Source organism: Rhizobium sp. LARHSG275 (genome assembly GCF_052871115.1).
Genome location: NZ_JBIXJN010000005.1, coordinates 230,168 through 286,323, shown reverse-complemented (window position 1 = coordinate 286,323; position 56,156 = coordinate 230,168). Strand labels below are relative to the sequence as shown.

The 56,156-nt window shown below is 60.7% G+C and carries 54 protein-coding genes and 3 pseudogenes (2 of these 57 running past the window's edge); 31 read left to right on the top strand and 26 right to left on the bottom strand.

The window, feature by feature from the left end:
- On the bottom strand, positions 1-276 hold the 5' portion of the coding sequence (locus ACIPSK_RS08510; protein ID WP_446532878.1) for a cupin domain-containing protein. It extends 273 nt beyond the left edge of the window; the window shows 276 of its 549 coding nt (coding positions 1-276); its start codon is at positions 274-276; the stop codon falls past the left edge of the window.
- Positions 277-419: 143 nt separating this feature from the next.
- Here ACIPSK_RS08510 and ACIPSK_RS08505 point away from each other — a divergent pair, with 143 nt between their 5' ends.
- Positions 420-1,754: an aminotransferase class III-fold pyridoxal phosphate-dependent enzyme gene (locus ACIPSK_RS08505; protein WP_446532877.1), complete on the top strand. Its 1,335-nt coding sequence runs from the start codon at positions 420-422 to the stop codon at positions 1,752-1,754.
- Positions 1,755-1,832: 78 nt separating this feature from the next.
- Here ACIPSK_RS08505 and ACIPSK_RS08500 read toward each other — a convergent pair whose 3' ends face one another.
- From ACIPSK_RS08500 to alr, 3 genes are all read right to left on the bottom strand, one after another.
- Entirely contained in the window at positions 1,833-2,855 is a 1,023-nt protein-coding gene (locus ACIPSK_RS08500) for an AraC family transcriptional regulator (protein WP_446532911.1), read from the bottom strand.
- A 75-nt stretch (positions 2,856-2,930) separates the two neighbouring features.
- Complete coding sequence (locus ACIPSK_RS08495) at positions 2,931-4,181, bottom strand: D-amino acid dehydrogenase (protein ID WP_446532876.1); 1,251 nt, start codon at positions 4,179-4,181, stop codon at positions 2,931-2,933.
- A gap of 29 nt (positions 4,182-4,210) precedes the next feature.
- The gene (alr, locus tag ACIPSK_RS08490; RefSeq protein ID WP_446532875.1) at positions 4,211-5,344 is read right to left on the bottom strand and encodes an alanine racemase; all 1,134 of its coding nucleotides are present in this window, start codon (positions 5,342-5,344) and stop codon (positions 4,211-4,213) included.
- A gap of 126 nt (positions 5,345-5,470) precedes the next feature.
- On the opposite strand from alr, the gene ACIPSK_RS08485 reads away from it, so the two are divergent.
- On the top strand, positions 5,471-5,935 hold the full coding sequence (locus tag ACIPSK_RS08485; protein WP_003550368.1) for an Lrp/AsnC family transcriptional regulator: 465 nt from the start codon (positions 5,471-5,473) through the stop codon (positions 5,933-5,935).
- A gap of 87 nt (positions 5,936-6,022) precedes the next feature.
- On the opposite strand, the gene ACIPSK_RS08480 is transcribed toward ACIPSK_RS08485, so the two are convergent.
- From ACIPSK_RS08480 to ACIPSK_RS08445, 8 genes are all read right to left on the bottom strand, one after another.
- Positions 6,023-7,057: an L-idonate 5-dehydrogenase gene (locus tag ACIPSK_RS08480; RefSeq protein ID WP_222351002.1), complete on the bottom strand. Its 1,035-nt coding sequence runs from the start codon at positions 7,055-7,057 to the stop codon at positions 6,023-6,025.
- Positions 7,058-7,066: 9 nt separating this feature from the next.
- On the bottom strand, positions 7,067-8,473 hold the full coding sequence (locus ACIPSK_RS08475; protein WP_162118923.1) for a TRAP transporter large permease: 1,407 nt from the start codon (positions 8,471-8,473) through the stop codon (positions 7,067-7,069).
- A 4-nt stretch (positions 8,474-8,477) separates the two neighbouring features.
- Positions 8,478-9,050: a TRAP transporter small permease gene (locus ACIPSK_RS08470; RefSeq protein WP_017967794.1), complete on the bottom strand. Its 573-nt coding sequence runs from the start codon at positions 9,048-9,050 to the stop codon at positions 8,478-8,480.
- 272 nt (positions 9,051-9,322) lie between these two features.
- Entirely contained in the window at positions 9,323-10,297 is a 975-nt protein-coding gene (locus tag ACIPSK_RS08465) for a sialic acid TRAP transporter substrate-binding protein SiaP (protein ID WP_017967793.1), read from the bottom strand.
- Positions 10,298-10,320: 23 nt separating this feature from the next.
- Positions 10,321-11,079 (bottom strand): FadR/GntR family transcriptional regulator, encoded by a 759-nt coding sequence (locus ACIPSK_RS08460; protein WP_162118921.1) that lies wholly within the window; start codon positions 11,077-11,079, stop codon positions 10,321-10,323.
- A 272-nt stretch (positions 11,080-11,351) separates the two neighbouring features.
- Positions 11,352-12,197, bottom strand: coding sequence for an alpha/beta hydrolase (locus tag ACIPSK_RS08455; RefSeq protein ID WP_246726802.1), 846 nt, complete (start codon positions 12,195-12,197; stop codon positions 11,352-11,354).
- Positions 12,198-12,346: 149 nt separating this feature from the next.
- A complete protein-coding gene (locus ACIPSK_RS08450; protein ID WP_170281510.1) occupies positions 12,347-12,844 on the bottom strand; it encodes a DUF4142 domain-containing protein in 498 nt (165 codons plus the stop codon).
- A 64-nt stretch (positions 12,845-12,908) separates the two neighbouring features.
- Positions 12,909-13,733, bottom strand: a complete 825-nt coding sequence (locus ACIPSK_RS08445) for a manganese catalase family protein (RefSeq protein WP_017967789.1) — start codon at positions 13,731-13,733, stop codon at positions 12,909-12,911.
- A 195-nt stretch (positions 13,734-13,928) separates the two neighbouring features.
- Between ACIPSK_RS08445 and ACIPSK_RS08440 the strand changes: the two genes are divergently transcribed.
- The 3 genes from ACIPSK_RS08440 to ACIPSK_RS08430 all read left to right on the top strand — a co-directional run bounded on the left by ACIPSK_RS08440 (position 13,929) and on the right by ACIPSK_RS08430 (position 16,989).
- The gene (locus ACIPSK_RS08440) at positions 13,929-14,441 is read left to right on the top strand and encodes a ferritin-like domain-containing protein (RefSeq protein ID WP_162118918.1); all 513 of its coding nucleotides are present in this window, start codon (positions 13,929-13,931) and stop codon (positions 14,439-14,441) included.
- Positions 14,442-15,086: 645 nt separating this feature from the next.
- Positions 15,087-16,472, top strand: a complete 1,386-nt coding sequence (locus tag ACIPSK_RS08435; RefSeq protein ID WP_446532874.1) for a sensor histidine kinase — start codon at positions 15,087-15,089, stop codon at positions 16,470-16,472.
- Between the two features lie 376 nt (positions 16,473-16,848).
- Complete coding sequence (locus ACIPSK_RS08430) at positions 16,849-16,989, top strand: hypothetical protein (RefSeq protein ID WP_017967785.1); 141 nt, start codon at positions 16,849-16,851, stop codon at positions 16,987-16,989.
- Positions 16,990-17,182: 193 nt separating this feature from the next.
- Here the strand turns inward: ACIPSK_RS08430 and ACIPSK_RS08425 are convergent, their stop codons facing one another.
- Together ACIPSK_RS08425 and ACIPSK_RS08420 are read right to left on the bottom strand one after the other, a co-directional pair.
- Complete coding sequence (locus tag ACIPSK_RS08425; protein ID WP_017967784.1) at positions 17,183-17,710, bottom strand: sigma-70 family RNA polymerase sigma factor; 528 nt, start codon at positions 17,708-17,710, stop codon at positions 17,183-17,185.
- A 275-nt stretch (positions 17,711-17,985) separates the two neighbouring features.
- On the bottom strand, positions 17,986-18,306 hold the full coding sequence (locus tag ACIPSK_RS08420; protein WP_017967783.1) for a hypothetical protein: 321 nt from the start codon (positions 18,304-18,306) through the stop codon (positions 17,986-17,988).
- Positions 18,307-18,450: 144 nt separating this feature from the next.
- Between ACIPSK_RS08420 and ACIPSK_RS08415 the strand changes: the two genes are divergently transcribed.
- The 4 genes from ACIPSK_RS08415 (at position 18,451) to ACIPSK_RS08400 (ending at position 19,583) form a co-directional block, all read left to right on the top strand.
- Entirely contained in the window at positions 18,451-18,642 is a 192-nt protein-coding gene (locus ACIPSK_RS08415) for a poly-gamma-glutamate hydrolase family protein (protein WP_170255638.1), read from the top strand.
- Positions 18,572-18,820, top strand: a complete 249-nt coding sequence (locus tag ACIPSK_RS08410) for a poly-gamma-glutamate hydrolase family protein (RefSeq protein ID WP_170281520.1) — start codon at positions 18,572-18,574, stop codon at positions 18,818-18,820. Before ACIPSK_RS08415 ends, ACIPSK_RS08410 begins: the two co-directional genes overlap by 71 nt.
- Before the next feature lie 111 nt (positions 18,821-18,931).
- The gene (locus tag ACIPSK_RS08405; protein WP_246709908.1) at positions 18,932-19,150 is read left to right on the top strand and encodes a type II toxin-antitoxin system MqsR family toxin; all 219 of its coding nucleotides are present in this window, start codon (positions 18,932-18,934) and stop codon (positions 19,148-19,150) included.
- 1 nt (position 19,151) lies between these two features.
- Positions 19,152-19,583 (top strand): type II toxin-antitoxin system MqsA family antitoxin, encoded by a 432-nt coding sequence (locus ACIPSK_RS08400; RefSeq protein ID WP_446532873.1) that lies wholly within the window; start codon positions 19,152-19,154, stop codon positions 19,581-19,583.
- 207 nt (positions 19,584-19,790) lie between these two features.
- Here the strand turns inward: ACIPSK_RS08400 and ACIPSK_RS08395 are convergent, their stop codons facing one another.
- Positions 19,791-20,495: a transcriptional regulator NanR gene (locus ACIPSK_RS08395; protein WP_162118915.1), complete on the bottom strand. Its 705-nt coding sequence runs from the start codon at positions 20,493-20,495 to the stop codon at positions 19,791-19,793.
- Between the two features lie 177 nt (positions 20,496-20,672).
- On the opposite strand from ACIPSK_RS08395, the gene oiaX reads away from it, so the two are divergent.
- The 15 genes and pseudogenes from oiaX (at position 20,673) to ACIPSK_RS08320 (ending at position 40,252) form a co-directional block, all read left to right on the top strand.
- Positions 20,673-21,929 carry a 3-oxo-isoapionate-4-phosphate decarboxylase OiaX gene (gene oiaX, locus ACIPSK_RS08390; protein ID WP_446532872.1) on the top strand — a complete coding sequence of 419 codons (1,257 nt, stop codon included), beginning with the start codon at positions 20,673-20,675 and terminating at the stop codon, positions 21,927-21,929.
- A gap of 5 nt (positions 21,930-21,934) precedes the next feature.
- Positions 21,935-23,272 carry a four-carbon acid sugar kinase family protein gene (locus ACIPSK_RS08385; protein ID WP_446532910.1) on the top strand — a complete coding sequence of 446 codons (1,338 nt, stop codon included), beginning with the start codon at positions 21,935-21,937 and terminating at the stop codon, positions 23,270-23,272.
- A 110-nt stretch (positions 23,273-23,382) separates the two neighbouring features.
- Positions 23,383-24,210, top strand: a complete 828-nt coding sequence (locus tag ACIPSK_RS08380) for a phosphogluconate dehydrogenase C-terminal domain-containing protein (protein ID WP_446532871.1) — start codon at positions 23,383-23,385, stop codon at positions 24,208-24,210.
- A gap of 75 nt (positions 24,211-24,285) precedes the next feature.
- Positions 24,286-25,227 (top strand): D-ribose ABC transporter substrate-binding protein, encoded by a 942-nt coding sequence (locus ACIPSK_RS08375; RefSeq protein WP_003550404.1) that lies wholly within the window; start codon positions 24,286-24,288, stop codon positions 25,225-25,227.
- Positions 25,228-25,300: 73 nt separating this feature from the next.
- On the top strand, positions 25,301-25,945 hold the full coding sequence (locus ACIPSK_RS08370) for a DUF2291 family protein (protein WP_446532870.1): 645 nt from the start codon (positions 25,301-25,303) through the stop codon (positions 25,943-25,945).
- Positions 25,942-27,492 carry a sugar ABC transporter ATP-binding protein gene (locus tag ACIPSK_RS08365; protein WP_446532869.1) on the top strand — a complete coding sequence of 517 codons (1,551 nt, stop codon included), beginning with the start codon at positions 25,942-25,944 and terminating at the stop codon, positions 27,490-27,492. The genes ACIPSK_RS08370 and ACIPSK_RS08365 overlap by 4 nt, the downstream gene beginning before the upstream one ends.
- Positions 27,489-28,553 (top strand): ABC transporter permease, encoded by a 1,065-nt coding sequence (locus ACIPSK_RS08360; protein ID WP_446532868.1) that lies wholly within the window; start codon positions 27,489-27,491, stop codon positions 28,551-28,553. Before ACIPSK_RS08365 ends, ACIPSK_RS08360 begins: the two co-directional genes overlap by 4 nt.
- A 1-nt stretch (position 28,554) precedes the next feature.
- Entirely contained in the window at positions 28,555-29,589 is a 1,035-nt protein-coding gene (locus ACIPSK_RS08355; RefSeq protein WP_446532867.1) for a Gfo/Idh/MocA family protein, read from the top strand.
- On the top strand, positions 29,586-31,448 hold the full coding sequence (apnL, locus tag ACIPSK_RS08350; protein WP_446532866.1) for a D-apionate lactonase: 1,863 nt from the start codon (positions 29,586-29,588) through the stop codon (positions 31,446-31,448). The genes ACIPSK_RS08355 and apnL overlap by 4 nt, the downstream gene beginning before the upstream one ends.
- 55 nt (positions 31,449-31,503) lie before the next feature.
- Positions 31,504-32,508, top strand: coding sequence for a dihydroxyacetone kinase subunit DhaK (locus ACIPSK_RS08345; protein ID WP_446532865.1), 1,005 nt, complete (start codon positions 31,504-31,506; stop codon positions 32,506-32,508).
- Between the two features lie 3 nt (positions 32,509-32,511).
- On the top strand, positions 32,512-33,153 hold the full coding sequence (gene dhaL, locus ACIPSK_RS08340) for a dihydroxyacetone kinase subunit DhaL (protein WP_446532864.1): 642 nt from the start codon (positions 32,512-32,514) through the stop codon (positions 33,151-33,153).
- A gap of 64 nt (positions 33,154-33,217) precedes the next feature.
- Positions 33,218-33,727: an N-acetyltransferase family protein gene (locus ACIPSK_RS08335; protein ID WP_446532863.1), complete on the top strand. Its 510-nt coding sequence runs from the start codon at positions 33,218-33,220 to the stop codon at positions 33,725-33,727.
- 226 nt (positions 33,728-33,953) lie between these two features.
- Positions 33,954-34,757, top strand: a pseudogene (locus tag ACIPSK_RS08330) (protein-L-isoaspartate O-methyltransferase family protein).
- 3,059 nt (positions 34,758-37,816) lie between these two features.
- Complete coding sequence (locus ACIPSK_RS08325; protein WP_446532862.1) at positions 37,817-38,896, top strand: YihY/virulence factor BrkB family protein; 1,080 nt, start codon at positions 37,817-37,819, stop codon at positions 38,894-38,896.
- 72 nt (positions 38,897-38,968) lie between these two features.
- Positions 38,969-40,252 carry a cystathionine gamma-synthase family protein gene (locus ACIPSK_RS08320; protein WP_446532861.1) on the top strand — a complete coding sequence of 428 codons (1,284 nt, stop codon included), beginning with the start codon at positions 38,969-38,971 and terminating at the stop codon, positions 40,250-40,252.
- A 66-nt stretch (positions 40,253-40,318) separates the two neighbouring features.
- Here ACIPSK_RS08320 and ACIPSK_RS08315 read toward each other — a convergent pair whose 3' ends face one another.
- A complete protein-coding gene (locus tag ACIPSK_RS08315) occupies positions 40,319-40,735 on the bottom strand; it encodes a cupin domain-containing protein (protein ID WP_446532860.1) in 417 nt (138 codons plus the stop codon).
- A 46-nt stretch (positions 40,736-40,781) separates the two neighbouring features.
- Positions 40,782-41,546 carry an SDR family oxidoreductase gene (locus tag ACIPSK_RS08310; RefSeq protein ID WP_446532859.1) on the bottom strand — a complete coding sequence of 255 codons (765 nt, stop codon included), beginning with the start codon at positions 41,544-41,546 and terminating at the stop codon, positions 40,782-40,784.
- 398 nt (positions 41,547-41,944) lie between these two features.
- Between ACIPSK_RS08310 and ACIPSK_RS08305 the strand changes: the two genes are divergently transcribed.
- On the top strand, positions 41,945-42,403 hold the full coding sequence (locus ACIPSK_RS08305; protein ID WP_170255643.1) for a carboxymuconolactone decarboxylase family protein: 459 nt from the start codon (positions 41,945-41,947) through the stop codon (positions 42,401-42,403).
- 19 nt (positions 42,404-42,422) lie between these two features.
- Here the strand turns inward: ACIPSK_RS08305 and ACIPSK_RS08300 are convergent, their stop codons facing one another.
- The 3 genes from ACIPSK_RS08300 to ACIPSK_RS08290 are packed head-to-tail and all read right to left on the bottom strand — an operon-like array spanning position 42,423 to position 45,581.
- Complete coding sequence (locus ACIPSK_RS08300) at positions 42,423-43,628, bottom strand: thiolase family protein (RefSeq protein ID WP_446532858.1); 1,206 nt, start codon at positions 43,626-43,628, stop codon at positions 42,423-42,425.
- A complete protein-coding gene (locus ACIPSK_RS08295; protein ID WP_446532857.1) occupies positions 43,606-45,135 on the bottom strand; it encodes a class I adenylate-forming enzyme family protein in 1,530 nt (509 codons plus the stop codon). The genes ACIPSK_RS08300 and ACIPSK_RS08295 overlap by 23 nt, the downstream gene beginning before the upstream one ends.
- 29 nt (positions 45,136-45,164) lie before the next feature.
- Complete coding sequence (locus tag ACIPSK_RS08290) at positions 45,165-45,581, bottom strand: acyl-CoA thioesterase (protein WP_446532856.1); 417 nt, start codon at positions 45,579-45,581, stop codon at positions 45,165-45,167.
- A gap of 50 nt (positions 45,582-45,631) precedes the next feature.
- Between ACIPSK_RS08290 and ACIPSK_RS08285 the strand changes: the two genes are divergently transcribed.
- The 4 genes from ACIPSK_RS08285 (at position 45,632) to ACIPSK_RS08270 (ending at position 48,160) form a co-directional block, all read left to right on the top strand.
- Positions 45,632-46,600, top strand: a complete 969-nt coding sequence (locus ACIPSK_RS08285; RefSeq protein ID WP_446532855.1) for a zinc-dependent alcohol dehydrogenase family protein — start codon at positions 45,632-45,634, stop codon at positions 46,598-46,600.
- A gap of 105 nt (positions 46,601-46,705) precedes the next feature.
- Complete coding sequence (locus ACIPSK_RS08280) at positions 46,706-47,263, top strand: DUF3299 domain-containing protein (protein ID WP_446532854.1); 558 nt, start codon at positions 46,706-46,708, stop codon at positions 47,261-47,263.
- A 229-nt stretch (positions 47,264-47,492) separates the two neighbouring features.
- Entirely contained in the window at positions 47,493-47,753 is a 261-nt protein-coding gene (locus tag ACIPSK_RS08275) for an antitoxin (RefSeq protein WP_446532853.1), read from the top strand.
- Positions 47,750-48,160, top strand: a complete 411-nt coding sequence (locus ACIPSK_RS08270) for a PIN domain-containing protein (protein ID WP_446532852.1) — start codon at positions 47,750-47,752, stop codon at positions 48,158-48,160. The genes ACIPSK_RS08275 and ACIPSK_RS08270 overlap by 4 nt, the downstream gene beginning before the upstream one ends.
- Positions 48,161-48,225: 65 nt before the next feature.
- Here ACIPSK_RS08270 and katG read toward each other — a convergent pair whose 3' ends face one another.
- Complete coding sequence (gene katG, locus ACIPSK_RS08265; RefSeq protein ID WP_446532851.1) at positions 48,226-50,406, bottom strand: catalase/peroxidase HPI; 2,181 nt, start codon at positions 50,404-50,406, stop codon at positions 48,226-48,228.
- Positions 50,407-50,550: 144 nt separating this feature from the next.
- Between katG and ACIPSK_RS08260 the strand changes: the two genes are divergently transcribed.
- Positions 50,551-51,465 carry a LysR substrate-binding domain-containing protein gene (locus tag ACIPSK_RS08260; protein ID WP_446532850.1) on the top strand — a complete coding sequence of 305 codons (915 nt, stop codon included), beginning with the start codon at positions 50,551-50,553 and terminating at the stop codon, positions 51,463-51,465.
- 21 nt (positions 51,466-51,486) lie between these two features.
- Here ACIPSK_RS08260 and panB read toward each other — a convergent pair whose 3' ends face one another.
- Together panB and panC are read right to left on the bottom strand one after the other, a co-directional pair.
- Positions 51,487-52,308 (bottom strand): 3-methyl-2-oxobutanoate hydroxymethyltransferase, encoded by an 822-nt coding sequence (gene panB, locus ACIPSK_RS08255; RefSeq protein ID WP_017967755.1) that lies wholly within the window; start codon positions 52,306-52,308, stop codon positions 51,487-51,489.
- Positions 52,305-53,215, bottom strand: a pseudogene (gene panC / locus ACIPSK_RS08250) (pantoate--beta-alanine ligase). The gene panB and the pseudogene panC overlap by 4 nt, the downstream one beginning before the upstream one ends.
- Before the next feature lie 277 nt (positions 53,216-53,492).
- Between panC and ACIPSK_RS08245 the strand changes: the two are divergent.
- Entirely contained in the window at positions 53,493-53,969 is a 477-nt protein-coding gene (locus ACIPSK_RS08245; protein WP_446532849.1) for a ProQ/FINO family protein, read from the top strand.
- Positions 53,970-54,140: 171 nt separating this feature from the next.
- On the opposite strand, the gene ACIPSK_RS08240 is transcribed toward ACIPSK_RS08245, so the two are convergent.
- The 3 genes and pseudogenes from ACIPSK_RS08240 to ACIPSK_RS08230 form a co-directional block, all read right to left on the bottom strand.
- Positions 54,141-55,202 carry an ABC transporter ATP-binding protein gene (locus ACIPSK_RS08240; RefSeq protein WP_170255529.1) on the bottom strand — a complete coding sequence of 354 codons (1,062 nt, stop codon included), beginning with the start codon at positions 55,200-55,202 and terminating at the stop codon, positions 54,141-54,143.
- A gap of 22 nt (positions 55,203-55,224) precedes the next feature.
- Positions 55,225-56,080, bottom strand: a pseudogene (locus ACIPSK_RS08235) (sugar phosphate isomerase/epimerase family protein).
- Between the two features lie 65 nt (positions 56,081-56,145).
- On the bottom strand, positions 56,146-56,156 hold the 3' end of the coding sequence (locus ACIPSK_RS08230; RefSeq protein ID WP_026154528.1) for an ROK family transcriptional regulator. It continues 1,228 nt past the right edge of the window; only the last 11 of its 1,239 coding nucleotides appear in the window; its start codon lies beyond the right edge, outside the window; it ends in the stop codon at positions 56,146-56,148.

Genomic DNA, 56,156 nt, shown 5'->3' with positions numbered 1-56,156 from the left:
CCTGTAGGAAATGGCGCCCTTGCCGATCTCCACCAGCTCCTCGGCCGCATAGAAGGCCTTCCTTCGACGCTCGGGCTCGAAGGCGAAGAACTCCGCCAGGCCGATGGGGATGCCGTCCAGGATTCGCTTCAAGGCCCCGACCGACGGGTTGGAGGCGTTCGATTCGATCAGCGAGATCGTCGAATTGGGCACGCCGGTGCGCTTGGCGAGTTCACGCTGGGAAAGCTTATGGGCGATGCGGAGATGGCGAAGGCGGTTACCGATATCGACTGACATGATATGGTTCGTTTGTGTTGTCCAGGATATCCAAAATTTTATCTTTCGATTTGTTTAGTTACAATAGCTTGTACCGACAAAGAAAAGGACTTGTTTGAAAAGGAGAAATTGCCATTCTCGGCGCCACCCCAAAGGAGGCCAGGATGGACCAGCTCAGCAAGACGAACGCGCCCGTACTCGAAAATTTCTGGATGCCGTTCACCGCGAACCGGCAGTTCAAGGCGACGCCGCGCCTCCTGGCAGCCGCGGAGGGAATGTACTACACCGACGTCGATGGACATCAGGTGCTTGATGGCACGGCCGGCCTCTGGTGCTGCAATGCCGGCCACGGCCGCAAGAAGATCGCCCATGCCGTCGAGCGACAGCTTGCAACGCTGGACTATGCGCCGGCCTTCCAGATGGGGCATCCGATCGCCTTCGACTTCGCCTCGAAATTGGCTGCGATCGCGCCGGGCGGTCCTGACGCCAAGCTCGACAGGATCTTCTTCACCGGCTCGGGCTCGGAATCGGTCGATACGGCGCTCAAGATCGCCATCGCCTATCAGCGGGCGATCGGCCAAGGCACCCGAACGCGGATCATCGGGCGCGAGAAGGGATATCATGGCGTCGGGTTCGGCGGCATTTCCGTCGGCGGTCTCGTCAACAACAGGCGGGTCTTCCCGCAGATACCGGCCGACCACATGCGCCACACGCTCGACGTCGAGCGCAATGCGTTTTCAAAGGGCCTTCCCCAACACGGCGTCGAACTGGCTGACGACCTCGAGCGCCTGGTGCAACTGCACGGCGCCGAAACAATCGCCGCGGTTATCGTCGAGCCGATGTCGGGATCGGCGGGCGTGGTCCTGCCGGCGAAAGGCTATCTGGAGAAGCTGCGGGCAACCGCCGACAAGCACGGCATCCTACTGATCTTCGACGAGGTCATCACCGGCTTCGGACGCCTGGGAACCCCTTTTGCGACCGACTATTTCGGCGTCGTGCCCGACCTGATCACTACGGCAAAAGGCATCACCAACGGTACGATCCCGATGGGCGCGGTCTTTGCCAACCGGAAGGTCTATGACGGCCTGATGGTCGGACCGGAAAACGGGATTGAACTCTTCCATGGCTACACCTATTCCGGCCATCCGGTCGCCTGTGCCGCCGGGCTCGCTACTCTGGAGATCTACGAGGAAGAAGGCCTGTTGACCCGCGCGGCCGATTTGGCCGAGGATTGGCAGGAGGCGCTCCATTCGCTGAAAGGCCTGCCTCATGTCGTCGACATCCGCAATCTCGGACTGGTCGGCGCTGTCGAACTGACTCCTCGTGACGGCGCGCCGGGGACCCGCGCCTACGAAATCTTCGTTGACTGCTTCAACAAGGGCCTGCTGATCCGGGTGACCGGTGACATTATCGCCCTCTCCCCGCCGCTCATTATCGAGAAAACCCAGATCGACACGATCGTTTCGATCCTCGGTGATGCTCTGAAGCGTGCGGCATAGATCCGAGTGCAGCTTCCGTCGGCGATCGGATGTCTGGTCGATCGCCCGACGGAAACATCTGGCGCAGCGAGATGGAGATCAGCGCTTCAAGGTCTGTGACGGCAGTAGGCCGAAACGCTTCCTGTATTCGGCGGCAAATCGCCCCGGATGCGTAAAGCCCCATCTCAGCGCGACTTCGGCGATGGCCTGCTTCTCGTCGGACCCGAGCAAATCGCGATGGGCGGCGGCCATCCGAAGGTCCTGCAGGTAGGACATCGGGGTCGTCTCCCTGAACTGCCGGAAGCCCTGTTGCAAGGTCCGAACGCTGACCTTGGCCGCCAACGCGATATCGTTGAGCGAAATCGGCTCGGCAATGTGTTCCTGCATGAAGTCGATCGCCCATTTCACATGGCGCGGAGCCGGCCCAGGAGCAGGAAGCGCAAGCTCGTTGGAATAACGATTGGGGCAGGATTCCAGAAGCAGATAGATCGCCGCGTCGCAGAGTAAGCTGGCGGCCAACGGCGCCCGTTGCAACGGTCCGTTGCCGCTGAGACCACGATGCAAGCTCGAAACAATTTGCTGCAATACAAGCCCCGGGCCGCTCGTCAGATCGATGTGCGGATGAAAGTCGATGTCGCCGCTGATCGTTCTCTCAAACATATGCGTAAGGTGACTGACGATCTTCGCCTGATCGACGAACAGGCCGAAATGACGGCGCGGCCCAAACAGGCGGGCACCGGCGGCGCGACCTGCCTCCAGAATGGTACCACGGGCTGGAACCGAATAGATTTGCTCCCGCATGCCCTCGAAAGATGCGGTTCCTTCCATCGGCAGAAACACGATCATCCTGTCGCTGGGCGCCTCCCTCCTGATCAGGATTGTGCCTTCGTAGGTGCAGTCGGCTACGGTTACCTCTTCACCGACGGAGACAAAATTGCAGCGGTAAGCAATCGGCATATTGCCTTCGGCGGCAACCTTGATCGGGGAGTTCGGCGTCGACAATATTTCCGAGAGCTCGTCCGGGTCTGTTCCGCTGTGTGCCGTCTCCCGAATTAACATGCCCTGCTCCGCCAGCTGTCGGGTGAGGCCGCCGTTGTTCCGGATACGAGAATTGACCGACATTCGGGACCTCCGATGGACACAATGATAGCGGTTTTGCGCAATCATGCTCGTCTTGTTTGCGTTGCCAGGCCGCTTTCAGCCGTAGCGGCTGATCGCGAGATCCTTCGCATCGATTTCCGGCCGTCCCCCGCTGACGAGATCGCCGATGAGGCGCGCCGAACCGGTGCTCATGGTCCAGCCGAGCGTGCCGTGACCGGTATTGAGATAAAGGCCGGCAATCTTGGTCGCGCCGATGACCGGCGTGCCATCGGGCGTCATCGGACGCAGGCCGGACCAGAAGGAGGCCTTGGAAATATCGCCGCCGGGGAAGAGATCGGTGACCGAATGTTCCAGCGTGCTGCGGCGGGCCAGGCCGAGATCATTTGTATAGCCTGATATTTCAGCCATGCCGCCGACACGGATGCGGTCGCCGAGCCGGGTGATCGCGATCTTGTAGGTCTCGTCCATGACGGTCGATTCCGGCGCGCGTGATGCATCGGTGATCGGGATGGTGAGCGAATAGCCCTTAACGGGATAGACCGGCAGCCGAATGCCGAGCGGCTTGAGCAGCAGCGGCGAATAACTGCCGAGCGCGACCACCACCGCCTCCGCGTTCATCCGCTCACGATCGGTGATGATCCCACGCACGCGGCCGGCCTCGACATCAAGCGCCTTGATCGTCGTCCCGTAAGCGAAATAGACGCCGAGTGCCTCGGCTTTGGCCGCCAGCGCATTGGTGAACTTGAAGCAATCGCCGGTTTCGTCCTTCGGCGTCAACAGGCCGCCGACAATCTTGTCGCGCACGTGCCTGAGCGCCGGTTCGAAGCGGATGCAGCCGTCCCGGTCCAGCACCTCATAGGGAATGCCGTCAGCAGCCAGCGCCTTGACATCCTTTGCCGAGGCATCGAGTTGCTGCTCAGTGCGGAACAGCTGCAGGGTTCCCTGCATGCGTTCGTCATAGGCAATGCCGGTCTCGGCGCGAAGATCGGCCAGTGCGATGCGGCTGTAATCGGCAAGGCGCAGCATGCGGCTCTTGTTAATCGCGTAGCGCTCGGACGTGCAGTTCGACAGCATCCTGACCATCCAGGAGAGCATGGCCATGTCGAGTTTCGGGCGCAGGATGAGCGGCGCGTGCTTCATGAACAGCCATTTCATGGCCTTCATGGGAATGCCGGGCGCGGCCCATGGCGAGCAATAGCCGAAGGAGACTTCGCCGGCATTGGCAAAGCTCGTCTCCAGCGCCGGCCCCGGCTGCCGATCGACGACCGTGACCTCATGGCCTGATTTGGCCAGCTGATAAGCGGATGTGACGCCGACGATGCCGGCTCCTAGAACGATGACCTTCATGATGTTCCCAATGATGGAGCCGCCGGCTCTTAGCGATATTGCCTGTCGTAACGATCGCCCAGGCCGGTTAGGATTTCGTAAGAAATGGTGCCGGCGTCGCGCGCGATGTCTTCAAGCGTCTGATGGCGGCCAAGAACTTCGACGAGGCTACCGAAGGTCAGCGCCCCTTCGGGCAGTGCTGATATGTCGAGGGTCGTGCTGTCCATCGACACGCGGCCGACAATCGGCAGTCGGATGCCCCTGAAATAGACGGCGCCACGGTCGCTGAGGCTCCGCGGCAGGCCATCGGCATAGCCTGCGGCAATGGTGGCGAGACGCGTTTCCCGTTGCGTGACATGCGCGCCGCCATAACCGACCTTCGCACCCGCCGGCACAGTGCGCGTCTGCACGACGGCGACATCAAGGCTGACGACCGGCTCCATCGGGTTCTTCTCGCCGGCATTCGGAGCGCCGCCATAAAGCGCGATGCCGGGGCGGGCAAGAACGCCGTAATAAGTGTCGCCCAGGAAAACGCCGCCGGAGTTGGCAAAGGAAATATCGAAGCCGGGAAACTCGTCGGCGACGCGGGACATCTCGGTAAACTGCTCGCCGTTCTGCTCGCTGTCCACGTCATCGGCCGAAGCCAGATGGCTCATGATGAACAGGATTTCGACATTGCTGCCGTCGCGAAGGGCTGCCGCCAACTCTTCTCGTTCTTCCTTTGGAAAACCGAGTCGCGACATCCCGGTGTCGAATTGCAGGACGGCCGGCAGGCAGCGCTTCAGAATGCACGCAGCCGCTGACCACTGCCGCCACTGCGCCAGCGAGTTGAGAACCGGGACGATGGCCATCTCGGCGCAGGCGATCTCGTCGCCCGGCTGCAAGCCGTTCAGCACGAAAATCTGGGCATCGCGCGCAAGGGTCGGCCGGAGCCTCACGGCCTCGACAAACTGGGCGACGAAGAAATGCCTGCAACCTTCACTGTAAAGCGTTCTTCCGACCCGTTCGGCGCCGAGACCATAGGCATCGGCCTTGACGATGGCCCCAGCGCGGACCGGTGCCAGCATCGATACGAGCTTGCGATAGTTACGGCCGAGGGCGGCAAGATCGATCGTCAGATAGCCCGTGGCTCCCTGCGAGGTCGTCGCGGTGCATGTGCGGGAAGCCAAAATATCGCTATCCATGTCCACCTCTTTTTGATTTCAAGGAATTTATGAAATAATGAGCGAAATTGCCGATCATTCAGCAGTCGATTATTGTGCGATTTGCCTATTTCCCGCATAATCGACGAACATTTGGAACGATCTCTCATGCCCGCTCTCGACGCGATCGATCGCAATATCCTGAGACTGCTGCGCCTCGATGCTCGCATGAGCAATGCCAAGCTCGCCGCAGAGATCGGTCTCTCTCCATCGGCCTGTCTCAGGCGCATCAAGATCATGGAAAAATCAGGCGTGATCCGCGGCTATACGGTGCTGGTAGACACCGGCAATGCGGATGAGATGATCGCCGTGATCATCAACATCACTCTCGAACGGCAAACGGAGGACTATCTCGACCGGCTCGAGGCGGCGGTTCGCCGGCATCCCGAGATCCGGGAATGTTTTCTGATGACGGGCGGTTCGGACTACCTGCTGCGCGTGGAGGTCGCCAATGCCGGCGAGTTCGAGCGGATCCACAAGGAGATACTGTCGACCTTGCCCGGCGTCCTCAGGATTCATTCCAGCTTCTCGATCCGCAATGTTCTGGCGACACGCACGAGGGGCAGGCGCTGAACCGCGATCACAAGGCGACCAAACCGCCTGCCAATAAGAACCGATCTTCTGATCCGCTCCGCCGACGGACCGGCCCGGTGCGGCGCTCTAAAAAGTCAGTTGCACCTTGCAGGCGGCCGTACGGTCCCCCGCGAGAGCGAAGGCTGCGGTGGCTTCTTCGAGCGGCAGGCTGTGGCTGATGATCGGCCGCACGTCGATCTTGCGGCTGGAGATCAGCGCGACGGCAGTACCGAACTCCTCGTGGAAGCGCTGCGTTCCGTGGAGTTGAAGCTCCTTGCCGACGATCGCGTTGAGAGGGATCGGCACGTCTCCTGTGACGCCGACCTGCACGATGGTTCCGCGCGGCCTGATGGCGGCAATCGCGCCACGGATGGCCGGGGCGGCGGCCGAGCATTCGAAGACGAGATCGAAATAGCCCTTTCCCGCCTCGAATTCCCCAAGCGCGGGGGCATCCTTGGAAACATTGATCGTGCGGGTGGCGCCCATCGCTTTTGCCCGGTCCAGCGCCGCATCAGCGAGATCGGTCACCACGATCTCGCTGGCGCCATGATAGGAGGCGGCGGCAACCATTAGGGCGCCGATCGGGCCGGCGCCGGTGACCAGCACCCGTTTGCCTGTGATATCTCCAGCGCGCGATGCCGCGTGCAGGCAGACGGATAGCGGCTCGCTGCAAGCCGCTTCCGCAGCAGTTGTCGCAACTCCGACCGCAAAGCACTGTTTGGCCGGCACCACCAGCCATTCCCGGAACATGCCCTGCTCATGCGGCAGGCGCATCGCACTGCCCATGAAGCGCATTTCCAGGCAGTGGATCGGCATGTTTTTCTCACAATATTCGCAATGTCCGCAGGGTTGGCTCGGATTGACCGCCACCAGCGTCCCGGCCTTCAGGTCGACCCGCTCGCCCGTCTGGCTCACGGTTCCCGATGCCTCGTGGCCGGGTATGATTGGCTCGCGAACCCTGACCGGCCCGAAGCCGCCATCCTGATAATAATGCAGGTCGGAGCCGCAAATTCCTGCCGCGGCCATTTTGAGAAGCACCTCGCCGGGACCAGGGGCCGCAACCGTTTCGGTCTCGATCCTGAGATCGCCCTTTTTGTAAAGCCGTGCCAGACGTGTCCGCATCGGTCCATCCTATCTCAACAGTCCAAGCTGCTGCGGCAGCCAGAGCGATACCGCGGGCACGAAGGTGATCAGGATCAGCGCCAGGAAGAGCGGCACCAGCCAGGGCAAGATCGCCATCGTGGTGCGTTCGACGGAGAGTTTCGCGACCCTCGACAACACGAAAAGCACCATGCCGAGCGGCGGGTGCAACAGGCCGATCATCAGGTTCAGCGTCATGATGAGGCCGAACTGGACGGGATCGATCCCGAATTTCAGGACGATCGGCAGAAGGATCGGCACGAGGATGGTGATGGCCGCGATCGTATCCAGGAAGCAGCCGACGAAGAGCATCAAGAGGTTCACGAGGATCAGGAAAACCCATTTGTTGTCGGTGATCGACAGGATCGCATTGGACAGCAGCTGTGCCGCCTGGCTCACCGTGAGCAACCATGCGAAGACCGAAGCCGCAGTGACGATGAAGAGAACGGATGCCGTCGTCTCGATCGTATCGAAGCTTGCCTTGGCGAGCGTCGAGGGCGTCATCGTACGGTAACGCACCAGACCGAGGAACAGGGACCAGAGGACGGCAGCGACGGCGGCCTCCGTCGGCGTGAACCAGCCCATCGTCATGCCGCCGATCAGGATGACGGGCGTCATCAGCGCCATGACCGCGGAAAAGCGGAAATACCAGTCGAGGGCAAGAAGCAGGACAAGGGCAATGCCCGCCGCAACATTCATCGATACGCCCGCCTGCATCAGCAGATAGATGGCAAGCGGCACCGCCAGGACGACGACGATTTCCATTCCCGCCGACAGGAGTTCTCTAACATTAAACGGCGCGTCCGAGCCCCAGCGCTTCTTATAAGCAAAGGCGGCGACGGTGATCATCATTAGCAGCGTCATGACGATGCCGGGCAAGATGCCCGCCATGAAGAGAGCGCCGATCGAGACGTTCGCCATCATGCCGTAGATCACGAAAGGCAGCGACGGCGGGAAGATCGGGCCGAGCGTGGCAGACGCCGCCGTTACGCCGACCGCCGCCTCAACCGGATAGCCGTGGTCCTTCATCGCCTTGATCTCGATCGTGCCGATACCGGCTGCATCGGCGAGCGCAGTGCCTGACATGCCGGAGAAGATGACCGAACCGATGATGTTGACTTGCGCGAGACCACCCTTCATCCAGCCTACGAGAGCCACCGCAAAGGAATAGATGCGGCCGGTGACACCGGCCGAGTTCATCAGATTGCCAGCGAGGATAAAGAACGGCACAGCGAGCAGCGGGAAGCTTTCGACGCCGGCAATCATCCGCTGGGCAACGATGATGTCGGGCGCGACGCCATAAAGGACGATGTAAAGCACCGATGCCACCGCCATCGAAATGGCGACGGGAACTCCGATCAGCATCAGCACCAGGAACGAACCAAGAAGCAGCAGCATCGGTTCAACCCTCGATCGTCTGGAATTCTTCGGGGCGCTCCAGGACGGAGTAGCCACGGCGCATGTTGGCGATGAAGACGATGACCGCACGGATCAGCATCAACACGAAAGCGACGAGAACGCTGTAGAAAACGATGTTGCGCGGCAGGTCGACGGTGACCATCTGCTCGTCCGCGACGATGTCGACGTAACGCCACATCAGGTGGCAGCCATAGGCGAAGAAGCCGATGCGGACGATATCGACGAAAGTGGCGAGCACGCGCGCCAGACCTGCCGGCATATAGTGATAGAATACATCCACCTGGATATGCCGCGACGTGCGTACGCACATGACGGAACCGAGAAAGACGACACCGATCAGGCAGTTGATCGCGATCTCCTCGGTCCATGCGTAGCTGTCGTTCAGCACATAGCGCGTAAAGAACTGCAGGAAGACGCAGCCGGCCATCAGCCAGAAGACCAGCAGCGTGATCCAGTCCTCGATGGCGTAATCCGAGACGTTTGCGGTCGGCGCCTGCCCTTCGAACTCGTGACCGATTTCTTCGGCCGTGATTTGCGTATGAATTTCTTGCGACATGATCGGCCTGTTCCGGTTGGGGAAGAAGGAGCGCGCGTGGCCGCGCCCTTCAGTTGTCGACAAACATCGTCCTTTGCTCGGCGTGACCTCGGCTCGGTGAGCGCCATTCCTGCCCTCATCCGGCTGCCGCAACCTTCTCCCCGCCAGCGGGGAGAAGGGACATGCCGCGCCGGTCTTCAAGCCTCAGCGCTGACATTTGGCACGTCCCCTCTCCCCGTCTAAACGGCGAGAGGGTTAGGGTGAGGGCATCACGAAAAGGTGGCTTACGGGCTTTACTGGATCGCGCGAATTGCTTCCCAATCGGCCTTCTCGTAACCGAAATCCTCGAATTTGACCTTTTCCATCACGGTCTTTTCGAAATCGGCTTTGTCGACTTCAGTGACATTCAGGCCCTTTTCCTTGAAGGTCGCAATCAGGCTGTTTTCCTTGCCGGCGATCGTCTTGCTCGTGCGCTCGGCGGCCTCCTGCATGACCTCGCCGAATATCTTCTTGTCCTCGTCGGAAAGGCTCGCCCACCGCGTCTTCGAGATCACGGTATTGAGGTGGTCGACGATGTGGCCGGTGAGGATGATGTTCTTCTGGACTTCGTAGAACTTCTTCGCCTCGATTGTCGTCAGCGGGTTTTCCTGCGCCTCGACCGTACCGTTCTGCAAAGCGAGATAGACTTCGGCAAAGGCGATCGGCGTTGTGTTGGCACCGCAGGCGCGCGGCATGGCGAGATAGGCCGGAACGTCAGGCACCCGGATCTTCAGGCCCTGCATATCGGCGCATTTGGCAATCGGCTTGTTCGATGTCGTATGGCGCGTGCCGTAATAGCTGACGGCAGCGATGTGGTTGCCGGTCTTGTCTTCATAGCCTTTGGCAAGACGCTTGAAGACATCGCTCTTTGTGTAGGCGATCAGGTGATCGGGACCGCGGAAGATATAAGGGAAGTAAGTTACGCCGATCGGCTTGTAGTCGCGTGCCGCAAAGCTCGATCCCGAGATGATGATGTCGACCGTCCCGAGCTTGAGGCCTTGGTTGATGTCGGCTTCCTTGCCGAGCTGCGAGGCCGGATAGACCTCGATCTTGTAGCGCCCGTCGGTGCGCTTGTTGATCTCTTCTGCGGCCCAGACGGAATCCGTGTGGAAGGGCTCTGACGTTTCATAGACATGCGCCCATTTCAGCACTGTCTGGGCATGGGCGATCGCGCTGCTCGCCATGATCGCGGCTGCAGTGCAAAGTATCGTTGCGAGTCTGCTTTTCATTGCTCTCTCCTCCCGAGCTTGGGTTAAGTCTTGGCAGTTCCTTTCGGCGGCCGCTTGTTGCGTCCGCGCTCCTCTTCCTCCGAGAACTCCTCCCCGAAGCTCTCGGAAAACCTCTTCTGCGACATGGTGAGATGGGCGCGCATGGCCGCCTTGGCGCCAGCGGCATCGCCGGCTGCGATCGCGTCGCGAATGGCGCGATGCTCGTCCAATGCCCTGCGCCAGGTCGTCGGCCCCTCGAAGTGGCTGGCAAGCCTTGCGAAATAGGGGGTCATGCGCATGTCGAACATCTCGCCCGTCACCCGGATCAATGTCGCATTTCCGACGATGGCAGCAATTCCGGTGTGGAAAGCGCGATCGGCATCGAGCACCGCGATTGCATCGTTGACCACGCCACTCATACGCGTCAGAGCTTCATCGAGCAGAGCGATGTCATCCGGTTTGGCGCGGCCTGCAGCTTCTTCGGCGATGGCGCATTCGATGAGGGCGCGCGCCTGCAGCAGCTCGAAAGGTCCCTCTACAGGCTCACGTTCGGCGCCTGCGACGATTGCGGCATTCTGGCGTATCACATAGATCCCGGATCCCATGCGGATGTTGACAAGACCTTCGACCTCCAGGACGATCAATGCCTCGCGGACGGTGGGACGTGAAACCGAGAGTTGCTCGGCCAGGTCGCGCTCGGCCGGCAGCCGTTGACCGACAGCAAGTTCGCCGCTCGCGATCATCAACCGGATCTGATCTGCGACCTGCCGGTAAAGGCGGCGTGATTCAACAGGCGAAAACATGATAGCCTCCCCGGCGGACTTCTCCTCAAATCCCGCAGCTGGTCAACTGGCCTGACCAATTGATCTACCGGTATCATTCACCGAGGGGTGCGTCAATGCGCCGCGCAAAAAGGCTCCTTGGGACGAGTCATGGCCACGTCCGGTGCGCTCGGCGGAGAAACCATGCCGCTGAAGGCGGCAGAGACGAAGCGGCGGCTAACTCTTCCCCGCGGACGAATACGGTTTGATGCAGGAGCCCGACCTCGAAAGACCGGCGCCACGGGGATTGATGCCTAACCCGCTCGGGGAGATTTAGCCTGACCATTGTCAAGGCGGCGCGATATCCACTCCCTGACAAGGCCATTTGCCTTTGCCGCCAACTTTGTGGGAAATCGATTAAAACCATGCGGCGCCTCCGGGAAAACGACGCAGCCGGCGTTACCGTTTTGCTGTTGCCACTGGTGGCTCATTGACAGGCTGTCATCAATGATCGGATCAAGTGCCCCAGCGATGAACAATGCGGGTGGAAGCTTGGACAGATCGGCGAACCGGGGGCCGCGAGCCTCACGTCCGGAAAGGCTCGGCGTCAAACGCTGAAGGTTTCGAAGCGCCGATGGCCCGTCGATGACAAGGCTTCTTCCCGTTGACCGTCGCAGACTTTCCGAGCCCGTCAGATCAAAGCCGCCGCACATGGAAATGAAGCCAGCAACGGCTTCCGCCTTGCCGCGTTGGCGCAGATGAAGCAGCGCTTCGGCCGCAAGATGCGCGCCGGACGACTCTCCACCGAGGATGATGCGCTCGACCTGAAGCTCGGCGAGATGCTCGACGAGCCAATCGACTGCCGTCCTGCAGTCATGCACAGTGTCGTCGAGCCGATCATCGACGGCGTTATGAAAATCGACGGCGGCCACCAGAGTCTGGCAGCGCCCTGCGATCGGGCGGGTAATGCCGTCGTCGAGACGGGCATTACCCATCACCCAGGCACCACCATGGAAATGGACATAGAGGCCATGAGGGGCCCCCTTCGGCACGATCAGCCTTAAGCCGATCTTCCTGCCGTTGGCGGCAGCGAAGCGGCTGACCGCTTCGCCGTGGCGGATCGCTCCATCCGGCACCAGCGACTGCACCGCCTTGGTCATCGCTTGAACGCATTTAGCGTTCCAGCGCCGATCAACGTGATAACGGGGAAGAATTCCGAGGACGGCATTAAACATTCGGGCGCGGCTAAGTTCTTGCGTGGTGAAGGACAGTGTCCCCTCACCTGCTTCGTCCCCGATCGTCGCTCCTCTCACTTCGAGGTCAGCCCTTCTATTCTCGTCAGGTGCATTCTCAGATCGGGCAGAATCTTCTGCGAGGCCCGCTTCAATGCCCCATCCGGGCCATTTTTCGAATAATCTGAAAAGAGCCCCACGGCCTCCTGATGCGCAGTCACCTGCGTCGAAAGATAGGCTTGGTCCAGGTTTTCCCGGTCGCTTTGCTGCAGCGCTTCGAGCTTCTTCTTGTGCTCATCGTCGAGGGCAGCTGGCAGTTGGACTCCATCTTCGTTGGCGGCGTCCGCCAGAATAGGGCCGGCTCGCCCATGATCTTTCAACATATCGCCGGCGAACTGCTTTGCATCTTCGGCCGCGCCCCTGGCGACTTCAATCTCGGCGGTTTTGAGTTCGAACATGTTTGACATCGCGGCGCGGGTGGCGAAATCCACTGCCTTTTGACGGGCAGCGTCATCGGCAGCCAAGGCGGGCGTTGCGATCAGCAAAAAAAAGCAAAGATTGAATTTGAGCTTCATCGTTATTCTCCAAGTGCCCAGGGCGAAGGCGGGCGAAGGACCAATCGCCCGCCCACTTTCCGGCTCAACTCTGCTCGGCTTGTGCGCCGCTATCAGGCTTTGCGGGCCCAAGAACGGGCTTCTGCCCCATGGGCTGCGGCACCATTGTCTTGAAGCTTCCCTTGCCGTCGATCGACTTGCCGTTGGACCATCGTCCCGGTACCGGCTCGCTGCCATCCTGCTGAAATCCAAGATAGGCGTAGCTGAACTCCTGCAGCTCTTTCTCCTGAGGGAAGCTGTTGGGGATCGGGAAGACCTTCGATGGCCCGCCCAGCTCCTCGAGTGCCGCCATCCATTGGTTTTGGTGCATGGTATCGCGGGCGATGAGGTAGGAGAGCATCTCCTTCATCCCGCGATCATTGGTGAGGTTGAACAGTCGCGTCGCCAACACACGACCGGTGGATTCCGCAGCGACATTCGCGGTCATATCGGCTGCGATATTGCCGCTGGCATAGATGTGCGACATGTCGAACGGGACGCCGTCCGAATCGACGGGCATGGCCGAAAGACCGGCCGAAAGAAGGCTTTTCATGTTCAGTCCACCGAGAACCGCGCTTGCCACGGGGTCTGCCGCAACTTCTTCCTTGACCGAGACAGGCGCGCCTTCGAGGTTCAGCGCCACCGCGGTCGCCAGCATCTCGATATGCCCGAGTTCTTCCGCCGCCGTGTTCATCAACAGGTCCCGAAACTTCGGGTTGCCGCGGGCGCCGCACGCTTGAAAGAAATATTGCATGGCAACCCTGATCTCGCCCTCGACCCCGCCGATCGCCTGTTGCAGCGCGCGGGCGAAATGGGGATCGGGCGTCTCGACCCGCACCGGGAACTGCAGCTTTCCATCAGTGTAAAACATTCAACTCTCCTTCTTGAGGGGCGCTCGCCACATTCGACGAGTGGACCTGACATTCAGAAGCTGCCCCAACAACAAATCTGAGAGGCAGTTCCCGCCGTTCGGAAATATCCGGGAATTGGATACCGTGTTTCGGGCCGAGGTGCGGAACCAGGGCGGTTGATCGTGGTTAGGCGTCAACCAACAAGGAGGACTAAAATGCCAGGAACCGAGATTAGGGAAGTCTTCATCGCCGGTTTGAAGAATGCCCACGCCATGGAAAACCAGGCGCTCAGCATCATGAAACCGCAGCTCAAACGCATAGAGAATTACCCGGAGGTTGCCCAACGGCTCGACGCGCATATCCGGGAAACCGACGGGCAGATCGTCCGTCTGGAGGAGATCCTTGACAGTCTGAACGAGGACAAGTCGACGCTGAAAGATATGGCGCTATCCTTCACAGGGTCCATGGCAGCCCTCGGCCATACGGTTGCAGGCGACGAAATCCTGAAGAATTCGTTCGCCAATTTCGCCTTCGAAAATTACGAAGCGGCAGCTTACAAGTCGCTGCTGGTGGTTGCCGAGTCAGGTGGATATGGCGCCGCCATGACTGGGCTTCGGGCAAATCTGAACGAGGAGTTGGCAATGGCTGAATGGCTCAATGACAATCTGGTCGCTGTCACGGAAAAGTTTCTCTCGCTGCGACAGGTGGGCGAGACGGCGAAGGTCTAGGTTCGGCATGACCAATCAACTTCCCCTGTCCGAGACCGACCTTGCCCCGACGAGGAAATCGGCGCGAAAACATCGTGGCCTCGCTAGCCAGCTTCTCTCAAGCCGCAAGCTCGTCAACTGCCTGACCAACACAGGTAACATCGCTTGGTTGTAGGTCAATCCGCCGCACAAACTGAAAAAGGAGAGTTTACTCGCGGGCCGAGAACGACCTCGATCCCCGCCTTTCTGCCCTCATGGCTCGTCGCGACCATGGAACAGATACCGCTGCCCAGGAGTGGCTTACCGGCTTCCTGAAACCGACAAGGCCAAAATCGCGCGGGAGAGAGACTGACTCGAGAATGCTCTCTAGAACCGGAAGTTCCGGATCCGCCAACCGCAATAGGATGAGATTTTCGCTTTTGAAAGGTTGCATCGCTCTGCCCGCCTTGTTTGGCAAGAGCACGCGGTCTCCCAGCCGCGAGCGCCATGAAGTCTGCTGGGCGATGACGAACCCCGAAGGATGGCCAATTGCTATACATTTGACCTACGGCGCCTCTTCAGCACGCGGGTCGCCGACGGGGTTTGGTACGCAATCGGACGCGTCGAGAAATTCCTTTAGCAGGTGCTAAAGTTTCACCTAAGGTAATCCGGCTGGGGGGCACTGGTATGGATCAATATTCCTTCCCGAGCGACGAAGCTGAAATCTATCGCCACATTGTCGAGAGCGCGCTGGACTACGCAATCTTTGCCATGGATCTCGATGGCACTGTGGCGACCTGGAGTGCTGGTGCGGAACAACTCTTCGGCTATTCGGCATCCGAGATGATCGGGCAAAATGGGATCATCGTCTTTTCGTTCGAGGATCAGCTCGCCGGAGCACCGCTCAAAGAGAGGCGGCTTGCGCTAGCTAACGGTCGCGCCGACGACAATCGGTGGCACGTCAGAAAAGACGGCAGCATGTTCTGGGCGTCAGGGTTGATGATGCCGCTTCGCAACGAAGTGGGCGGGATTTACGGCTTGATCAAAATCGTCCGGGACCGGACCCTGACGCTTCAGCAGGACGAAGCGTTGCGCGCCAGCGAGGAACGCCTCCAGCTTATTCTCAAAAGTGCAATCGATTATGCGATCTTCGCCTTTGATCAAGATGGGCGGATCATCAGCTGGAACACCGGGGCTTGCCGTATTTTTGGCTATCAGGAAGATGAGATTCTCGGTCACGATGCACGCATTCTCTTCGTACCGGAAGACCGTACCGAGGGCGACGGGGCGCTTGATCGCGAGATGGAGACGGCGCGTGAGCGCGGTCGTGCTGAAAACGAACGATTTCACTTGCGTAAGGACGGATCGACCTTCTGGGGCAGCGGATTGACCATGCCGCTGCGCGCCCATCATCAAAAAGCCGGCTATCTCAAGGTACTGCGAGATGACACCGAGCGTCACTTTGCAGATGAGCACCAGCAAATCATGATGCGCGAGATGAGTCACCGCGTCAAAAACAGCCTCGCACTTGTCGCTGCGATGCTCGCGATGCAGGCCCGCTCGGCCGAACATCAGGAAGTGGCAGCGGCCTTGCGCGATGCTGAAGCGCGTGTCGGCACCATTGCCCAGGTTCACGACCAATTGTGGCGCCAACCGAACATCGAAACGGTGGAACTGGCGGATTTTCTGTCGAGCCTGTGTCAGCGCCTGCAGCAGGCGGCGTCAAAGCACACGGTTTCGGTCGACGCGGATGCGTGCGTTATCGATGCAGACCGGGCAATCCAGCTTGCCCTTCTCGTCAACGAACTGGTGACGAATGCCTTTAAGCACGCTTATGCCGATATTTCAGGCACCGTCACCGTCCGTGCGCGCGCCACCACCGACGAAATCCGCCTTGAAATCGCCGATGATGGAAAAGGATTCCCGGAGGGATTTTCCGTCTGCGAAAATGGTGGCAAGAGCTTGGGCATGAAACTCGTGCGCGTTCTGGCGCAGCAGCTGAGGGCCGAGCTTCACATCGAGAATCGGCGGCCCGGCGCGAGTTTTGTGATCCGTGTACCCCGAAATCCGTGACAGGGTTCCCGGCAGCCCGAAAGCTTTGCCAAAACTGCTCAAAGGCCAAATATGGATATGGCTGCTGTCTTAAGGCGCAAGCTGTTATTACCGAGATCACAAAGATGCCGGTATGAGCGCAGGCTCCCTCCCGCTGGAAAGTGGCCTTGCCGCACCGGATCAGGGTATTGTTCATAACTTGCTATTGAAGGTTTGCCCACCGAGGCCTTTGAACCGCCGGCCGCCGATGCCAGACCGTCGAGCTGCCATTGAGACATGTGCTGGTCGAGTCCGACCAGCCGAACGAGCATGCCTGATTGGTCGAAAGCGGTCTGGTATCGATGGTGGCGACGAACGTCGAAGACGAAGCGAGGTCGGACATGCCGGATATGAGGGCATGGCAGGACTGCATGTCATCGAAGGAATGAGAGCGATTAGGTCGACCCGCGCCAACGTCAGGATTCTCGACCGAGAAAGGCTGGAGGAGATCGCTACTGGGAGCTACGTCATTCCGGAACGGGAATACGGGGGCGTTTGATCGGACTGGCGATCCGGCGTTCCACTAGAGCATGATCCCGAAAACCGTGAGCGTTTTTCGGACGACATCATGCTCGAACCACACAATGTCGAAGAGGATTCAGACTTAGCCGAACCGGCCTAAAATCATCCTGTTATAGCCGGAGCTTCTGATCGTCTCCAAGAACAGCACGATCAAAAGAACAGGCCGATGATCAGTCGCGAAGATGGTTTCCGAGCATCAACTGCAGGGACTCGCGGGCGCGGCTGACGCGGCTTTTCAGCGTGCCGATCCGGCACCCACACATTCTCGCGGCTTCCTCGTAGCTGTTACCGGCAGCCACCAGTGTCAGGGCGCGGCGCCTGTCGTCGGAAAGAAGTGTGAGTGCCTGCTGCAGTTCGTGTTCCCGCAGCGCCCATTCCTGGGTCGGCGCGCTCGCAATCCGTTCTACCATCACGTCAATTCCCGTCGGTTCGCGTTTCTGTTTGCGATAATTGGTGCAGAACGTGTTTCGAAGGATGGTGAAAAGCCAGGATTTCAAGGAGGTGCCGGGGCGGTAGAGATGAAGCGAGTTCAATGCCTTCAACAAGGTTTCCTGCACAAGATCGTCGATATCGTCGTTGCTGCGCAGGAACCTTCGGGCAAAGACGCGCAATGCCGGCGTCAGTGCAACGATTTCTAGCTCGATTGCGGACTTATTTTTGTCGTCCGACGCAGAATGTATGGAAGATACTGACGCCATTTTTCTCTCTCTCCGGATGAGAGGGAAAAGTTCTGGACGTCCTAATCGTTGCCGTACGATATCAGACAAACACGTCATTTGACCCGGTCGCCCCGTTTCGCGTTGGTGAATCACGTCATCGCAAAAGGAGATCAAGCGGCCTCAAGCCGTCGTGCCGCCAGCGGTCCTGCCCGATTGGACCGCTTACTGAAGTTTGCCCATGCAAAACCCCCGAGGTTGGGTTGCCAACTTTCGGGGGTCAGGTTCACGAGGCGGAGTTTTCGTGAAGGAGCCGATCAATTGTTGTGAGCCGCGCAGGCTTCATCCATCGGGGTGGCGTTGCTCGTACCGCCCTGTGTTTGAAGCTTAGCAGAGTTGTTGACCGGATTGGGGCACTTGGTCTTGTCCATCTTCATTGTGCCGCTGGTCGTGGAACCCGTTGTGGTGGTATCCGTTGCCATCGGCTTCTTGGTCTTCGTGTCGCTGGCTGCGCCGCCACCCTGGTCGGCTTGGTTCTTGTCGATGGTGGCACCTGCGGGGGCCGGATTCGATTGGGCGAAGGCGGATGTGGCCATGCCGAGAGCCAATAGTGACGCTGCTACGAGTTTCATACGCATTGTAATGTCCTCCTTGGGATCCTTGCATGCTTGACCCACTCAGAACCACGTTCTTAGATCATTGTTCCGGCTGCAGCCGACAAAATGCACTACCGTGCCCACAGCCATCGCGCGCGGGGGTGCATGAGAAACTGACGGACAAGGATCGGTACGAAAGCCTCGAGGCGCTATCCGCCTCCGAACAGGAGGGCGTCGACTTTCGGATCGTACCGTACTTCCGTTGCCATCGTCGCTCCGCACGGCAGCCATATAGAACCGCACACGTCTGAAATCGCCGTCAGCCATCGACGGCGAGGATTTTTCGCTTTTATTCATTCGAAGGCTGAGTCCGGCTGAACATCATCGCGAGTTGCACGTCATCTCGGATCGGTTCGACGAACCGCGGGCGCTCGCGCTGGTCGAGGCCTGCAAAACTGTGTTGGGCGTGCATGGGCGAGCAGATGACGCCGACGCCGATGACGCCTGGTTCGGTGGCCTCAATTTGCAACACGTGACCGGATCATCGCCGCGCTGATCGGTGCCGGATTCGCCGCCGTGGCCGGGCGACCCGGCAGAGTCTGGCGGGCGGCGCCCGCAACAATTTCTGCAACCGCTGCAAGAGCCGCAAAGGCGCCCAGCTCCAAATTTGCCCGATGCAGTAGCACTGGGCTTCGACCGCAATGGCATTGCCGATACCATCCATGGGATGAACAGGCGGATGTTCTACAAGTCGATGACGACCTTCGCCGATCATCGAGTCTGGCAGGACGTCTATCATGTCTCGGCACAGGGAATGGTGCTTTACGTGAAGTTTCAGGCGGACGTGGTGACAGAGTTCACGCTCATGTCGTTCAAGGAGAAATGAGATGGCAGTTGCGGAAAGGATATATCCGGAGACGATGGTCTCTCCCGAAACTGGGGAGACACTGCATCGCGACGTCCGGCCGTTCGTCGTGACCTACAAGGGCAAAAGCATCACGGTCGAGCTGCCGGGCTACTATCGGGAGAGCGGCGACGAGGGAGTTCATGTCGGTAACGACATGGCCGCGACCGATCTTGCACTCCGGGCGCTGAAGGAAGAGATCGACGGCGTTCCATCGCCATCGACGATCCAGAGGATCCGGCGGAAGCTGAAACTCTCCCAGCGCGAAGCCGGCGGTCTGCTCAAAGTCGGCGAAAACGCCTTCGACAAATATGAACGGGGACTGATGGAGCCGAGTGGCCCGACGAGCCAGTTGCTGCGTCTCCTCGATCGCCACCCCGAGATGATCGAGGAACTGCGCCAGCCGGCGACATGAAAACGGCCGCCGCGCCATTCGAAGCGGTCAGCCTGTTGCATACTGTCAATCAGGCTGCTTTCGCGCCGGCGTCATCGAGACCTTCGATCGGCGTCCAGCGCGAAGCCGTCTTCGTCGGCTTTACCACGACCGCATGAATGGAGTCTCTCATGTCCAAGGGCCCCATGACGCCAGGGATGGTTCCGACGGGGGTCAAGGGAATAGCGACTACTTCGCGTAAAGCGCTCGCGACCGCTCGAGATGCTTGAGGAGTGCCGTTTCCGAGCCATCCACGTCGTTTGCTTCAAGGCGGTCGACGATTTCGTCGTGTTCGGCGAGCGTGAATTTTTCCTTGCCGGTCCAGATCAGCATCTCGGTATGATATTCCTTCAGCCAGGCAAGCATTGCTTCGCTGACGGCAACGTAGATCGGGTTGCCCGATATCTGCGCGATGCGGGTGTGGAATTCCATGTCCGCGTCGATGAACTCTTCAGCGCGCCCAAGCGACATTCGCTGGCGTTCGATGATGTTCCTGAGATCGGCGATATCACTTGCCGAGGCGCGCTGCGCGGCCTCGCGCGCCATGCCCCGCTCAAAGAAGATGCGCGCACTCTTCAGATATTCCAACGAGTCCGACGATTGCGACAGCATGATCTTGGCAGTGAGATCGACCTGGCGGAATATCGATCTTGCCGTCAGCCTGAGGACCTTCGCACGTTCGCCATGCGAAATGCTGACAAGACCTTTGTTGGCAAGGGACTGCATGGCCTCCCTGATTGCCGGCCGACCGACACCGAAGCGTTCCATCAGCACACGCTCGGAGGGCATTTCGTCGCCGGGCTGAAGCTCGCCCGAGGTGATCATTCGCTCAAGTCGATCAAACACTTCGTCAGAGAGTTTCCGGCGGACGATTTGTTCGAGGGGCTGGGTCATCACATCTCGCTGGCTCAAAATGTCTCCTCCTAACAGTTTTCCGGGTCGAGAACAAAGCTGTCGGCGAAAATTGCGGATCCGAAGATTCCACTTTTCATCACTTGGAATACTCATTATACCAGATCATGAGTTGACGCCATGGCAATCTCCAGGGCGAGAGGAGCAACCGTCCGTTTCATGATGATTACCCTGACCTACCGTATCGAAACGCCCGGCAGCGTCGAGGCGATGGCGGAAAAGATCGCGAGCGACCAGTCGACCGGCACCTTCGTGCCGGTTCCCGGTGAAACAGAAGAGCTGAAGTCGCGTGTCGCCGCCCGCGTGCTGGCGATCCGCCCCCTCGAAGATACGCGTCATCCGACCTGGCCCGAGGTCGTCCCGGGCACGCTGCTTCGTCGTGCCGATGTCGACATCGCCTTTCCGCTGGACGCGATCGGCACCGACCTTTCGGCATTGATGACCATTGCGATCGGCGGCGTCTATTCTATCAAGGGCATGACCGGCATCCGCATCGTCGACATGACGCTGCCCGACGCGTTCAAAAGTGCGCATCCCGGACCGCAGTTCGGTATCCCTGGGAGCCGTCGGCTCACCGGCGTCGAAGGTCGCCCCATCATCGGAACGATCGTCAAACCGGCGCTTGGCCTCAGACCACATGAGACGGCAGAACTCGTCGGCGAGCTGATCTCATCCGGCGTCGACTTCATCAAAGATGACGAAAAACTAATGAGCCCGGCCTATTCGCCGCTCAAGGACCGCGTTCAGGCGATCATGCCGCGCATACTCGATCACGAGCAGAAGACCGGCAAGAAGGTGATGTATGCCTTCGGCATCTCGCATACAGACCCTGACGAGATGATGCGCAACCACGACATCGTCGCCAGGGCCGGCGGCAACTGCGCCGTCGTCAACATCAACTCGATCGGCTTCGGCGGCATGAGCTTTCTGCGCAAGCGCTCCAACCTGGTGCTGCACGCGCATCGAAACGGCTGGGATGTGCTGACGCGCGATCCGGGCGCCGGCATGGATTTCAAGGTCTACCAGCAATTCTGGCGGCTGCTGGGCGTCGACCAGTTCCAGATCAACGGCATCAGGGTCAAGTATTGGGAACCGGACGACAGTTTCGTCTCGTCCTTCAAGGCCGTCAGCACGCCGCTCTTTGACGCCTCCGATTGCCCGCTTCCGGTTGCCGGTTCAGGCCAGTGGGGTGGACAGGCGCCGGAGACCTATCAACGGACCGGTCGCACCGTCGATCTTCTCTATCTCTGCGGCGGCGGCATCGTCAGCCACCCCGACGGACCGGCGGCCGGCGTTCGGGCCGTGCAACAGGCCTGGCAGGCAGCAGTCGCAGATATCCCGTTGGAGGTCTATGCAAAAGATCATCCGGAGCTCGCTGCCTCGATTGCAAAATTCAGCGACGGCAAGGGCGCGTGACCGCGATGCATGGACCTCTCGTCAGCTATTACGGGGACGACTTTACCGGCTCCACCGACGTGATGGAGGCCCTGGCCTCGAACGGCGTGTCGACCGTGCTCTTCCTCGACATTCCGACGCCGGAACTGCTCGCGCGCTTTGGAGATTGCCGTGCAATCGGCATTGCCGGGACAAGCCGCAGTGAGACCCCCTTATGGATGCAAGAGCACCTTGCGCGCGCTTTCGAGTGGCTGAATTCGCTCGGCGCTGACATCTGCCACTACAAGGTCTGCTCGACCTTCGATTCCAGCCCCGAAATCGGCAATATCGGCAAGGCGATCGAAATCGGCCGATCGGTCTTCGGCCAATCCGTCGTGCCCGTCATCGTCGGCGCGCCGCAACTGAAACGCTACACGGCATTCGGCAACCTCTTTGCCGCTTACCAGGGCCGGATCTTTCGCATCGACCGCCATCCCGTCATGAGCCGCCATCCAGTCACACCGATGGACGAGGCGGACCTTGCGGTGCACCTGTCGAAGCAGACCCGCCTTCCCGTCATGCTCGCCGATCTCGTCGCCATCGCGGCGAAGGATGCCGATGCGCGTATCGACGGGCTGACGTCGGGTTCGGAGGGGATACTGCTCATCGACGTCGATTCCGAGGCGACGCAGGAGGCCGCGGGCCGACAACTGCTTCGTGCCGCCGGCCGTTCGGGAAGCTTCGTCGCCGGCTCCTCGGGGGTCGAATATGCCCTGTTCAGCGCATGGCGGCGGAGCGGCTTCATCGGCGAAAGCAGCGCCGAGTTTCCTGATATCGGCCCTGTCGACCGCCTCGCCGTCGTGTCGGGCAGCGTATCGCCGACGACCGAGCGCCAGATCCGGACGGCTGTCGAGAACGGCTTCGAGAGCATCGCGCTCGATCCACTTGCACTGGTCTCGGAGCATGGCGAAGCCGCGGTAAATGCTGCGGTGGAGGCTGGAACCCAGCAGCTCAGACAAGGCAAGAGCGTCATTCTCTACACCGCGCTTGGTCCATCTGCCGATCGCGGCGCCGACATCGACAGAATTCCGGGGGCTCGCCACCGGCTCGGTGGCGCGCTCGGCACGATCTTGCGCCGCCTGGCCGAGAACGAAGGGCTTTCGCGCGCCGTCGTCGCCGGCGGCGACACATCAAGTCACGCACTCAGGCAGTTGAAGATCGACGCGCTGACGACGCTTCTGCCGCTGCCCCAGACCCCGGGTTCTCCCCTTTGTCTTGCGCATGGCGACTACCAGCCGACCAACGGCCTGCAGATCGCCCTCAAAGGCGGTCAGGTCGGGACTGACGGCTATTTCACGCAGATCCGCGATGGAAGGAAACCTTGATGGTTTCCCGATCCGGCTTGGCGCAGAAAAAAGCTCGGATCAGGTGATATGGTGATTGACTCATCATACCAGTGTGTGATCCTATCGAGAAACGGAAAAGGTGAGGAAACATGACTAAGATTGCCCTCTTCGGCGCAGGCGGAAAAATGGGATACCGGCTGGCCAAAAATCTCAAAGGCTCGCGTTTCGAGGTCCGCCATGTCGAGGTGAGCGACGCAGGCAAGGCCCGTTTGAAGAATGATCTCGGTGTCGATTGCGTACCCGTCGATGTCGGGCTCGACGGCGCCGACGTGGTGATCCTTGCCGTGCCGGACACGGTGATCGGCAAAGTCGCTGCAGGCATCGTCGACAAGCTCGCATCAGGCACCATGGTGATCGCGCTGGACGCTGCGGCTCCCTTTGCCGGCCACCTGCCGAAGCGTGACGATCTTACCTATTTCGTCACCCATCCTTGCCATCCGCCGATCTTCAACGACGAGACGGACATGCAGGCGAAAAAGGACCACTTCGGCGGCCTGTTCGCCAAGCAGCATATCGTTTCGGCGCTGATGCAAGGCCCGGAAAGCGCCTACGCGCTCGGCGAGGAAATCGCAAAGCTGATCTGGGCCCCGGTCATGCGCTCGCACCGGGTCACGGTCGACCAGCTTGCCATGCTCGAACCGGGCTTGTCGGAAACCGTTTGTGCCTCACTGCTCGTCGTCATGCGGCAGGCCATGGACGAATGCGTGGCACGCGGCGTCCCTGAACAGGCCGCCCGCGACTTCCTGCTCGGCCATATGAACGTGCTTGGCGCGGTGATCTTCAAGGAAGTCGACGGCGTGTTCTCGGATGCCTGCAACAAGGCGATCGAGTTCGGGATCCCGGCGCTGATGCGCGACGACTGGAAAAAGGTATTCGAACCGCAGGAGATCGCCGAGAGCATTCGGCGCATCACCTGAACCGGCTTGGGGAGGCAAGCCCTCCCCTCAACCGCCCCAGGGAGAAGGGGCTTCATTCACAACAGGGAGGAAATAATGAAACTGACGCGCAGACTAACACTTGCAGCTTTTGCCGGCGCACTGGCGCTTGGGACGGCTCTTCCGGCCTTTTCGGCCGATCTCATCGCCATCATTACGCCGGCGCATGACAATCCTTTCTTCAAGGCCGAAGCCGTCGGCGCCGAAGCCAAGGCGAAGGAGCTCGGCTACGAGACGCTGCTCATGACGCATGATGACGACGCCAACAAGCAGTCCGAAATGATCGACACTGCGATCGGGCGCGGCGCCAAGGCGATCATTCTCGACAATGCCGGAGCCGACGCCTCCGTTGCGGCCGTCAAAAAGGCGAAGGATGCAGGCATCCCCTCCTTCCTGATCGACCGCGAAATTAACGCGACGGGCGTTGCCGTCGCCCAGATCGTCTCGAACAACTATCAGGGCGCCCAGCTCGGAGCGCAGGAATTCGTCAAGCTGATGGGCGAGAAGGGCAATTACGTCGAGTTGGTGGGCAAAGAGTCCGACACCAATGCCGGCATCCGCTCGCAAGGCTACCACGACGTCATCGACGACTATCCAGACCTGAAGTCCGTCGCCAAGCAGTCGGCCAATTGGAGCCAGACGGAAGCCTATTCCAAGATGGAGACCATCCTCCAGGCAAATCCCGACATCAAGGGCGTCATTTCGGGGAACGACACCATGGCGATGGGTGCGATCGCTGCGCTGCAGGCGGCCGGCCGCAAGGATGTGATCGTCGTCGGCTTCGATGGTTCCAACGACGTGCGCGACTCCATCAAGTCGGGCGGCATCAAGGCAACGGTCTTGCAGCCCGCCTATGCGCAGGCTCAGTTGGCAGTGGAACAGGCCGATGCCTACATCAAGAACAAGACGACGCCAAAGGAAGAGAAGCAGCTGATGGATTGCGTTCTCATCAACGCCGACAATGCCGGCAAGCTCGAAACCTTCGCCCTGACGAACTGATCAGCCGCGAATTGCGGAGGGCGCAGCTCTGCGCCCTCCGCAATGCATTTTGCAAGACGTCGAGGTTTAAAGCATGTTGAGAATGAAGGGCGCCCTGCTCGCTGCCGTCGTGGCGGCCGCCTTGCCCGGCTGCAAGATCATCAAGACGCCGACGGCTGAGGAAAAGGCGGCGGCAGCGGCCAAGACCGCCTTCGATCCGAATGCAAAGGTCGAGGCGATCTGGCAGTCCGAGGCAGTGCCCTATTTCGAAAAGCGCGCCGGCGACCTCAAGGACGTCATGCAACTTGCCGCCTCCAACCCTGACGCTGCAGGCGAGAAATACGGCAATCCCCGCAAGCAGAGCAGCTCGCCGTGGACCTACGCCGTCAAGATCACCGGCAAGGTCGTCGCGGCCGATACGGCCTCGCGCGCAGCAACACTCGATGTCGACGCCGATGGCGACGGCAAGGCCAACGCCAAGGTCCAGATCGGGCCGGCGCTGCGCGGCACGGCGCTGCGCGACACGCTGGAGTTCGTCAATTTCAACGAATTCAAGAACCAGATCGAGTGGGCGCAGTTCGGCAAAGCCTTCAACGAGAAGGCCAATACGGCTTTTCTCTCTGCCGTCCCGCGCGAAGGTCTGGTCGGCAAGACGGTGACCGCAGTCGGCGCCTTTCCGCTGCCGAAAAGCGGCGAGCTTCCGCTCATAACGCCTTCGGAACTGAAGGTCGGCTCATGACCACAGGAGAAGCACAAAAAGACGACATCATCCTGCGCCTCGACGAGGTGTCGAAGGTCTATTCGGGTATCGTCGCCGTCAAGCGCGCCAATCTCGAACTGCGGCGTGGCGCGGTGAACGTCCTCGTCGGCGAAAACGGCGCCGGCAAGTCGACGCTGATGAAGATCATCGCCGGTGTCGAGCGTCCGACGCTCGGCCGTATCATCCTGGACGGCAAGCCTGTCTCCTTCGACAGCCCGGCCGATGCGCAGGCGCGCGGCATCGGAATGATCTTCCAGGAGCTCAATCTGTTCGCCAACATGTCGGTCGCCGAGAACATCTTCGCCAGGCGCGAAATCACCCGCGGCCTCCTCGGCATCGACCACAAGGCGCAGGTGCAAAAGGCCAATGCGTTTTTGAAGCGTCTGGATGCCGGGATTGAAGCGGATACGATGGTCGAGGATTTGCCGATTGGCCAGCAGCAGATCGTCGAGATCGCCAAGGCAATGTCGTTGAATGCCCGTATCCTCATCATGGATGAGCCGACGTCGGCGCTTTCGGCAGCCGAAGTCGAGATCCTGTTCAAGGTGATCGCCGAGCTGAAGGCACAGGGTGTGGCAATCGTCTATATCTCCCACCGGCTCGAAGAGCTGATGCGCATCGGTGACTACATCACCGTGCTGCGTGACGGTCAGGTCACCGGGGAAGCAATGGTCCGCGACATCGACACGCGCTGGATCGTGCGCTCGATGATCGGCTCGGATGCCAAGGATTTTGCAAAATCCGTGGACCACGTCGTCGGAGCCGAGATGTTTCGCGCCGAAAATATCAGTCTGCCGCGGCCGACGGGTGGGCTTTCGGTCAACGACGTCTCGCTGTCGGTCAAGGCAGGCGAAATCCTTGGCATCTACGGCCTGATGGGCGCCGGGCGTAGCGAATTCTTCGAATGCGTGATCGGTCGCCACACACACTCGACCGGCAAGATCTACATCGACGGTAAGCAGGTTCGTGCCCGCGACACCACCCGGCGCATCCGCCGCGGCCTCGCGCTCATTCCGGAAGACCGGCAGCGGGAAGGTCTGGTCCAGGTGCTCTCGATCGCCTCCAACCTGACGCTGGCGAGCCTTGGCCGCTTCACCCGGCTCTTTCATATCGACAGGGGTGCGGAGAAGAGTGCTATTCGCGATGCAATCCGCGATCTTTCGATCAAGGCGCCGAACCCGGATTTCGAGGTGACCTCAATGTCCGGCGGCAATCAGCAGAAGGTCGTCATCGGTAAGGCGTTGATGACCAATCCAAAGGTGCTGCTGATGGACGAGCCGAGCCGCGGCATCGATGTCGGCGCCAAAGCCGATGTCTTCCGAACCATGCGGCGGCTGGCGGCAAACGGGCTCGCCATTCTATTTTCGACTTCCGACCTCGAGGAGGTCATGGCGCTTTCCGATCGCATCGCGGTCTTGAGCAACGGCCAACTGGTCGCCGTCTTCGACCGGAACGAGGCGACGGAAGAAGCCATCATCGCGGCTTCGGCCAAGGGACACGGACATCAAGGGAAACTCGCGTCATGATGGCGGCTACATCGACCACTCTTGCGCCGAAGGGCGCCAACGGCTCGGCGCTTCTGACACTGATGAAGCTCAGGACGTTCATCGCGTTATTTGCCGTGATCATCTTTTTTGCGATCTTCGCCCCGAACTTCACCTCGACGGCGAACATGATCCTGATGTCGAAACATGTGGCGCTAAACGCCTTCCTGGCGATGGGCATGACCTTCGTCATCATCACCGGCGGCATCGATCTCTCGGTCGGATCGATCGTCGGGCTTTGCGGCATGGTCGCCGGCGGCCTGATCCTTTACGGCATCGAACTGCCGATCGGCTACACGATCTTTTTCAACCTCTTCGAGATCGTGCTGATCACCTTGTCGATCGGCCTGCTCATTGGGCTGATCAACGGTCTCTTGATCACCAAGCTCAACGTCGCGCCCTTTATCGCCACGCTCGGCACCCTCTACATCGCCCGCGGTCTCGCTTTGCTGTCGTCGGACGGGCAGACCTTTCCAAACCTTGTCGGCCGGCCGGAATATGCGACAACCGGCTTCGATTTCTTTGGCGCGGGACGCATTCTCGGTCTGCCGGTGTCGATCTGGATTCTGATCGTGCTGGCGCTGCTGGCCGCCTATGTCGCCCGTTCGACGCCGATCGGCCGTCATATCTTCGCCGTCGGCGGCAATGAGCGAGCCGCGCGCATGTCCGGTATCCGGGTCGATGTCGTGAAAATCTTCGTCTACATGTTTTCCGGGCTTTGCGCAGCCATCGTCGGCGTCGTCATCTCCTCCGAACTGATGGCAGCCCATCCGGCGACCGGCGAAAGCTTCGAACTCAATGCAATTGCCGCAGCCGTGCTCGGCGGCACCTCGATGTCGGGCGGCCGCGGCACGATCGGCGGCACGATCATCGGCGCCTTCGTCATCGGCATCCTCTCCGACGGATTGGTGATGATGGGCGTCTCCTCCTTCTGGCAGATGGTCATCAAGGGCCTCGTCATCATCATTGCCGTCGTAGTCGACCAGGCGCAGCGCCGCCTGCAGCAGCGCGTTACCCTGATGCCGATGGCAAAGGCAGGTTGAGATGACGGAATTGAAAGGGGCTTTGATCGGCTGCGGCTTCTTTGCGATCAACCAGATGCATGCCTGGAACGACGTTCGGGGCGCCGGCATCGTCGCAATTTGCGATCGCGATCCCGAGCGGCTGAAGATCGTCGGCGATCAGTTCGGCATCGATCGCCGCTATGGCGATGCCGAGGCTATGTTTGCCGATGGCGGTTTTGATTTCGTCGACATTGCCACAACAGTCCAAAGCCATCGCTTTCTCGTCGAAATGGCGGCTCGGAACAAGGTGCCGGCCATCTGCCAGAAGCCATTCGCCAAGACCTTGTCGGACGCGAAGGCGATGGTCGAGGCGTGTCGCAATGCCGGCATACCGCTGATGGTGCACGAGAACTTTCGCTGGCAGACGCCGATCCAGGCGGTGCGCAAGGCGCTGGCGACCGATGTCATCGGCACACCCTTCTGGGGCCGCTTCTCCTTCCGTTCGGCCTACGACGTCTTTTCCGGCCAGCCCTATCTGGCGGAAGGCGAACGGTTCATCATCGAAGACCTCGGCATCCATACGCTCGATATCGCCCGCTATATCCTTGGCGACGTTCGAGGGCTCACGGCCCGCACCAAACGGGTCAATCCCACGATCAAGGGCGAGGATGTCGCGACCATTCTGCTCGATCATGAAAACGGCGCCACGTCGGTCGTCGACGTCAGCTACGCCACCAGGCTTTCCAGAGAGCCGTTTCCCGAGACCTTGATCGAGCTCGACGGCTCTGAGGGCACGATCCGCCTGACCCAGGGTTACGGCCTCGAAGTCACCACCGCCAAGGGCACCACCACAACTAACGTATCGCCGAAGCTGCTGTCATGGGCCTCGCGGCCGTGGCACAACATCCAGGAGAGCGTCTACGCGATCCAGCAGCATTGGGTCGATCAGCTGAAGCGCGGCGCGGAACATTCGACGTCAGGGGCGGACAATCTGAAAACTTTTGCGCTCGTCGAGGCCGCCTATGACAGTGCGGCCAGGGGACAGACGATCGATGTCGGAGCGATGCTGCGATGACGATCGATGCGTTCCAGCTCTACGGCACCCATCTCGTTGATCCGCCGCCGGTTCGCCTGAGAGCCGGAAAATTGGAAGCCGATCTCGCCAACGGTAACCTCCGCACGATCCGCTACGATGGAACCGAGGTGCTGCGGGCGATTTCCTATCTCGTTCGCGACCGGGACTGGGGGACCTACGGTCCCGAGATCGCCGATTTCAGGATCGAGCAACGTGACGATCGTTTCGAGGTCGCCTATCTCGCCCGCTGCGAGGGACCGGATGATACAAAGCTCATCATCGATGTTCGCATCGTCGGAAGTCCGGATCGGCTTGACTTCGAGGCCGAAGCCGTCGCCCCAACCGGCTTCGTGACCAACCGCTGCGGTTTCTGCATCCTGCATCCGATCGTCGGCTTGGCGGGTTCACCGGCGACGGTCGAGCATGTCGACGGACGGACCGTGGCAACACGATTTCCCGATCTCATCGAGCCCTGGCAGCCGTTCAAGGACATGCGGGCCATCACCCACGAGGTTATGCCTGATGTTCAGGCGGAATGTCGGATGGAGGGCGACACCTTTGAGATGGAGGATCAACGGAACTGGTCGGACGCATCCTACAAGACATATGTCAGGCCGCTCGCCCTCCCTTGGCCCTACCGAATTGCCGCCAATCAACACGTCCGGCAAAAGACGTCGCTGATCATCAAAGATGCGGGCGATGCCACGCGGCATCCTCCAACTGCGGCGTCAGGCGGCGCCATAAAACTCGAGCTCGGGGCCCGCACCGGCACCATGCCTGATATCGGCGTGATCATTACACCCGAAGGGGCCGATGCGACTCTCTCGGCAAAGTCCGTCCTGGCGGAGATCGCTCCCCAGGAACTCCTCTTCCATTTCGACCCCGGTGCCGGGCACGGCGTCGACGCGCTCGCGCAGTTCGCCCTACTCGCCGCGGCCCATCGCGGCCGCTCGACGCTGGAGATCGCCCTTCCCTGCAAATCGTCGCCGTCAAGCGAGGCGGCCGAGATCGCCCGCCAGATGCGGCTTGCTGAATTCAGGCCCGATGCGATCATGATCTCGCCATCCGTCGACCGGCAATCGACGCCGCCCGGCAGCAAATGGCCGGAATGCCCGCCCCTGGATCAGGTCTATACAGCTGCCCGCGCCGCCTTTCCCGGCATTCGCATCGGCGGCGGCATGCTGAGCTATTTCACCGAACTCAACCGGAAGCGCGTCCCCGATGGACAGCTCGACTTCGTCAGCCACTGCACCAATCCGATCGTGCACGCGGCCGACGACCTCAGCGTCATGCAGACATTGGAAGCGCTGCCCTTCATCACGCGGTCGGTGCGTGCGATCTATGGCGACAAGCCCTACCGGATCGGTCCATCGACGATCCCGATGCGGCAGAACCCCTATGGCAGCCGCACGATGGACAATCCGGCGGGCGCGCGTATCCCCATGGCCGATCGCGACCCACGCCACAATGGACGCTTCGCGGAGGCCTTCGCGCTCGGTTACGCGATACGGGTGCTCGATGCCGATCTGGAATGCCTGACGCTCTCGGCCTTATCAGGCCCGTTCGGTTTGATCGCCGGTCCGGGGGAACCGATCGAGCAAGGCGGACGGCGGCCGTTGTTCAACACCGTGTACACTTTGTCCCGATTGGCTGGCGCATCCTGGCAGGCATGCGTCTCTTCCTCGCCCTCCGAGGTCCTGTCCTTCGTTGCACGGGATGCCGCGGGCGCCAGGCTTCACGTCGTCAATCTGACGGGCGAAGAACGAAAGGTCGATTGCGGCGCGTGCCGGCCGGCGGATTCGGGCAAAGCGTTGCTGCTCGCGCCGTTTGCGACCGCAGCCCTCCCGCTGGCGGATTGACCTTCGGCGCTGCAACCGCATTTATGCAGGCGGAGCTCGCACTTGGATGATCAACATGAAAACGAAAAAGCTTATCAATGCCGGCGCAGATGCCGTCGATGAGATGCTGCAAGGCGTTCTGGCGGCGCATCCGCGCCACCTTTACGCCGTGGAGAAGATGCCCCGCGCGATCATTGCCAGAAACGGGCCCCGCAGGGGCAAGGTCGGCTTGGTCATCGGCGGCGGATCGGGGCACGAACCGACGTTTCTGGGGTTTGTCGGCAAGGGGCTGGCGGACGCGGCCGCAATCGGCAACGTCTTCGCCTCGCCGCCGCCCGATCCGATCGTCGCCTGCGCCATGGCGGTCGACGGCGGCGCCGGCGTGCTGTTCATGTATGGCAATTATGCCGGCGACGTGATGAACTTCGACATGGCTGCCGAGATGCTTGCGCTTGACGAGATCGAAGTGCGCACCGTCCTCACCACGGATGATGTAGCGTCCGCCCCTGCCGATCAGCGGGACAGACGTCGGGGCGTGGCGGGAAACGTCTTCATCTTCAAGGCTGCCGGCGCGGCATGCGATCTTCTCTACTCTTTCGATGAAGTCGAGCGCGCTGCCCGCCATGCCAACGCGCGGACCTATACGATGGGTGTGGCGCTCTCGCCCTGTTCGCTGCCTCAGACTTTGAAACCGAACTTCCTGATCGGCGACGACGAGATGGAGATCGGCATGGGCATTCATGGGGAGGCCGGCGTGGCGCGTGAGCCGCTGAAACCCGCCGACGCGGTGACCGACGAACTCATGGACAGTATTCTTCGGGAGATGAAGGCAGCCCGCGGTGATCGTGTCGCGGTACTCGTCAATTCGCTGGGTTCGACCCCGTTGATGGAACTCTACATCATGATGCGGCGCGTCAAGTCCCGGCTCGACGACGCAGGTCTTATCCTCCATACGTCGCTCGTTGGGAATTACTGCACCTCGCTCGAAATGGCCGGCGCGTCGATCACGGTCATGCATCTCGACGATGAGCTTCAGCGATTGATCGATCACCCCTGTGATTGCGCGATGTTTGCGAGGTGATCGATGATGTTTACGACCGAAGATCTGCAGCGTTTGTTTGCCGGGATTGCCGAGGATATCGCGGCGGAACGAGATCATCTTTGCGAACTGGACGGTGCCATTGGCGATGGGGATCACGGCCTTGCCATGGATGCGGGCTGCCGGGCAGCGGCGAAAGCGGTCGGCGAGCTTGACGCCAGGATCGCCCCGACAGCAGCGTTCAACGCCGCGGCAAAGGCTTTCCTGAATGCAGTCGGCGCTTCGTCAGGCCCGCTATATGCCACGGCCTTCATGCGCGCCGGAGCCGCCGCCAAAGACAAGCAGACATTGAGCGATGATGACTTCCTGCGCGTCTTTGCGGCAATGGCAAAGGGAATCCAGGAACGCGGAAAGGCCGAACCCGGTGAAAAGACGATGGTTGACGCGTGGAGACCCGCGGCCGACGCGGCACTCGAAGCGTGGCAGTCGGGAAAGCCCCTCCCCCAATGCTTCGAGGCAGCGGAGCGGGCAGCGCGGGCAGGCTGTCAAGCGACCAGCAACATGACGGCGGCCAAGGGACGTGCTTCGCGATTGGGGGACCGCGTGATCGGACACATCGATCCCGGCGCTGCGTCTGCCGCTATCATCATCGCGGCAATGACAAAATTTACTCGTTCCGTCGATTAATAGAAGGGCACGTCTAAACGATAGTGAAGCAGGGCCTCTCGAGCCGAAACAAGGATGTCAAGACATGCATATTCGAAGGGCCGTCTCTGCTGACGCGGAGGAGCTGAGCAGTCTTTTAAACGAGATCATCCTTGCCGGCGGAACAACCGCACTCGAGACGCCGCTTTCGGCTGCCGAGTTTGCGGACTGGTTCATCGATGGCGAGTTTCCTCTGACCTGCCATGTTGCAGAGCACGATCAGTCGCTCGTCGGTTTTCAGTCCCTGAGCTTATACGGCGATCCGCCGAAAGGCTTCGCCGACATCGCGACTTTTGCCCGTATGCACCCAAGGACCGCAGGCGTCGGCAGCGCTCTCTTCCCCGCAACCCGAGCGGCAGCGGAAGAATTCGGGCTCGAATTCATCAATGCGACCATTCGCGCAGACAACGTCAGCGGTCTGAGGTATTACGCGAAGATGGGCTTCGAGACCTATGACCGGCTAATCCAGGTTCCGCTTCAGAACGGGGCGCCCGTCGATAGGATCAAGAAGCGTTTCACAGTGGGCGGTGGGCACCACAAGATGCCGGGCACCTAAACGTGTTTGTGGGAGTGCCTGGTATCCGAAGACCGGACCGCGCCAGCTTTGTGACCCTAACCTCATGATATAGCAACGTGGTTTTCCGTAATGGAAGAGATATGACTTTTAACTTCCGTCACAGGTTCCATTCCGCTGAATCAAGCGTTCGGGATGCCAAGAGCGATTTGGAAGCCGCCGGGACGTGAAAAAGAGATTGATTATAGCCGAGTCCGGAGATTTAGCCGTGCCGACTGCGTTGTTCACAGCCGACGAACGCGGTGATCCGCCGCGCTTACGCCCATCAGATGGTGGCAACCACCGTAACCACGAGCCCGTGGATCGAAGCTGCCTTCGCCACCGTCCCGCGCGAAAAATTCATCGGTGCGCCGCGATGGGGAATTGCGACGTGGGCCATGGATATCGCCCCTCCCCTCCTCCGACTTGGTTCTGACCTATCAGGAAGCCCGACAAGGGTGTCAACAATGGCAGCCTCTCACTGCACGCCCGACTCTGGCAGAGCTGGACATAGAAGTCGGCGATCGCATCGCCCATATCGGTGCCGGCACCGGCTATTACAGCGCTATTCTTTCGGAGCTTGTCCCGCTTCCGGTCATGTCTATGTCGTCGAGATGGATCCCAATCTCGCTGCCCACGCTCAAACAGCGCTTGCCGATCGGGCCAATGTCAGCGTCATTAACGCCGACGGCAGCCAATGGCCGCTGGAAGAGATGAATGCGATCGATGTGAATTTCGCCGTCGCGCGGCCCGCGGAACCCTGGATCGAAAGGCTTCGGCCTGGAGGGCGTCTCGTGCTGCCACTCCGCCGAAAGGCGGCCGTCACCTACCCCATGGTGCTGCACTTCGTATTGAGCGCGGCGAGGGTGGATTTGCAGCACGCTGGATCGGCACAGCTTATTTCGTCTGCGCCAATGGTGGATTAACAATCGAAGATAACGAGATCGAGGCGCTCACCGCCGCCTTCAGCCGCGGCGGCATCGAGTTCGTCAAAGAGCTGCTCTGGAAGACGGAGCCGCGGATAGGACGCTGATGGCATATCGGCGACCAATGGGCGCTTTGCTATGATGGCGCCTAAATATCCGCGCCGACTTCGCGAAAGTCGGCCGCCTCACCTCAGCCGAGCAATATAGCGCGCCGCGGCACCGAAGAGCTTGACGTCCTCGACACCATCCTCCTTTCGACCGCTAGCTCGCCTTCCGACCGACGATGGCGTCGCCACGCTCAAACATCCGGAGCAAGGCGTGGGCGAGAACACGCCCCTGGGTGCCGACCTCGGATGCAGCTATCTCAAAGCTCATTGCAGGCTCCCAGCCGGCGACCCGTCGGGCTTATCGAAATCTGTGAGCAGCAGGAGCCGGACAGTCCGCGCCGTCTGGCGACCTCTGGCCGGTCCGAACTTACCGGCGCGATCCCACTACGGCTCTCGACGCCCCTCTGGGAGGACGGCACTCAGACTGGCGATGAAGGCCAGTAGGCGACGGCCCTCGATCGGCGGCGTCTCGGCGGCGTGCCCCCACCCCGGACGATCACGGCTCCTCTGCTGGCTGCAGCACGGCAGCAGCGACACAGATTGCCGACGCACGCAATTGATCGCCGCCGCTCGGCGTTCCAAATCGCCGCCGAAACCGGTTCGGGGACCGGAGCGACAAGAATGGAGGACAAGGAGACGCTCGCTGACCGGCGAGGACGGTGGGTCGCGGAGGCGGCAAAAGCCCGGCGCGGGAGAATGCGCCGGGCTTCGATAGTGACCGACAGCCTGGGAGGAGGAGTGCTGTCCGTCGGGCCGAAGCGGCTCGGAGGGGTTTAGCGCTTCGGTCGGTCACGAGGTAGTGCCGCAATGCGGCAAATTCAAGCCTAGCGGCCGCACTGATATCGCAGACGAGCCTCAAGGCAAATGCAGCCTTCTCTGGCACGCTATCGGCCCGGGCGCGGGTTGTCCGCGGACAACTTGCCGAGCGGGGATCTTGGCGGAGGGATTCTCTCCGACGTCCTGGCGCTTGATGAGCGCACCAGGATCGCACCGCGGCTGTGCCAACAGCATGACGCGAGGAGATCATCTCAATGATCGACGGCGATCCGTCTTGGTCGCACAGTGCCCCATCCTTCGCCCAATAGATGTTCTGGCTTCACTCATTTCCACCCGATTGACGGCGGAATTGATCGAGGCATCGAAGAAGGCGATCGCCAACCTGACAGATCGCGCGCCGATTACAAATGACGGCGACAACACCCACTATCCAGCCACATTTGCGAATGCTGCGGCCGGCGCTCAGCCATCCACTCCATCATCCATCAACCTTCGGCCTGCAGTCGGCCAGTCGACATAGCTTGAACCGGACCAATTGATCGACCCCCTTGAACCAACAGACTGATCGGTTCGCTGCCGTTGCGTGCCGCCCTCTCTACCCAACTGGGGCGGCCGGTGGGGCCTCGAAGGACTGGCTCGCCGCCTTCTTCCCGATTAGCTCAGTTGGGGCACCCGCTCTGCCCAAACGCCGCGTTGCCGTTAGCCAGCCTGCCTTTGTCAAACGATGGGAGTCTCGATTGCTGCCCCATGCGACGCAAGAGCCGCAAGGATGATGGCGCTGCGGCGGCCCACAACCTTTGCCATTCGATGAATGAAGCCGCAGCGCGCACAGTGCCGCGATTTGTCGATTGGACGGCGCTCTTCTCGTCGCCAAACATGGTGCATGCCTCGGCATTGCGGACAGAGATCTTGAAGCCGCACATGTGACGCCTTTGAGGCTTATGAACCGGCTTTTTGCACGACGTCAGGCAGAGCTGTTGATCCCGCCGCAATATCCTTGCGAACCAGTTGCTGCGGAACCCGCTTCAGGAGCAAACGATCTTGCGGAACATGCGGTTGTCCGCGGACAACGGCGTGATCAGCCAACGTTCTGCCTTGGTCATGGCGTCGGCTCCTCAGTAGTCGGCCAGCAGTCCGACCGCCTCGCTGTCATCCGTTTCATCGTATGGCCGAGCGGTAGGGGAGGGCATCCTTTCATTCCGCAAGATCGGGAGCTCACGGCCGAGCCCGTCGGGCGCATCAGCCCATTGCAACAGGCAGTCGCTGACGTAGACCACGTCCGTGAGCGCACTGCCGCAGCGGCGACTATCGTCGACATGCCTGCGACAGTGAGCCGAGCATATGTGGGGACGGCAGTCATGGGTCCACCTTGTCCTGAGATAGCCGACCTCAGAGCCCAGACCGTCCCATCATGCTCGATGCGCGGCGCCCGTCTCCGATACAGCTACTGATAGCGTGCAGCCCCGCTGCCAGCCACTGTAGGAGAGCTGCGTTCATCCCCGACCGACATGCCGGAAGATGTTCCTGCACCTATAAACGGTACGCCGGGGAGCAGCACCTTCAGCGCAGGTCGACAGGGGCGGGTGCCGCAAAGTAGCGCCACGCTGCAAACTAGCCTGCGGCCGAAGCGGCGTGCACCGCACCTCCGCCACCTCGCGCTCGGCTCAGCCCACGCGCGGCCACTTGATCGATTTCAGCTCGTACCGCCGAGACACTATCGAGCAATCACCGAGGCCATCGAGATCGCGTCTTCAGGCGGGCATTCTCCCGGTGTCGCCGACGCTTGCCAGGGGACACACGGAGGGAAACAATCGGCTCGCAGCCAGAGCCGTAAGCGGCTATTGCACGTCGGTGTCAACGGCGTTATTCTTATAGGCACCGAGACAGAGGCCATTGCTGCAGATGCCGGACGCTGGCGCGCGGATCGGGTGACAGCAAGGGATTCCGATCCAAGCGCCGCTTCCTCTTTTTGGCTGCGCACCGATCTGCCCGTAGCGGCACCAAAGCACCACCATGGAGTAAGGGAACTAACGCCCGCGCTTGCTTCCGCAAAGCGGGCAATTTGCAGTAATATCAATGGATTATGATTTCTGAAACTACTCCATTGGCCTTGCTTTAGGAGATACTGAGCGCGGTGGCGACGCGGCTTAATCGGTTCGATCCTCACACGATTCGTCAAACGGACGATCTCAGTCCCGCATCAAGTGCCCGCAGCCAAGCAATGGCTTGCATCCTTTAGCGGCACGCCGCGTTATCTCCGCACTAGATCGGAGACCATCCATATGCCTGATGTGCTTCAACGTAAGAGGTTCTCTACCGCGGCTGCAATGATGGCCGCAGCGGTCGGCGCACTTGTCTACATGCAGGCAATCGAGCGCAGGTCGGCCGCCCCGTCTGCGGAACCTGGCCACGCAGTTGACGATCATGGCCGCAGCGCCAGCACGCCCGAGGCTATCCCTTTCAGCGGCCTTTGCGACGTATTCTGGCGCGTTTTCCATGAAATTCTAGATGACAGGGTCACTCTCATCGCGGCAGGCGTGACCTTCTATCTCTTGCTGGCGATATTTCCTGCCCTCGCGGCCCTGGTCTCTCTTTACGGGCTGGTTGCCGATCCCGCTACCATATCAGAACACCTTCGCGAACTGGCCGTCCTCATGCCACCTGGCGCGTTCGACCTTCTTGCAGATCAGATCAAGGCGCTCGTCGAACGGCGCGACAGCACACTCGGGATCGCCTTTTTCGTAGGCCTCGCGATCGCGCTATGGAGCACGCATAATGGAACGCTGGCGATATTCGACGCCATGAACGTGGCCTATGAGGAAAAGGAGAAACGAAGCCTCGTGCGACTGAATCTGACGGGTCTCTGCTTCACCCTATGTTCAATGGCTTTTGCGGTCGTCATGGTGGCCCTCGTTGGCGTAATGCCAGTCGTGCTCTCCTATCTTTGGCTCGATCAATTCAAGGAGCACCTGGCTCTTCTTCTTAGGTGGCCGCTGCTCCTGCTCGTGGTTGCGGTGGCCGTCACACTGGTCTACCGCTTTGGCCCAAGCCGGGAGCCTGCAAAAGCCCAGTGGATGACGTGGGGCGCGGCTTTGACTACTGTTGGCTGGGCCCTCATGTCGCTCGGCTTTTCCTTCTATCTGAATCATTTCGCCAATTACAACGCGACATACGGCACCCTTGGAGCGCTGATCGGCTTCCTCATGTGGATTTGGTTGTCCGTTGTCATTCTCATCATTGGGGCAGAGCTGAACGGCGAACTCGAACATCAGACCGCCAGGGACACGACGACGGGGACACCGCTGCCAATGGGAGCGCGAGGCGCCTATGTCGCGGACACTTTGGGCGAGACCAGGAACTGACCGCGAAGATTGCTCCTCTCCTACAGTTTTGATGTATTCTGACATTTCGCCAGTCCGACACAGGAGACGATGATGACCGCCCCGCATCCTTCCAAAACTCATATCGGCAATCATGCCCTGCATCCCGAGACGCAGATGCTGAACTACGGCTACGATCCGGAACTCTCTGAAGGGGCAGTCAAGCCGCCGGTGTTTCTCACCTCCACCTTCGTGTTCAAGACGGCCGAGGATGGCCGCGACTTCTTCGATTATGTGTCGGGCCGTCGCGAGCCGCCCGAGGGGAAAGGGGCCGGCCTCGTCTATTCGCGCTTCAACCATCCGAACAGCGAGATCGTCGAAGACAGGCTCGCCGTGTACGAACGGACGGAAAGCGGCGTGCTGTTTTCATCCGGCATGGCGGCGATCGCCACCACTCTGCTCGCCTTCGTCCGGCCGGGCGATGCGATCCTGCATTCGCAACCGCTCTACGGCGGAACGGAAACATTGCTGGCGAAGACCTTCCTGAATCTCGGCGCCGCCGCCATTGGATTTGCCGATGGCGTCAGCGAAGGATCGGTGCAAAAGGCCGCGGAAGAGGCGATGGCCAAGGGCCGCGTCTCCGTCATCCTGATCGAGACGCCTGCCAATCCGACCAACAGTCTGGTCGATGTCTCGATGATCCGGCACGTGGCCGACATGATCGGTGCAAGACAGGGCCATATGCCGATCATCGTCTGCGACAACACCCTGCTCGGACCGGTCTTCCAGCGGCCGATCGAGCACGGCGCCGATATATCGCTCTATTCGCTGACGAAATATGTCGGCGGTCATTCCGACCTGATCGCCGGCGCCGTCCTTGGTCGCAAGGCGGTGATCAAGCAGATCAAGGCCCTGCGCGGCGCGATCGGCACCCAGCTTGATCCGCATTCCTGCTGGATGCTCGGCCGTTCACTGGAAACGCTGCAGCTGCGCATGGAACGGGCAAACAGCAACGCCCGCGCCGTCGCAGATTTTCTGCGTGATCACCCGAAGGTCGAGAAGGTTCACTACCTGTCCTACCACGATCCGGACTCGCCGGCCGGGCGGACCTTCATCGCCCAATGCACCGGCGCCGGTTCGACCTTCTCTTTCGACATCCGCGGTGGTCAGCCAGCCTCGTTCAAATTCCTGAACGCGCTGCAGATCTTCAAGCTCGCGGTCAGTCTCGGCGGCACGGAATCGCTTGCGAGCCATCCGGCCACCATGACGCATTCCGGCGTGCCCGCCGACGTCCGCCAGCGCATCGGCGTTTTGGAATCGACGATCCGCCTTTCGATCGGCATCGAGCATCCGGACGACCTGATTGCAGACCTGGAACTGGCGCTGCAGGCGGCCTGACGCCAATCGCAGCGATGTCATTGATATCGATGCCCGACGACGCCGGGCATCGATGCGTTGATGACCTCATTTGTCGTCGGTCGTCAGTTCTTTCTCGTCCGTATTCAGCACGAAGACCGCAAGCAGGCGCGCCGGCTTGGTCTTGCTGGCGTTTTCGCTGACGCTGTGGTGATCGCCAGGAAACTCGGAGAAGCTTTCGCCGGCTTTGTAGGTCTTTACCGGCCCGTCATTCACCTGGCTGCGGATCGCTCCTTCGAGAACGGTGGCATAGATGAAGGCCGAATCCGGATGGGTATGGCCGGGTGACGTGCCGCCCGGTCCGTATTCCACCAGCACGGCGCGCATGCTTTTGCCGGGGACATTGGGAAGCTTCTGGTCGTAGACGACGCTGAGCTTGGCTTTGCCACCCGATGCGGCGTAAGCCTGCGCGCCGGCGGCAATAGCGACGGCGAATGCGGTCGTCGAGATAACCTTTCTGAGCATATCTGATCTCCTGCGTTAAAGGGAATGGTCGCGAGGCCCCCTATTGTTAGGCGCTCTTTTTCTGAGGCGGCTGCCGGCTCAGCCAATCGTCGAAGCGGATCTGGCCGAGCCGCGCCTTGGCTCCGGTCACGAGCGAATTGTCCTCGAGCTCGACGCCGAAATAGCGGGCGTGCGGATCGGCGACCACCTGGCGCGGATCGTTCGTCGCCTTGAAGAGACGCGTCACGATTTCGGTGAGGCGGACTTTCTCCGGCCCGCCGATCTCGATCGTGCCGTTCACAGGCGTGCCGAGCGCCACCTCGGCCATCACGTCGGCGACGTCGTCCGAGGCAATCGGCTGCACATAGGCCGGCGACAGATGCACGGTCTGGCCGACGGCACCCGACTGGGCGATGCCAGCCATGAATTCGTGGAACTGGGTGGAGTGCACGATGGTATAGGGTATTCCGGACGTCTTGATCAGCTCTTCCTGGGCCATCTTGGCGCGCATGTAGCCGCTGCCCTGCAGGCGCTCCATGCCGACGATCGACAGCGCGACGTGATGCTTCACGCCGGCGGCAGCCCCTGCCTTGAGCAGATTGCGGCCCGACGTCTGGAAGAATTCCAGGACGGCCTTATCCTCGAACGAAGGCGAGTTTGCGAGATCGAGCACTACTTGCGCGCCAGCGAGCGCTTCCGCCACGCCCTTGCCGGTGATTGTGTCGACGCCCGAATTCGGCGAAGCCGCCAACACCTCGTGCCCCTTGTTGCGCAATCTTTCAACGGTCTTTGAGCCGATGAGGCCAGTGCCGCCGATAACGACGATTTTCATGGGTAGTCTCCTTGTTCTCTAGGAGGAGTTTCCTCTGTTGACTTGCCTTTGTTGACTTGAAAGCGAGCAGGCAACTGCCCGGCATGCCCCCGCCTCCTCGGTGAGTGAAGCGACTTCATCGGGACCGTCGCCGGTACGGCCGGTTGGGACCGATAGGCAGGAGAATGCGCCGGATCGCGGTGCCAAACTATTCTCCCTCGGTCGCTGTCACCCTATGCGAACGCAGTAGGGCAGCTGGCTCTGCGGTCGAGGCAGCCAGGCGAAATGGCGGAAGATCACGTCGACAGGCATCGGCCTGGTCTACCATCGGGGCAGATGGCCGACCCGGAAAGCAAGGCGTATTCACTGGCCTGCAAGCCGAGGCTTGCGTCATCAATCCTCTCACGATGGAGATAAGAATGATCAAGCGCCTGAACTTCATGGCCCATAAGAACAGCGGCATCGACGGTCTCGTGGCCGTTGAAGGCTGGATTGGCAAAAGCTTCGATCCGAAGCTGCTCGAACTCGTCAAAGTGCGCGTTTCCCAGATGAATGGATGTGCTCACTGCCTGCACATGCACCGCCAGGACGCGCTGAAGCTCGGCGAAACGGATGACAGGCTGCTGCTTCTGAACGCGTGGCGGGAGTCGCAGCTCTTCACCACTCGGGAGCGGGCCGCACTCGCCTGGGCCGAAGCTCTCACTGAGATTGCGAAAAGCCATGCGCCGGACGATGTCTATGAAGAAGCGCACGCCAACTTCTCGGATGACGAGCTGGTGGCGCTCTCGATCGGCATCGCAATGATCAACGCCTGGAACAGGCTGGCGATTGGCTTTCGGCTTCAGCATCCCGCCGATCACAAACGCGCCGCCGCCTGACGGTCTGCGCCTTCGGCGGTCAGGAAAGCTGAGTAGCCTCGAACATGGCGGTCAGCCCTATGCCTCCGCCGATGCCGATCATGGCCAAGGCAGTCGCACCGGGCGCCCAGGCATCCCCGGTGTTGCGGATCAGTTGGCTGTACAGCCTGGTAACGAGGATTGCGCCGGAGGCCCCGAACGGATGGCCTAAGGCAATGGCTCCGCCGTTCCTGTTGATCGTGTCGGCAGGAATATCGAGCTGATCTACCGATGCCAGAACCTGGGCGGCGAAGGCCTCGTTGAATTCGATGGCATCGATGGCTACGAGCGAAAGCCCGGGCTGACGCTGCAGCAGCTTCCTGGTCGAGGCGACCGGGCCGATGCCGAGCAGGTTGGGATCCACGCCGGCAGCGGCGCTGTCGATGAAGGCAAGGCCCTTTTCGATGCCGAGGCTTTTCGCCATGCCGCGGCTCATAACGAGAACCAGGCAGGCGCCGTCGTTCAGCGGGCAGGCATTGCCGGCTGTCACCGAACCATCGGCCAGGAAGACCGGCCGGAGGTTTGCGAGCGCCTCGAGAGATGTGGACGGGCGCGGGCACTCGTCCCGTTCGATCGGCCCGTGGCCGGTGGAAATGTCGACGATCTCGGGGCGAAAGATGCCTGCCTCCGCCGCCGCTACGGCGAGCCGGTGGCTGCGCAGGGCGAATTCATCCTGTCTCTGCCGCGATATGCCGAACTGACGGGCGACGTTTTCGGCAGCAATCCCCATCTCCGGGTCGCCGATCGTGTCAGGCGAAAATCGGGCACGCCCGTAAAAGCGGGGCAGCGCCCCATTCGCCTTTGGTCTTTCGACGCGCCATGGCGCGGTGCTGACACTCTCGACGCCGCCGGCGAGAAAACATGCGCCGGCTTTCGCCTGGATCAAGCGGGCCGCCATGATGATCGCTTCCAGGCCCGAGCCGCATTGCCGATCGATGGTCACTCCCGGAATCGCCATGGGCAGACCTGCGGTGAGCGCTGCCAGCCGCGCGATGTTTCCGCCGCCGCCAGCGGCATTGCCCACCAGCACATCGTCGATATTTTCGGGCGCAACTCCCGTTTCGGACACGATCCGGCGGATGATCGGCGCAAGCAGGTCTTCTGCCGTAACCGTCGACAGCGATCCGAAAGCTCGGCCGATCGGTGACCGGTAGGCGGCAACGACAACTGGCTGCCAATCCTCGTCAGGCTGATAGGCGTAGGACAAGATCGTCTCCAGAAACCACGGCCCGCTCCACTTGCCCCCTCGAGATCTTGCCGCTGCTTGTCATCGGCCAGGACCTTATATGGTAAAATCGCTTGGGGATCTTGTACCTGGCGAGCATCCGCGCGCAATGATCGGCCAGGATTTTCGGATCCGCCATCTCTCCCGAGATGACGGCGACGATCCGCTGGCCGAAATAGGCGTCCGGCAGCCCGAAGACAACGGCATCTTCTACCCCAGGGCAGGCTTTCAGCGCGCTCTCGACTTCGGCGGGATAAATGTTGTTGCCGCCTGATATCATCATGCCACCCGCCCTGCCGATCACCCGCAACATGCCATCGGCATCAAGTTCGCCGAGATCTCCGACCGTCGCTCCCGCTTCTGTGACCCGGAAGGCCTGACCGTCATCGCCCCAGAGATATCCATCCGCGATCAGGTCGCTGTCAACGAATATGGTTCCCGGCACATTGGTCCCAACGTCGTTCTCATCGGGGTCGCGAATGGAAATTTTGACGCCGGGATAAGCTTGTCCGACCCGGTCGATCGGAAAATCGATCTCGCCGCCCGCAAGGGTCGAGACGGTCATGAAACCAATTTCGGATGCGCCGTAATATTCCCGGATGCGGGCCTTCGGAAAAAGGCGACGCATGGATTCGACCCCGTTCCTGTCAAGCTTTGCACCGGCGGTCAGAACGTCACGCAAGGAGGTCAGAGCGGGTTCACCCGCCCACGCCCTTGCAATGGCCGCTATATGTGTGGGGACTGCGACCAGCCGTTCGACGTGCCAGGAGGAGAGCGTGCGTGCGACCGCGACGGGATCCCATTTCCGGACGGTATGGAAGGTTGCCCCAGCATCAACAGCTTCGACCAGTGCATAAAGCGCCAGGCCATGAGCCAAGGCTCCCGGACACATTGTCGAGGGCGCATCTTCGAGCTCGAAAACGACGCGTCCGCGATCGAGGCTCCGGCGCCATTGCTCGCGCGAGCGATAATAGGCTTTCGGCTCGGCGGTGGTTCCCGAGGTAAAGCCGATCAGAAAGATCTTGTCGGCATCGACCGGCAAGTCGGCTTCCTTTCTCGTCGCAGCGAGGTCGAAGGCCTCCGCTCCGGCGGTGACGACGGGAATGCCGAATCTCCGGGCAATTTCAGCACTTGGCCCGGCATCGTCGTCGACGATCAGAACGTCAGGCGCCAGGCGCTCGATGATCCGTTCGATCCTTTCCACCGGCATCGTCGGGTCGATCACCGCACAGGCATTCGGGAAAGCGGTGGCCGCCGTAAAATACTCAGCAAAGCCGATATGATTGCCAAGGCTGAGAGCGGCAAGCTTCTCCACACCGGGCAGATCGAGCATGCGGCGGTTCGAGCGGGGCAGATCTCGGAGAAACCGATAGATTGCCTTGGCGCGCAAATAGAGCTCGCCATAGCTGAGCGATTGCCCGTCGATCACCAGCGCCGGTTTATCCGGTGTCTCCCTTGCATGTCGAAGAAGCTGCGCATGGATCGGCATGGACACCCGTTGGTTTGATCGATCGGCAATCAGCCGGGAGACAGAGCGGCTCTGGTCGCTTCCGGAATCGGCATCGGGCGGCTGTCGGAGAGGCCGACGCAGACCCAGACGAAATGCGCCGATGCGCAATGGGCGCCATCGCGCTGGCGAAAGAGTTCTATGGCAAAGGACAGGCTCGTGCGCCCGATTTTTTCTACGTCCACCTTCACTTCCACGACATCGTCGAGGTCGATCGGACTGTGAAAGATGATCTCCGCCTTCTTCACGTGATAGGCAACGCCGGAGGAGGTGTGACGGAAATGGCTGAGAATTTGGCCTTGCCGCAGGAACTCGACGACCGCATCTTCGCAATAATCGAGATAACGGGAATTGTGGACGTGACCATAGATGTCGATGTCTCGCATCGAGACCCGGAACGATGCTAGAGGCCTATCGTCAACGCTCATTCGATCACCAATTTGACGGAGTGATCTAATCGCAGTGTGTGGGGGATGCAATGCAATATCAGGCAGTCGTGCGAAAATTCGGCCTGGCTCAGGATGTCGTCGAGCTCGAGCGCGCTGCGCTGCCGCCGCTGCGGCGCGACCAGGTCAGGGTGCGCCTGCTGGCGCGGGCGATCAATCCGTCCGATATCATCACCATATCAGGTGCCTATAGCGGGCGCACGACATTGCCCTTCGTTCCCGGCTTCGAAGCTTTCGGCGTGATCGAACAGCGCGGCGAGGAGGTTCATGGGCTTGCCCCCGGAACACGCGTGCTGCCCGTGCGCAGCGCCGGCGGCTGGCAGGAATTCAAGGATACCGATCCAGGCTGGTGCCTGCGTGTTCCAGGCGAGCTTACCGATTTCGAAGCTGCGACGAGCTACGTCAATCCGATGACGGCCTGGTTGATGCTGCATGCCAAGATCGGGCTGAGACCGGGAATGCGTATCGCCATCAATGCCGCCGCCTCTTCGATCGGAGCGATATTGATCGGTCTCGCCAATGCCGCGGGCGTGGAGCCGATTGCGATCATCCGCAACGAAGGATCGCTTGAGCGCCTGCGAGGCCGGGTTGAGGCTGTCATTGTCGATAGGGAGGAAAGCGAACTGGTCGCCGGGCTCGCCGGCCGGCATGGGCTCGACGCGGTGCTTGACTGCGTCGGAGGAGCGCGGGCTGCAATTCTCGCGGATGTGCTGAAACCCGGCGGACACTTCGTGCATTACGGTCTGCTTTCGGGGCAGGGCATACCGGCTTCTTTCTGGACGGCACATCCCGATATTGCCTTTTCCTATTGTCACCTCCGGGAATGGGTTCATTCCGAAGCGATGAGCGACGTCCAGCGGGCCTATTCCGAGCTCGCCGCGCAGATCGCCTCGAAGGTCATCGCCACGGAGGTGCGAGAGGTGTTTCCTCTGGAGAAGGTCAGCGAAGCACTGCGATCCGCCGTTCCGTTCCGGACGGGCGGCAAAGTGCTGCTGGCCTAACGAACGTGAGCAGGCCGCGACAACGTTTTGACGGCTAAGCGGGATTAGAAGTAGCATCCATGGCAGCGGCAAGGTGGTCAAAGCGGTCGGCGCGGTGGAGATGCAATGATGAAACACAAACCTTTCCTCCTGACGTTCGCGGCGCTGGCATTTTGTTCCGCGTGGCCAGTATCTAACGCCTTCGCTGCCGCGCAGCCTATCTTCTGGAGTGCTTTGCGGCCGGCCGATCAGGCCAAAGCGACAGTGCCGCTGTCGGGCAAGGCGGTGAGCGGCCCACTGGGCGAAACACTCGCCTGGCATGGCGAGGAGTATCCGATCGAATTGACGGGCTTCGTTCTGCCGATCGACCAGGATGGCGATCTTGTCTACGAATTCATGCTGGTGCCTTGGGCCGGAGCCTGCAGCCACATGCCTTCCCCTCCGCCCAACCAACTGGTTCGTGTCGTTCCGGAAGAGCCTTTGCACTTGGCAAGAATGTACGAGACCGTCACCGTGAGGGGTACCCTGCGGCCCGGCCTGGATCAGGCGCAATTCTTCATGATCGACGGTGACCGCGTCCTCACCTACGGCTACAGCATAAGCCACGCCCAGGTGGCGACAGTCGCGGCGACGACCGATCCCGATCTGCTGTCACTTTCGCCTTTCGGCATTCTGCCTCGCTAGAACAGGATGATTTTGGGCCCGTTCGGCCTAAAATCTGAATCTTGTTCTACATTATAGCATGATGTCGTCCGAAAACCGCTCACACTTTTCGGCATCATGCTCTAGTAGAAGGCGCAGAAACGGGTGCTGCGCACTGCCCTCCCGCTCGAAAGCTGGAGCAAAAAATCTTGAATGAGCCCCGTCAATCGCGTATATACAGTGGCATATATACGAGCTTCGGAGGACACCCATGCCGCAATACGCGCGCGTATTCCAATCCGGCAATTCGCAAGCCGTCCGGCTGCCGAAGGAATTCCGCTTCGACGTCGACCAGGTGGAGGTGACGCGGGAAGGCGATGCTGTGATCCTTCGGCCACGGGCCGATCGCAACATGCGGTGGGCATCGTTGCATAGCGCCTTGGAGCGCGGCCTCAGCGACGATTTCATGGCGGAAGGGCGAGAGCAGCCGGAGGAGCAGGAGAGACCGGGTCTTCAGGACCTGTTCAAGTGATCACGCATCTTATCGACACCAATGCGGTGATCGCCCTGATCGGCGGGAAATCCGAAACACTGCTGAAGAGCGTGATCGACAGCGATGAGGGATCGATTGGGCTGTCGACCGTGGTGATGCACGAGCTCTATTATGGCGCCTATAAAAGCGCGAAAATTTCCTACAACCTCGAAACCCTGCGCCTGTTCGTGGCGGATTTCTCAGTTGTCGGTTTCGAGCAGGAGGATGCGTTGGCCGCTGGGGAGATCCGTGCCGCATTGGCGGCAAAGGGAACGCCGATCGGTCCCTATGATGTTCTGATCGCCGCTCAGGCCAGGACCCGGGATCTGGTTCTCGTCACCAACAATGTCGGGGAATTCTGCCGCGTCGATGGCCTGAGTGTCGAAGACTGGACGGTCGGGCAGTAGGTCCGGTCTCCGATGAAAAAATGCCCGGGCGCAGCCGAAACGGCGCCCGGGGAAAATGCTGTCGATCAGACGATATCGAAGCGATCGGCGTTCATGACCTTGGTCCAGGCCGCGACGAAGTCCTTGACGAACTTCTGCTTGGCGTCGGACTGGGCGTAGACTTCGGCAAAGGCACGCAGTTGCGAGTGCGAGCCGAAGATCAGGTCGACGCGGGTGCCGGTCCACTTGACCTCGTTCGTGTTGCGGTCGCGCCCTTCGTAAACGCCGTCCTTGCCGGCAGCGGGGGACCACTGCGTGCCCATGTCGAGCAGGTTGACGAAAAAGTCGTTGGTCAGCGTTTCCGGACGGGACGTGAAGACGCCATGTTCGGGCGCGCCGGCCTTCAGCACACGCAGGCCGCCGACAAGAACGGTCATTTCAGGTCCGGTCAGCGTCAGCAGCTGGGCACGGTCCACCAGGGCCTCTTCCGGCTTCATGAACTGCCGGCCACCGATATAGTTGCGAAAACCGTCGGCGCGGGGCTTGAGCGCTGCGAAAGAATGCGCGTCGGTCTGCGCCTCGGAGGCGTCCATACGGCCTGGCGTGAACGGCACGCTAACGGCATGACCGCCGGCCGCTGCCGCTTTCTCGACGCCGGCTGCGCCGGCCAGGACGATCAGATCGGCGAGCGAGATCTTCTTCGCCCCGGCCTGGGCGGCGTTGAAGTCCCTCTGGATTCCTTCGAGAACGGCGAGCACCTTGGCGAGCTGCGCCGGCTGGTTGACCTCCCAGTCCTTCTGCGGGGCAAGACGGATGCGCGCGCCATTGGCGCCGCCGCGCTTGTCGGAGCCGCGGAAGGTCGAGGCGGACGCCCAGGCGGTCGAGACCAGTTCCTGCACGGTGAGACCTGACGCAAGCACCTTTGCCTTGAGGTCGGCGATATCCTTATCGTCGACAAGCGGATGATCGACGGCCGGGATCACGTCCTGCCAGATCAGGTCTTCGGCCGGAACCTCCGGGCCGAGATAACGCACCTTCGGTCCCATGTCGCGGTGGGTCAGCTTGAACCATGCGCGAGCGAAGGCATCGGCGAACTCGGCAGGGTTTTCCAGGAAACGGCGCGAGATCCTTTCGTAGATGGGATCGAAACGCAGCGCCAGGTCGCTGGTCAGCATGGTCGGCAGATGCTTTTTCGACGCATCATAGGCATCCGGGATAGAGGCTTCAGCGTTCTTTGCGGTCCACTGATGCGCGCCGCCCGGGCTCTTGGTCAGCTCCCATTCGAAAGCGAACAGGTTTTCGAAGAAGTAGTTGCTCCACTGGGTCGGCGTCTGGGTCCAGGTCACTTCGAGGCCGCTGCCGATGGCATCGCGACCGACGCCGGTGTTGAACTTGCTGATCCAGCCCAGGCCCTGAGCCTCGAGCGCGCCGCCTTCCGGGTCGACACCGACAAACGACGGATCGCCAGCGCCATGGGTCTTGCCGAAGGTATGCCCGCCGGCGATCAGCGCCACGGTTTCTTCGTCGTTCATCGCCATACGGGCGAAGGTTTCCCGGATGTCGCGGGCGGATGCCAGCGGATCCGGAGTGCCGTTCGGGCCTTCCGGATTGACATAGATAAGGCCCATCTGCACGGCGCCAAGCGGCTCTGCCAGTTCGCGTTCGCCACTGTAGCGTTCGTCACCCAGCCAAGTTCCCTCAGGACCCCAGTAGAGTTCTTCCGGCTCCCAGACATCGGCGCGGCCGCCGGCGAAACCGAAGGTCTTGAAACCCATGGATTCGAGCGCGACATTGCCGGTGAGGATCAACAGGTCAGCCCAGGAGATCCTGTTGCCGTATTTCTGCTTGATCGGCCACAGCAGGCGGCGGGCCTTGTCGAGGTTCACGTTGTCAGGCCAGCTGTTGAGCGGCGCAAAACGCTGCTGGCCGGCCCCGGCGCCGCCGCGGCCATCGGTGATGCGGTATGTGCCGGCGCTGTGCCAGGCCATGCGGATGAACAGGCCGCCATAATGACCGAAATCGGCCGGCCACCAGTCCTGGCTGTCGGTCATCAGCGCGTGAAGATCCTTCTTCAGCCCGTCGAGATCGAGCTTCTTGAACTCTTCGGCATAATCGAAGGCCTGGCCGAGCGGGTCGGCTCGGCCGGAATTCTGGTGAAGAATCTGCACGTTCAACTGATCCGGCCACCAGTCGCGATTGGATCTGCCGCGAGGCGTATTACCGTGTGCAACAGGACATTTGCCTGCGCTGTCAGTGGGGTTGTCCATGATCGTCTCCTTGATTGCTTTATCTGTCTGCTGTCCAAAAAGATGAGCCGAGCTGGCGCCCCACTCTCTCCCTGGCAGTCTTCATATCGGAATCGTGTAATAAATTTAAGTTGGATTTACTGATCGTTGCGATAAGCTGAGGTTATGAAGAATCTTACCCTGAAACAGCTACGCTATTTTGAGGCCCTGGCACGAGATGGACGCTTCCGGCGCGCTGCCGAAGCCTGTGCGATCTCCCAGCCGGCATTGTCAATGCAGATCAAAGAACTTGAGCAAGAATTGGGCGGTGAGCTTTTCGAGCGCAACGCACGTGAGGTGAAGCTGACCGCTTTCGGTCAGACCGTCGCTCTCAGGATCCGCGATATCCTGCGTGGCGTGGACGAACTGGCGGAACTGGCGCGCGCCGCGCGCGATCCCTTCCTGACGCGGCTGCGCATCGGCATCATCCCGACGATTGCGCCCTATCTGTTGCCGGCCATCATCAATGACCTGAACAGGAGCTTTGCGGGAATCCAGATCGAAGTGCGCGAAACGCAGACGTCGAAGCTGGTTCAGGAGCTGGCGCAAGGCCAGCTGGACACGGCAATCGTTGCTTTGCCCGTGTCGGAACCCTCCCTAGCAGAACTCGAGCTCTTCAAGGAAGAGTTCGTGCTGGTCCGGCGGCCCGAAGACGAGGGTAAGCCGGTGCCCGAACGCGAGGCGCTTCGCGAAATGCGGTTGCTGCTGCTCGAGGAAGGCCACTGCTTTCGCGATCAGGCTTTGTCGTTCTGCAAGATAGGGCACGCCCGTCCCCGGGAAGTTATGGAAGGCAGCTCTTTGTCCACCCTGGTCCAGATGGTCAGCGCCGGTATCGGCATTACCTTAATTCCGGAGATGGCCGTTCCCCTCGAAACGCGCTCGGCGCATGTCTCGATCTCCCGTTTTCAGTCTCCGCAGCCGTCGCGGACGATCGGCATGATCTGGCGCAATTCAACGCCGATGGCCAAACAGCTCCAGCAGGTTTCCGAGGCGGTCCACCGCTCCGCCGAAACCATGCGCGAACGGTATATCGCGCGGTGATGGAGCTTTCATCGTCTCGCGTCAGGATCGCCGCTTGAAGGTGTGCTCCGCTGCGGGAAACTGTCGCGACCGGACCTCTTCGGCATAAGCCGCGGCGGCGGCCGAAATCCTTTTGCCGAGTTCGTCGTAGCGCTTGACGAAGCGCGGGGTGAAATCGTTGAAGAGCCCCAGAATGTCGTCGGAAACCAGAACCTGGCCGTCGCAGGCGGAAGAAGCGCCGATACCGATGGTCGGGACGTGCATGGCGGCCGTCACCTCCCGGGCGAGCGGCTCCACCGTGCCCTCGATGACGACGGCAAAGGCTCCCGAGCCGCCGATCGCGTGCGCATCGCGGCGGATCTTCGACGTCTCGTGTTCGGAATGGCCGACGGAACGATAACCACCTGCGGTTTGGACCTGCTGCGGCATCAGGCCGATATGGCCCATAACCGGTATCCCCCGCTTCGTCAGAAAGGCGATGGTCTCGGCCATCTCCTCGCCGCCCTCAAGCTTGACGGCATCGCAGCCGGTTTCCTGCAGGACGCGGACAGCGTTGCGGAAGGCAATCTCCTTGGATTCCTGATAACTGCCGAACGGCATGTCGACCACGACGCAGGCCTTGCCGACGCCGCGCATCACCGCCTTGCCGTGCGCGATCATCATCTCGAGCGTGACGCCGATGGTGCTTTCCATCCCGTAGAGCACCATGCCGAGCGAATCCCCGACCAGCAGAAGGTCGCAATGCTCATCGAGCAGCCGCGCCATGGGCGTCGTATAGGCGGTCAGGCAGACGATCGGCTTGCCGCCCTTCATGGCTGAAATGCGCGCTGGCGTAAGGCGCTTCTGAATTCCTGCCGCGCTCATCTGGTCACTCCCTTTCCCGGCAGGCCCCGCCCGCCGACAACCCTGTTGTACCCGATCATCGCTTGTCACCAACGACCCTGTTGTCGAGAAGCCTTGTCGAGCCGACCCGAACGAAGAGCGCCACGACGACCGGGTCTGTGATCGACGTGACCTTCTGCAGCGTTGAGGCATCCCTGACGGCGACGACCTCGGGCTTTGCCAGAGGCTCGCGACTAAGAAACGCCGTGAGCTTTGCCTCGAGTTCTACCGGATCGGCAAGGCCGCCGGCGACCAGACGCTCGGCCTCGTCAAGGGTCTGGGGGACGATCGCCGCGGCACGACGCTCCGCCCTACTGAGATAGACGTTGCGCGACGACAATGCGAGGCCGTCGCTGTCCCTGACCGTCGGCACCGATATCACCCGCACCGGCACGGCGAGATCCTCCACCATGCGCTTGATGATGACGACCTGCTGGTAATCCTTCTCTCCGAAATAGGCGGTCTGCGGTTGCACGATGTTGAAAAGCTTGCAGACGACCGTGGTAACGCCGGCAAAATGCCCAGGCCGAACCGCTCCTTCGAGTTCGCGCCCGAGATCGGGAACGTCGACGACAGCAAGCATCGGGTGCGGATACATGTCCTCGACGCCAGGCGAAAAAAGGAAATTGACGCCGGCCTGTCTCAGCATGGCGGCATCGCGTTCCAGATCGCGCGGATATTTGCTGAGGTCTTCCGCCGGGCCAAACTGCAGCGGATTGACGAAAATCGAGACGACGACGATGTCGTTTTCGGCGCGCGCGCGCGCGACCAACTCCATATGACCGGCATGGAGATAGCCCATCGTCGGAACAAGGCCGACGGTTCGCCCCTGCCGCCTCAGCGCGTCGAGCGTGTGGCGCAACTCGTCAATGCTCGAGAAAACCCGCATATATCCTCCCCCCGGCCGGTCGCTCCATCTTTGGCGCGGATATGAAGTGTAATCGATGCGGCAGGTCAATGCATATTTCTCGATAAAAACGATTAGATGCATCGGCGGCCGATGACGCCAGGCCAAATCAGCTCCCGGGAAATGGCTTTTCGCCGCTCGGCTCCTGTTCCGCAGCCCACCGGCTTGCAGTGGAAACGACGATGTGCGACTTCCGTTACTCGCCCTGCCGTCAAGATACCATCACAGTCGGTCGCTATGGACGTTACATGGAGGACGCATGGACAAGCCCTGGAAGATCAGCCGCGGACCGATTGCGGCAACCGAGCTCGACGTGGAGAAGGCAAACGCGATCAATGTGCTGTTGATCCGGCCGGTCGGCGTCCTTCCGGCCAAGGCGGGAGATCCGGTCCTTCCTTTTGCCGTCGGCCTTTTCAACGAACTCCGCCCGCTCCTGAAGCCCGATGCCGGTGTCACCACGCTCAGGCGAGCGACCGCGGCCTATGTCCACTGCCGGCGCTATTATTTCGCCAGCGCCCAGCCCGATTCCATGCGCCATGGCGTTGACGGCGAACCCGTCGAACCACTGTCGTCCGAAGACCGGCTGGTTGCGCAAAAGCGCTTCCTGAGCCTCAAGCAGGCCGCCGGTAAGACAGACGCGCCTGAGCAGACACCACCGGTTCCCGCTCCCCTGTTGTTGAGCAAAAGCGAACAGATCCGCGCAGCCCTCCTCGGCAAAAGGAACGCCGCCAGCTAGAGCAGGATGACATCAGCGTCTCATATCCGGCTTGCCGTCATTGCGGGTTCTGGGTCATGCGACCGTTATTCACAAGGGCGACTTAGTTGCTCTCTGAGCTTGGCCGCATCGGGGGCGCGGAAAACGCGCCCCCGGCTGGCGCCGACCGAAGGGGAGGGGCAATCGGCCGGGTCAGTTCAACGGCGCTTCGCCTGATGTGATCCGTTGCTCGTTTCCGGCAAACAGGTGAACCGCATCATGGATTGGCGCAATCCTCAGCACCTCGCCGGGGGCGGCCCTGATCCGTTCCCTGAAGACGCAGGTCAGCGTCTGCGTTCCTAGCCGGACAATGACGAGCGTTTCCGAACCCGTCGGCTCGACGACCACCGTCGTGACCTCGATGCCGCCTGGGTCCAACCGGATATGTTCGGGGCGAATGCCGTAGGTCACGGCCTCAGGCGCACGCCGCTCACTCGGCAGGAGCAGGCCGTCGGCGGTTCGAAACCCCTCTTCCCTCATGTTGCCATTGATGAAATTCATCGCCGGGGAGCCGATGAAGCCGGCGACGAAAAGGTTGTTCGGACGATCATACAATTCCAGCGGAGAGCCCGACTGCTCGATCAGGCCGTCCTTCATGACGACGATCTTGTCGGCCATGGTCATGGCTTCGATCTGGTCGTGGGTGACATAGATGGTCGTCGTCTGCAGCCGTTGATGCAATTCCTTGATCTCCGAGCGCATCTGCACCCTGAGCTTGGCATCGAGGTTAGACAGGGGCTCGTCGAAGAGGAAGACGGCCGGGTCGCGCACGATCGCCCGCCCCATCGCCACACGCTGCCTCTGGCCGCCCGACAGTTGCTTGGGGTATCTCTCCAGGAGACTTTCGAGGCCGAGGATCTTCGCGGCGTTGCCGACCCGCTGAGCGATCTCCGTCCTCGGCATCCGTTTCAGCCGCAGCGAAAAGCCCATGTTCTTGGCAACGGTCATATGCGGGTAGAGCGCATAATTCTGGAACACCATGGCGATATCCCGGTCCTTGGGCGCAAGCTCGTTGACGATATGCTTGCCGATCTGGATCTGCCCCGAGGTGATGCCCTCGAGGCCCGCGATCATTCTCAAAAGCGTGGATTTACCGCAGCCCGAGGGACCGACCAGAACGACGAACTCGCCGTCGCCGATATCGACCGAGACGCCTTTTATGGCTTTGAACGCGCCGTAATCCTTGCGAGCATTGTTGACCGAAACATGGGCCATTACCGTCCTCCCGAAATTGCCATCAAAGTCCGCTCAGGACATTTCTCAAATAATCAAGGCCGAGGCGCTCGCCGTCTTTCCGCGCGGCTAAGTCCTTGCCCGGCCAGCCATAGGCGGCATCCTCATGTTCGATCGACAGCGTGCCGTCGAAGCCAGCCCTGCTGGCCTGGCGCAGAAACCTCGGCCAATCGATGAGGCCGAGCCCGGGCAGCTTGTATTGCCACCAGCCCTTGTCGTGATAGCCGATTGCCTGCAGCCTCTCCGGATCGATTGCCGTGTCCTTGACATGAAGGATGGCGATGCGATCTTTCACCGCCTCGATCGCCTGATAGGGATCGACGCCGATGCGAATGAGGTGGGAGGGATCGAATTCCAGCCCGAAACGAGGATCCCTGATCCGCTGAAAAAAGCTCCTGCCATCCTTTCGGTGTCGTTCCGATGAAATTGTCCTTCGGACCCGGCCAGTTCTCGATTGCGAAGGTGAGGCCATACGGTTGTGTCTTCGCGATCAGGCCGTTGGCGAAATCGGCGAAGTCATCATAATTGGCTTCGTCGCTGGCGGTGTCGTCCCGGCCCGGGAAGATCACGAAGATCGGGACGCCCGCTTGCCCGATCGCGCTCGCAAATTCGGCGGTCGTCTCGCGAAGTGCCTTTCGTTTTGCCCGGTCAGCATCGAGCTGATTGCCGAAATAGGTAATCGACGACACGAAGAGGTTGCGGCTGCGCGCGAGTGCTACGGCGGCCTCCACCCGATCGGGCGTCTTGATATGGCCGCCGACGTCGATTTCGATGGCGTCAAAGCCGGCCGACGCGGCGAAATCTACCACCTCCTCCAGCGGGCGATCGTTGAATGTCGAGGTGTAAAAGCCGATCTTCACCAAAATCCTCCCATCTTCACCAAAATCCGTTCTTCACCAAAATCCGCGGGCCTTGCCGCCCGTTCTCAACTGTTCA

Coding starts and splice junctions, on each gene's coding strand:
- ACIPSK_RS08505 (WP_446532877.1), top strand. CDS start 420: ATGGACCAGCTCAGCAAGACGAACGCGCCCGTACTCGAAAATTTCTGG.
- ACIPSK_RS08500 (WP_446532911.1), bottom strand. CDS start 2,855: ATGTCGGTCAATTCTCGTATCCGGAACAACGGCGGCCTCACCCGACAG.
- ACIPSK_RS08495 (WP_446532876.1), bottom strand. CDS start 4,181: ATGAAGGTCATCGTTCTAGGAGCCGGCATCGTCGGCGTCACATCCGCT.
- alr (WP_446532875.1), bottom strand. CDS start 5,344: ATGGATAGCGATATTTTGGCTTCCCGCACATGCACCGCGACGACCTCG.
- ACIPSK_RS08485 (WP_003550368.1), top strand. CDS start 5,471: ATGCCCGCTCTCGACGCGATCGATCGCAATATCCTGAGACTGCTGCGC.
- ACIPSK_RS08480 (WP_222351002.1), bottom strand. CDS start 7,057: ATGCGGACACGTCTGGCACGGCTTTACAAAAAGGGCGATCTCAGGATC.
- ACIPSK_RS08475 (WP_162118923.1), bottom strand. CDS start 8,473: ATGCTGCTGCTTCTTGGTTCGTTCCTGGTGCTGATGCTGATCGGAGTT.
- ACIPSK_RS08470 (WP_017967794.1), bottom strand. CDS start 9,050: ATGTCGCAAGAAATTCATACGCAAATCACGGCCGAAGAAATCGGTCAC.
- ACIPSK_RS08465 (WP_017967793.1), bottom strand. CDS start 10,297: ATGAAAAGCAGACTCGCAACGATACTTTGCACTGCAGCCGCGATCATG.
- ACIPSK_RS08460 (WP_162118921.1), bottom strand. CDS start 11,079: ATGTTTTCGCCTGTTGAATCACGCCGCCTTTACCGGCAGGTCGCAGAT.
- ACIPSK_RS08455 (WP_246726802.1), bottom strand. CDS start 12,197: ATGACCAAGGCGGTGCAGTCGCTGGTGCCGGATGGAGCGATCCGCCAC.
- ACIPSK_RS08450 (WP_170281510.1), bottom strand. CDS start 12,844: ATGAAGCTCAAATTCAATCTTTGCTTTTTTTTGCTGATCGCAACGCCC.
- ACIPSK_RS08445 (WP_017967789.1), bottom strand. CDS start 13,733: ATGTTTTACACTGATGGAAAGCTGCAGTTCCCGGTGCGGGTCGAGACG.
- ACIPSK_RS08440 (WP_162118918.1), top strand. CDS start 13,929: ATGCCAGGAACCGAGATTAGGGAAGTCTTCATCGCCGGTTTGAAGAAT.
- ACIPSK_RS08435 (WP_446532874.1), top strand. CDS start 15,087: ATGGATCAATATTCCTTCCCGAGCGACGAAGCTGAAATCTATCGCCAC.
- ACIPSK_RS08430 (WP_017967785.1), top strand. CDS start 16,849: ATGGCAGGACTGCATGTCATCGAAGGAATGAGAGCGATTAGGTCGACC.
- ACIPSK_RS08425 (WP_017967784.1), bottom strand. CDS start 17,710: ATGGCGTCAGTATCTTCCATACATTCTGCGTCGGACGACAAAAATAAG.
- ACIPSK_RS08420 (WP_017967783.1), bottom strand. CDS start 18,306: ATGCGTATGAAACTCGTAGCAGCGTCACTATTGGCTCTCGGCATGGCC.
- ACIPSK_RS08400 (WP_446532873.1), top strand. CDS start 19,152: ATGGCAGTTGCGGAAAGGATATATCCGGAGACGATGGTCTCTCCCGAA.
- ACIPSK_RS08395 (WP_162118915.1), bottom strand. CDS start 20,495: ATGACCCAGCCCCTCGAACAAATCGTCCGCCGGAAACTCTCTGACGAA.
- oiaX (WP_446532872.1), top strand. CDS start 20,673: ATGATGATTACCCTGACCTACCGTATCGAAACGCCCGGCAGCGTCGAG.
- ACIPSK_RS08385 (WP_446532910.1), top strand. CDS start 21,935: ATGCATGGACCTCTCGTCAGCTATTACGGGGACGACTTTACCGGCTCC.
- ACIPSK_RS08380 (WP_446532871.1), top strand. CDS start 23,383: ATGACTAAGATTGCCCTCTTCGGCGCAGGCGGAAAAATGGGATACCGG.
- ACIPSK_RS08375 (WP_003550404.1), top strand. CDS start 24,286: ATGAAACTGACGCGCAGACTAACACTTGCAGCTTTTGCCGGCGCACTG.
- ACIPSK_RS08370 (WP_446532870.1), top strand. CDS start 25,301: ATGTTGAGAATGAAGGGCGCCCTGCTCGCTGCCGTCGTGGCGGCCGCC.
- ACIPSK_RS08365 (WP_446532869.1), top strand. CDS start 25,942: ATGACCACAGGAGAAGCACAAAAAGACGACATCATCCTGCGCCTCGAC.
- ACIPSK_RS08360 (WP_446532868.1), top strand. CDS start 27,489: ATGATGGCGGCTACATCGACCACTCTTGCGCCGAAGGGCGCCAACGGC.
- ACIPSK_RS08355 (WP_446532867.1), top strand. CDS start 28,555: ATGACGGAATTGAAAGGGGCTTTGATCGGCTGCGGCTTCTTTGCGATC.
- apnL (WP_446532866.1), top strand. CDS start 29,586: ATGACGATCGATGCGTTCCAGCTCTACGGCACCCATCTCGTTGATCCG.
- ACIPSK_RS08345 (WP_446532865.1), top strand. CDS start 31,504: ATGAAAACGAAAAAGCTTATCAATGCCGGCGCAGATGCCGTCGATGAG.
- dhaL (WP_446532864.1), top strand. CDS start 32,512: ATGATGTTTACGACCGAAGATCTGCAGCGTTTGTTTGCCGGGATTGCC.
- ACIPSK_RS08335 (WP_446532863.1), top strand. CDS start 33,218: ATGCATATTCGAAGGGCCGTCTCTGCTGACGCGGAGGAGCTGAGCAGT.
- ACIPSK_RS08325 (WP_446532862.1), top strand. CDS start 37,817: ATGCCTGATGTGCTTCAACGTAAGAGGTTCTCTACCGCGGCTGCAATG.
- ACIPSK_RS08320 (WP_446532861.1), top strand. CDS start 38,969: ATGACCGCCCCGCATCCTTCCAAAACTCATATCGGCAATCATGCCCTG.
- ACIPSK_RS08315 (WP_446532860.1), bottom strand. CDS start 40,735: ATGCTCAGAAAGGTTATCTCGACGACCGCATTCGCCGTCGCTATTGCC.
- ACIPSK_RS08310 (WP_446532859.1), bottom strand. CDS start 41,546: ATGAAAATCGTCGTTATCGGCGGCACTGGCCTCATCGGCTCAAAGACC.
- ACIPSK_RS08305 (WP_170255643.1), top strand. CDS start 41,945: ATGATCAAGCGCCTGAACTTCATGGCCCATAAGAACAGCGGCATCGAC.
- ACIPSK_RS08295 (WP_446532857.1), bottom strand. CDS start 45,135: ATGCCGATCCATGCGCAGCTTCTTCGACATGCAAGGGAGACACCGGAT.
- ACIPSK_RS08290 (WP_446532856.1), bottom strand. CDS start 45,581: ATGAGCGTTGACGATAGGCCTCTAGCATCGTTCCGGGTCTCGATGCGA.
- ACIPSK_RS08285 (WP_446532855.1), top strand. CDS start 45,632: ATGCAATATCAGGCAGTCGTGCGAAAATTCGGCCTGGCTCAGGATGTC.
- ACIPSK_RS08280 (WP_446532854.1), top strand. CDS start 46,706: ATGATGAAACACAAACCTTTCCTCCTGACGTTCGCGGCGCTGGCATTT.
- ACIPSK_RS08275 (WP_446532853.1), top strand. CDS start 47,493: ATGCCGCAATACGCGCGCGTATTCCAATCCGGCAATTCGCAAGCCGTC.
- katG (WP_446532851.1), bottom strand. CDS start 50,406: ATGGACAACCCCACTGACAGCGCAGGCAAATGTCCTGTTGCACACGGT.
- ACIPSK_RS08260 (WP_446532850.1), top strand. CDS start 50,551: ATGAAGAATCTTACCCTGAAACAGCTACGCTATTTTGAGGCCCTGGCA.
- panB (WP_017967755.1), bottom strand. CDS start 52,308: ATGAGCGCGGCAGGAATTCAGAAGCGCCTTACGCCAGCGCGCATTTCA.
- ACIPSK_RS08245 (WP_446532849.1), top strand. CDS start 53,493: ATGGACAAGCCCTGGAAGATCAGCCGCGGACCGATTGCGGCAACCGAG.
- ACIPSK_RS08240 (WP_170255529.1), bottom strand. CDS start 55,202: ATGGCCCATGTTTCGGTCAACAATGCTCGCAAGGATTACGGCGCGTTC.